Genomic DNA, 45,919 nt, shown 5'->3' on the forward strand with positions numbered 1-45,919 from the left:
TATATTGACGAACCGGTTAATTACTTGCCAAGCGGGAAGTGCTTTTATTTAAAAGCTAAGGGTGATTCGATGAAACCGACTATTCCAAGTGGATCAAAAGTTTTAATTCGTCAGCAGCCAACTGTTGAAGATGATGAAATAGCAGCTGTTTTGATGCTTGATACTAATGAAGCTACATTAAAAAGGATTAAGCATTCAGGAAAGACCATGTTCTTAATGCCTGACAATCCGGATTACACGCCAATTATTGTCGGCAAGGATAATCCAGTTAGGATTTTGGGGAAAGCTGTTAAATACACAGCGGAGTTATAAAAAATAAACTCTAGCTCGCAAGAGTGAAGGTAGCAAGCTAGAGTTTAGTAAGTATTCGAGTTAATTTTAACATAACTCGGATATTTTTTACATAATGTTATATAATCTTTTTAGATACACATATTCAGTAAACAACTATACTTATTCTTGGGGGCTTTTATATGAAAACAACTAAATTAGTTGTGGGGATTTTAATGATTGTTTTATCAGTTTACATAGTATTTCAATCTATGCTTGCTGGTTTTGGAGACGCACTAACAAACAGTGGCGGAACAAGTGAAGGATCAGGCTTAATATTTGCTATTCTCTTTTTAGCGTCAGGAATTGTTTACATAGTTAACAAATCCAAAACATCTCTTGGAAGCGATATAGCATGCATGGTAATGCTTTTGATCGCATGGTTAATTGGAATAACTATGTCAGGTATTTATGGTGATTTAATTGTTTGGAGTTGGCTTGCATTTATAATCGGAGTTGGTTTCTTTGTTTGGCATTTAATATCAAACAAAAAAAATCCAGTTTCAGATGAAAGCTCTACTTCTTACAAAGATAGCCAAAATCAAAAACTCAATAAACCATTTTATAAAAAATGGTGGGTATGGGTATTAGCAGTTGTTGTTATTATTTTTTTAATTGGTTCTTTTGGTAGTACTGGTAATTCTAAATCTAATAACAATACTAAGCAGAATAGTACAGAAAAGGTTTCTGGCCATTCAACTACAAATAAAGAAAAGGGAAATACCACTTCTCCTCAGAAAATAACTGTAAGTTATCAAAATTATTCAATTTCACATAGTAAAACATATCTAACTAACTACGAAAATACTATGTGGAATGCAGCAACAGTAAAAGTTGCAAAGATAGTTGTATATACGCTTAAGAATCCAACTAAATACAAATCAGCAAACGATGGTACTTTTCAGGCTACTGGCTTTGTGAGAATTTATTTTAATGTAAAAGCTAATAGAGATATTAGCATATATCCAACACAAGGCACTTATATTTTTAATAATACTGAACAACATGAAGCTGATGCCGGAGAAACATGGGACGGCGATATTAGCAACGGTGTAACCAAAAATGGAAGTGTCACTGTGCCTATTAAAGATGTTTCAAATTTAAAAACTGTAAGAATTAAATTTGATGGCAATTACAATACAAATGATTATGACGACAATAATTCAGATCACACATACGACTTTACTTTAAATCTGTAGATACAAAAAACACATCCCTCCCCGACCAAAGTTTGAGATGTGCCCTGTTAAAAAAATATTGAGGTGGACTGTGCGCAATATGCACACTCAACACCCTTTTTCTATTTTAAATTACGAAAGGAATGAATGCAACATGAACATGAAAGTTGCCTGTTATGTAAGAGTTTCAACCATTGATCAGGCCGAAGAAGGTTACTCAATTGGACAGCAAATTGACCGCCTGAAAAAATTCTGTGAAGCTAAAGATTACTCTATTTACAAAGTGTACAAGGATCCAGGCTTTTCTGGTTCTAATCTCGAAAGGCCGGCTATGCAGCAGTTGATTAATGACTGCCAAAATAATAAATTTGAAGCTGTTCTGGTGTATAAATTAGACCGGTTGAGCCGTTCCCAGAAAGACACCTTGCACTTAATAGAAGATGTGTTTAATGCTAATGAAATTGCTTTTGTAAGCTTAAATGAGAACTTCGATACGTCCACAGCGTTTGGGAAAGCGTCAATCGGAATTCTTTCGGTGTTTGCCCAGTTGGAGCGTGAACAGATAAAAGAACGCATGCAAATGGGGAAAATCGGACGTGCTAAAAATGGATTACCGATGTCGTGGCGCAATGCACCGTTTGGTTATCGTTATAAAAATCGTAAATTTGAAATTGATGAGTTTCAGGCAAACGTAGTTAAACGGATTTATAACGATTATTTAAGTGGAATATCCATTACAAAGCTACGGAACACACTGAACCAAGAAGGCCATTTAGGAAAGTCAGTCCCCTGGTCATATCGAACCGTCAGGCAAATTTTAGAACACCGAGTTTATACCGGTTTTAACGAATATAAAGGGAAAGTTTATCCAGGTATACATCAAGCAATTATTTCTAAAGATGTTTTTGAAAAAGTGCAAAAAGAATTAAAAGTCAGGCAAATTGAAGCTTATAAAAAGAACAATAATCCACGTCCTTTTCAGTCTAAATACATGTTATCGGGGCTACTAAAATGCGGATATTGCAGTGCCAACTTAGGTTTGCATATCTATGTACCACGCAAAGATGGATCACAATCAAAGTTTTATAAATGTCCAAGCTCTATTAAGAAAAAAACATTTACCAATCGCCAATATTCTTTTTGTAGTCAGCCATTTTTAAATAAAAAGGATTTAGAGGAACATGTTATCAGAGAAATCAGAAAGCTACAGTTAAATCCTCAAAGTATTGTCCATGAGCAAAATAACATTTCTGGTAATATCAAACTGTTAAAACAGCAATTAAAAAAGATTGATGTTAAATCCGAACGTCTGATGAATCTATACATTAATTCTGATTCGTTTGACTTAAAAATGCTTGATAAAAAGCGAAAACAGATTCAGCAAGAACGAGCTCAAATAAACGAGCAAATCAAAGACATTAAAAACAAAACTCCTGAGCTAAGTCCTGACGGAGCGACTGCAATTTTAAAGGAATGTGGAAACATTGAGAAGCTTTCTTATGAAAAACAAAAATTAGTTGTTAGAAAACTGATTAAAGAAATAATAGTAAAAGGTCATGATATTAGTGTTAGCTGGCGCTTTGAACTATAAAAACATTTAGTAACTGTTATTTCAATTAAAGTAAAACCTTGAAAACGTGCCTTATTCTTTTCCATAATTCAAACCTCCAATATTTTGATACATTGGCAATAAAATACTTAAATAAATAAAAACAATTGCCAGTCCAATTATGATAAACATTATCGGTTGAACAAGCTCGATCATCCGATTCAGTTCCAGCAGTAATCGTCGATAAGTTAAATCGGCATAATATAATAATTCGTGGCTTAAATCCTTAAGTGTGCTTCCTTTACTGAAAAATAAACGAAATTCTGGTGGAATATATTTCTTTTGCTCAGCCAAAAAACGTAATTCACTACCTGAAGCCGACAAAGTTTGTAAGTTCAAATTAAACTGATAAAGTAGTGATTTTTGATCAAATCGATCTAAAAGCTGACAAATACTTTTAAGATCCAGCCCACCATTTAGTAACAAGCCCAAATTAAAAGCTAAATAATAGTATGCATATGTCCGAAATAGTTTTCCTAAAATCGGTATTTCGCAGAACCAATCCCATCGCGAAATATAATGTCGCTTTTTAAAATTTTGTCTGATTTTACTTAAATAAATAAGTACGCTAAGAAATACTCCACCCAAAATAACTAATAACGTTAATTTTAACCAATAAAGTGTCATATTCGGAGCTGTCGAATCAGGTTGAATCAATTGCAATTCTGGTTTCAGCCAAAATGTTATGCTGAACAGTAAAAACAGCATCATTATGATTAAAATCAATGGATATAATAATACTGCCCGTAGATGCTGTAAATGTTGCTGCTTTTGTGTATAAAACTTTCCTAATTGTTGCAAACAAGGCAACAGCATTCCATGAGATTCAGCAATCCATAATTGATCAGCTACATCACGACTAATAAATGGTCGTAAACTGGCACTTAACGTTTGACCTTTATTCAACTCAGCAGCCAACTTGCTAAATCTTGCTTGGTCATGCGGATAAAGTAAGGGCAAATCAATTGCTATTTGCTTTAAAGAAAATCCTTCACGCAGCAAAGCATAATATGTCTGAAAGAACTCTGTTTGCTGCTGCAAAGTCCAACGCTTTTGTTTAGCCTGCTGTAAAAGCTTTCTTTGTCGATAAAGAGATCCAATTGTTTTGAAAACATTCATTAAGTTGTTGCCCCCATTCAGCTGAAATTGAACTACTACTTAAAGCAATTAAACTTGTTTGGTCAACTACCATTTGTTCACACAAAACTTTAAATGACTGGTTTATAGTTGGTAAAAGTCGCTGATAATTAACCACGCGAACAGCCGCTGCCACATCAGCTGCTGGAATCTGCCAATCCAATAGCCGTCGCAGAGCACTTGCGGCACAATCAGCATGAATTGTTGTAAAAACTAAATGACCGCTTAATGCTGCATCAAACACTGCTTGAGCTGTTGCCTGATCTCTGATTTCACCAATAATTAGAAGATCTGGATGATGCCTTAAAGCTGCTTTCAGTAAATTTAAATAAGTCATTCCTGCTTTTTCATTAACCTGCAATTGTAAAAAAGTTGGTTCATAAATTTCAACCGGATCTTCAATCGTCATCACTTGCTGTTGGCTGCATAAATTTGCCAACTGATACATAGTAGTTGTCTTACCGGAACTAACGGGACCGCAAAACAAAATTAAACCTTTGGACTGGAGCTGCTGTTTAAGAAATTGATATTGATTTTCAAAGAAAAAGCTGTCCTGCATCAGTGGCAACTGATAAATTAACCGAATAACCATTGATTCTTTTCCTTGAAAATCACCCACTGTTGAAATTCTGCCAAAAACTTTATGATTTGAAGCCTGTAGACCGTCAAACACCAAGGAACCGGTTTGTGGCCGGCGATGTTCACTCAACATTAATCCTGCTCTGAATTTTAAATAATTAATAATCTGCATGCCAAAATTTTGCGGAATACGCCGATAAATTTTTAAATTATTTTGTGCTAAAATTTTTATTTCAAAATCGCTACCCTGCGGCATAAAATAAACATCTGTCGCAGTTTGCGTTACAAAATCTTGCAACATTTCAGTTATTAATTTTTCGATCATCTTTTCACCCCCCTGTTGTAATTAAATACGCAGTAAAAAAAATTTTGACAAAAAAAAGCTTGAAAACGAAAATTTCGCTTTCAAGCTGTATTTTAATTATTTTTATATTAAATTAATCTTCTGGTAATTCGCCTGCATGATAAACTTCGGAGACGTCATCTTCATCTTCCAACCGGTCCAACATTCTTTCAAACTGTTCAACCTTGTCAGCCGGAACAGGTACATAGTTCTTAGGAATCATTGTCAACTCAGCATTCGCTAAATCGTACTTTTTCTCCAACGCATCTCGAACAGCGGTAAAATCTTTCGGATCTGTATAAATTTCGAAAACATCATCCGAAGTTTGAAGATCTTCAGCTCCAGCGTCGATAACATCTTCAAACATTTGATCTTCATCAACATCTAAGCCTTCACGAGCAATTGCAATATAGCCTCGTCGGTCAAACATAAAACTAACCGAACCAGTTTCACCTAAATTGCCGCCATTACGCGTAAAATCAGCTCGGACTGCGGATGCTGTCCGATTACGATTATCAGTTAATGCATGAACTAAGACTGCAACGCCTCCTGGGCCATAACCCTCGTAGGTGATTTCTTCATAGTTAGCACCATCTGCACCAGTTGATTTATCAATCGCACGTTTAACATTATCCTTCGGCATATTTGCAGCACGCGCTTTATCAAGCATTAAGCGCAATTGCGGATTACCATCCGGATCAGGACCGCCACTTCTAGCCGCCATATAAATTTCACGTGATAATTTTTGGAAAATTTTACCGCGTTTGGCATCCTGAGCATTTTTTCGGCCCTGGATGTTATTCCATTTAGAATGTCCTGACATTTCCAATACCTCTTTCCAAATTAATAGTCGCTAATCGACGTTACAGTCAAGTTAAATTCTAGCAAAATCTCCGACTGAAATCAAATTTGTTTTACAATCGCTTACTTACGCTTAAACCAAACTACCAGCAAAATCCCAGTTAATGCCCCAATGCCATCTAAAATAACGTCTTGAAACAACGGTGTTCGACCACCTGTTAGCAATTCATGAAATTCATCAAGCGCTGCATACCCCAACGACATCAAAGTACAGACGAAAATTGTCAATATTTTCCCATCTAAACGTTTCCGTAAAGCTAAGGCAAAGCAAGTTCCTAAACCTAAATAAATAAAATAGTGCGCTGCTTTTCGCATGAAAAATTCAATAAATTTAAAATAGCCGGCAACTTGCACGCTAACCACTTGTCCGCCATAAGTAAACGAAATATGCGACAATTGATTTTCAAATGGTTTAGCTGCCAAGTAGCGTTCCAGCAAAGGTACGGTTGTTTGCTGATGATAAGTCATCGAAGAACTAACAAACAGGATCGCCATAATCCCCAAAGCTAACAAAATATAAAATTTAGTTGTATTTTTCTTTAAAACCTTGATCACCGTTTTTCCTCGTTATTGCTTACTTAGTAGTTGAACGCTTAATAAAACCGTAAGGCAGTTCAACTGTTTTTTCAGTCATTTCTTCTTTATTCATCATTTTAGTTAAATAACGCATTGAAACTGCGCCAATATCGTAAAGTGGCTGAGTGATCGATGACATCTTTGGACGAACGATCTCAGTGATCTTTGAATTGTTGCTCGTAATCAATTCAAATTCTTCTGGGACCTTAACACCGGCATCTTGAGCACCATTCAAAACACCAGCTGCTAATTCATCATCACCGACAAAAGCTGCTGTTGCTCCAGCTGAAACAATTGCTGGCCACAAGATTTCCCCGGCCCGGTAGCTATAGTCTGTTTCAAAAACCAGCTCTGAATCAAAATCAATTCCATTTTTAGCCAAAACGTTTTTATAGCCCTTCAAACGATATTCACCGTTAATTGGTTCGCTCAACGGTCCAGAAATAAAGGCTACTCGCTGATTGCCATGGTTCAATAAATCAGCTACAGCTTCTTCAACGGCTGCTGCATAGTTAATATGCACGCTGCCCATTTCTTCTTTATCATCAATTGAACCAGCCAGTACAATTGGTGTTTTGCTGCGAGAAAATTGGGCACGCAATTCAGGGCTGATATTATTGCCCATATAAATAATTCCATCAACTTGCTTTGCCAGCAAAGTATTCAACACAAGTAACTCTTTTTGCGGATTGCCATCCGAGTTAGCCAGAATAATATTGTATTTATACATAGTAGCAACATCATCAATTCCTCGCGCTAAGGATGAAAAATAGATATTTGTTACATCTGGAATAATTACCCCAACCGTCGTTGTTTTTTTGCTGGCTAAGCCACGAGCAACAGCATTAGGCCGATAATCTAAACGATCAATAACTTCTAAAACCTTTTTTCGTGTAGCAGGTTTGACGTTCGGATTGCCATTAACAACCCGAGAAACTGTCGCCATTGAAACAGCTGCTTCACGAGCAACATCATAAATTGTAATTGTATGTTTTTCCATTAGTAAAGTTCTCGCTTTCATTTCATTTTCACTGTCACTATCTAATTTAGCAAAATATAGCACTAATTGCAAGCGGTTAATCATATGAAATCATCTATTTTCATATTATTTTCATTAATGAGCTCTTTCGTTACCTGCGATAAAAAAACTTTTTATGTTATAATCAGACTATCAATAACAAGGAAGCGATGAAATGTCACATCTTGAAAACTTACAAAATTGGTTAAGTACTAATGGCTACCAAATCGGCTATATTAGTGATTTCAAAAATATTCAGTACTATACCGGTTTTTCTAGTGATCCGGTAGAAAGAACTTTAGCACTTTTTGTTTTTGCCGACCAAGAACCATTCATCTTTGCACCAGCGCTTGAGGTTGAAGCTGTCAAAGAAGTTGGCTGGAAATACCCAGTTTATGGCTACTTAGACCACGAAGATCCATACGAAATTATTAAAGCTCAAGTTTTGCAACGCAATCAGCATCCCGTCAAATGGGCAATTGAAAAGGGTAATTTAAATGTCTCCCGTTTCGAACAACTGCAGCAAAAATTTCCACAAGCTAAATTTGAGGGCAATTTAACGCCCGTAATTGAACAGGAACGGTTGATTAAAACACCTGATGAAATTGAAAAACTGAAAATTGCTGGAAAATGGGCTGATTTTGCTTTTAAAGTCGGTTTTGATGCTTTGTCGACCAAACGAACCGAACAAGATGTTGTAGCTGAAATTGAGTATGCTTTAAAGAAAAAAGGAATCACACATACTAGTTTCGACACCATCGTCCAAGGCGGAACTAATGCAGCTGAACCACATGGTGCCCCTAAAACTGATTTGATCCAGCCAAACAAACTGGTATTATTTGACTTAGGCGTGATATATCAAGGCTATATTTCAGATGCCAGTCGGACGGTTGCTTTTGGTGAAATCGATCAAAAAACCAAAGATATTTATCAAGTTTGTTTGGAAGCTCAATTAACAGCCCAAGCAGCTGCCAAACCAGGAATGAAAGCTTCACAGCTTGATAAAATTGCGCGTGATATTATTGATAAAGCAGGCTTTGGTAAATACTTCATTCATCGTTTAGGCCATGGAATGGGACAAAGTGAGCATGAATTTCCTTCAATCATGGAAGGAAACGATATGGAACTGCAACCAGGAATGTGTTTTTCTATTGAACCAGGAATTTATATTCCAGGAGTTGCTGGGGTTCGGATCGAGGATTGTGTTCACGTTACAGCTGACGGAGTTGAACCTTTCACACACACTAACAAAGAGTTACAAGTTCTACCAGTTAAATAAAATCACCTCAATTAATTAATTTTTCAAATTCAAATATTTTATACCAGTTTCTGAAAACTTGAATTTCAGAAATTGGTATTTTTTATACTTAAATAATATTATTATCCAAACAAAAAAGAGCGGTTTCCCACTCCTGTTTACAAAAATCTAAATTTTGCCAAATCACTTTATGGCAGCTAGTGATTATAAAATTCCCTTTAAAAACTATTCTCCATGTGGAAAGAAAGTCTCTGTTGGATGATCTTCTTCAAAATCAGCAGCAGCTTTTGCCTGGCCAAAAGCAGACCGTCCGTCAATAATAATTTCATCTTCAGCTGTTTCTTCTTCATCTGCAGCGTTAGCAGCCTCTTTTTGCGCCGCAAGTTCTGAACGCAAATCAGCTGTAGCCGACTTCAATGACGAAAAAGCCTGATTTATTTTTTCATTATTTTTTAAATCACTTGCTGTTTCAACAACCTTATTCTTCAAGCCGTCAAAAGAAGGTTTCGCAGCTTCATCATTAAAAAAGTCACGGGCATAGTTATAATAGCGAACTCCTGTTTCCGCACTTTCCTCTTTGAATTCTTGTAACTTAGCTTTCACTTTACTCTGATCAGAACTTAAAACCTTTTTAGTAACTGCATACGCGGCAACTCCTGCCGTAATTGCAAAAAAAACCGAACTCTTTTTAACCATATAAATTCCTCCTGATTGAACGAAATCTATTTTTAAATATTCTTCTTTGAACTATGCTTTTTATAAAAATACTTAACAAGATTCCAAGCAATTGCTGTTTTACCAGCCTTCTTGGAAGATGAGGTCATCTTAGTTGCTAAGGAACGGCCAGCATCATTTAAATCGGAAACACTCTCACTTAAATCGGCAACTGTTTGGAAAAGCGGATCAATTGTTTTGGCCTTTCCATTCACATCATTTAACAAATCATTTGACTTAACCAGTAATGATTCTACCTCATGTGAAATTGAATCGACATCATTAGTTAACGATTTAATGCTTTGTTGTGTTTCTTTTATAATCTTTACTGTTTTAATCAAGACAGCACACAAAAAAATGACTAACAATAAAAATGCTAGTGCTGCGATCAAACCTGCTAGCTGTCCAAGCGTAAATGTCATGATATTTCCTCCCCATCTTTTCACTTGCTTTTAGAATAGCATTGCTGACTTAAAACTGCAATCAAAACAGCGGATACATATCCGGTGTAAAAATTCTGCACAGCTGAAATTTTTTTGTTATGATAGAAATCAAGACGTAAAGGAGCGGTAAAGATGCAGACTTTCTTTTTAACTAAACAAAATGATACGGTAACTTCAACTGTATCTAAACAAATGAACCGACAAACAAACGTTTTAACTCATTATTTTACCAATATCAATTGGGACGGCGTTATCGGAAAAATAATTAGTGTTGCTATTTCGATTATTTTACTATCGGTATTGTTTTTTTTCATCAACTGGCTTGGAAAAAAATTTATCAGCCATAGCTTTAAACATACTAAACGTGGCCAACATCTAACTTCCAATCGGATGAACACTATTTATACATTATCATTAAATATTTTCCATTATTGTGTTTTATTCTTTTATTTTTATGGTGTTCTATCAGCCCTAGGCATCCCTGTTGGAACTCTGATCGCCGGTGCTGGAATTTTGAGTGTTGCTCTTGGTTTAGGGGCACAAGGTTTCGTAACCGATGTGGTAACTGGCTTTTTCATTTTACTAGAACAGCAATTTGACGTCGGTGATGCCGTCAAAATCGGTACGATCAGCGGTACAATTCACGCTATTGGATTACGAACAACGCAAATTATTGACTATGATGGAACCCTTCATTTTATACCCAATCGAAACATTACCATCGTCAGCAATCTTTCGCGCAATGATATGCGCGCGTTAATTGATGTTTATTTTGAACCCAATGAAGATATTCCTAAGATGTCGAAGATAATTAAAGCTGTCAATCAACAATTAGCTCCCAAGTATCCTGAAATTACCCAAGGTCCAACTTTACTTGGAACTGTTGACAATGGTCATGGTCAATTAGCATTGCGAGTAGTTATTTATACTAAAAACGGTGCTCAAAATACAGTTCAGCGAGTTTTTTTAGCTGCTTATTTGGAAGAATTAACAAAAGCCGGCTGCAAGATTGCTAATTCTCCGTTGAACTTAACCGCTGCTAATTAAAAGGCTTGAATGCAATCAACAAAGATTGATATCTATTGCTGATGCATCCAAGTCTTTTTTTAATTAATTTCTGTTTGCCGCTGCAAAATAAAACCAATCATCGCAGAAACACCCTTTTGAATTGCTTGTTCATTAGGAGCTAAATGTTCTGAATGCAGTGAATACGGACTATCTACACCTAACCAAAACATTGTCCCGGGAATCTTTGCTAACAAATAACCAAAATCTTCACCAGTCATTGCCGGAGGAGTTGTTTGATAATCTACCTCAGGTGTATTCTTCATGTAGCTGATAAATGAAGCCGTTGTTTGAGGATTATTCTCAACTGGATAATAACCGCCTTGATGCAAATCTAATTCCAAGCGGCATTCAAACCCAGCAGCAATTGACTCCGCGATTTTACGAACTCGCTGTTGGATTTTTAAATTGTTTTTTTGTGTCAAAGCTCTGATTGTACCATCAATTTGGGCGCTACCGGCAATCACATTTCCAGTTGTACCAGCTGCAAAGTGTCCCAATGTTACAACTCCAGATTGAATCGGATCAACATTGCGGCTAACAATTGTTTGAATTTGCGTAACAAAAGCAGCACCAGCGACAACCATATCATTGGCTGCTTGCGGAAAAGCTGCATGGCCGCTTTTCCCAATAAAATGGGCATGAATCTCACAAGTGCCGGCAAATAAAGTCCCCTGCCGACAACCAATTGTCCCTGCTGGTAATTGCGGATTATCATGCAAGCCGTAAATTTCATTCGGTAGCCAATCACCTAGAACCCCAGCATCATACAACTGTTTGCCACCGCTGGCATTTTCTTCGGCTGGCTGAAAAATAAAGGTTAGATCGGTGGCTGGCTGATGTTCCGCAAAGTAACTCAAGATGCCAATTGCTACTGTCATATGAATATCATGGCCGCAAGCATGCATTTTGCCCGGATGCTTAGATGCATACGGCAAACCTGTTGCTTCAGTTACTGGCAAAGCATCAATATCAGTACGATAACCAATTGTATAGTCATGTTTTTGCCCACTAACATGCACCATAATTGCCGTTTTCCAAGTTTTGATTTCTAGCCATTTTTGTGGCATTGCTTGAATCACTTGCAGTAATAATGCCTGAGTTTCATGTTCTTCCATCCCAATTTCAGGAATTTGATGCAATTTACGCCGCAAGGAAATTAACTCGGTTTCGCTTAAACTCATATCATCATTTCCATTCTCTTCAAATTAAAATATTTTAAAGTTTGCGTAAATCATCAACTAACTCAGTTTTTCCAGCTGCAACATCGGCTGCATCTTTGATTTTACGGGCTGGAACTCCCGCAACAACCGTTCCAGGTGCAACATCTTTAACTACAACCGCGCCAGCAGCAACAACCGCTCCTTTACCAACATGGACTCCTTCCAAAACAACTGCATTAGCACCGATTAAAACGTTATCTTCAATTACTACCGGTTGTGCAGACGGTGGCTCAACAACACCAGCCAAAACTGTTCCGGCACCAATATGGCAATTTTTACCAACGATTGCTCGGCCACCTAAAACTGCTCCCATATCGATCATTGATCCATCACCAATTTCAGCACCAATATTAATAATTGCGCCCATCATAATAACAGCTTTATCACCGATCTCGACTTGATCTCGAATAATCGCTCCCGGTTCAATTCGCGCATTAAACTTTTTCTTATCCAGCAATGGAACACCAGTGTTACGTCCGTCATTTTCAAGATGATAAGCAGTAATTTTTGCTTGGTTGGCTTTCAAAAATGGTTCAACATCCTTCCAGTCACCAAACAAGACTCCTGCTTGATTGCCAAAATAAGCTTCAATGTCAGCTGGAACTTGTACTTGGTCTAGTTGACCCTTTAAATAAACCTTTACCGGGGTTTGTTTTTTTGCGGTTGCAATTGTTTTGATTATTTCATTTGCATCAAGTTTTACCATTATTTATCTTACTCCCTTAATTTATTTGTCAGTATTCAACGTTGGCTGTGTTTTCGGAGAAATAACATAATCTTTTTCAAGTTCATGTGCCAAGTAGTTAATCCCCTTCATAATTTCACGTCGCGTAACAATTCCTGTAAAAATATTATCTTGATTGACAACAACTAAAAAAGGTTGATCAACCAGCAAATGCAGTATTTCTTCTACATCATACGGCAATTGGATCGTTGGGATATCTGTTTGCATGACATCGGCAACCCGATGTCGTCCCAGTGTTGATGGATCAATTCCGTTTAATCCCAGCATCGTTTCAGTCAGCATTGCTAACGACAAAAGGCCTTTAAAATGCTGCTGATTATCCAAAACGGGAATTTTTGAATATTTAATCTTCGTCAAAACTAAAAAAGCATGATCAAGGTGATTCGTATCTTGAACATTAGCAACTAATTCAGCTGGGATCAAAAAATGATCTTGACGTTGATTCAACAAATGTTCGACTGATTTGGCAATCACTATCGTAAACCTCCTTGTACTGCTGTTCTTATTTTAGAGTATTTGCAGTATTAAACCAACTATTACAACAAAAATCAACTATCAGCATAAGTGCATTATAGTTGATTTTTATTAAAAATAAATTAATTTAACGGATCACCATACCAGCGCTGGTACAAAGAATCAATTACTTTAATTCCAGTTAAAGCCGATTCAGGTGAAACTACCGGACTAATAATCATTTTATGCTGCAGACAATCACTGACATGTTCAATAGCATAATACAAATTACCACGCTGATTTTCAATCACAAATCGTTGACTGCCACTAGCATTTTCTAAAATAGCTGTATCTGTTTGCTGATCAAATTCTGGTAAGCGAATAGTTCCCTTGGTACCATAAATTGTTAAATTAGTTTTAACCGGGAAGTTAGCCGTAATCATGACATTCGCCAAAACATCCCCTGCTGTCAAAGCTAAATTGCACTGTAAATCTGCTTGACCAATTTGATTAATTTCAAAACCATTCCAATTAGCAATTTTATTTCCAGTTAGTGATTGAATCATCCCTAGAATAACTGGACCACCGTTAAACAAAGCTCCTCCACCCGCCGAGAGATCACTAAAGTTAGCCGGGACATCAGTTAAATAACATTTGACATCAATAAATTTAATTTGACCAATTTGATCAGCAGCTAAGAGTTCTTTAACCTTGGCAATAATCGGTGAAAATAAGGGAGCCTGATTTTCAACCACCAATCGTTGTTGCTGCTTTGCCAACCGATATAATTCACTGGCTCCGACAAAATGTCGGGTCAACGGTTTTTTCAATAATAAGTGCTTGCCATTTAATAAAGCTTGTTTAGCAATTTCAAAACGTGGTTGCTGCACTTCTGCCAAATAAATTACATCAAGATCCGATTGCAGCAAAGCCTGTTCATTTGAATAAATTTTAATTTGCGGATCTTGAGCAACTAATGTAGCCGCTGTTGAACTATTACCGACAATTCCTGCCAATTTTCCCGTCTGACTTGCCGCCAATGCAGCTGCTAATTCAGCGACTTCAGCTTCTGATCCAATAACACCATATTTAATTTTAACTGCCATTTTTTCACCTCATCTGAAGTTAATTCAATCATCTGCTTCCTATTGCTATTGTAACAGACAATTCAGCAGTTTCGTATGCTAAAAGATCAAAAAACTGGTCATTTGCGATAGTTTAACATTAATTTTCGTAATTCAGCTCCTTCGGCAGCACCACTGATAGTTAACCGCAACCAATCTTGTTGCAAGCCCTTCCGCAGTTGAAAACCATGATGCAGCAAGTAGTCAGCTAAAGACAACGCTCCCGGATAATAAAAGAACATAAAGTTCGCTTGACTAGGGAAAAATTTAATCTGCTGTTCTTGGAAAAAGTTTGCCCAATTTTCCCGTTCTTTTGCTGTTTGACTGACTGAAGACGCTACAAAACTTTGATCAGCTAAAGCTGCCAATGCAGCAGTTTGCGTCAAAGAATTCAAATTATACGGTAAACGAACAGACTGCAAATAACTGACTATTTTCGGATCAGCATATGCGTAGCCAACACGATAGTTGGCAAGACCATAAGCTTTTGAAAAAGTCCGCAGCACAACCGCATTAGAAAATTGTTGAACCAACGGAATTGCACTGGGAGCCGAATTTTGAGTTACATAGTCAATATAAGCTTCGTCAATCACTACCAAAACTTCTGGTGGAACCTCAGCTAAGAATTTCGTTAAATCAGCAACCGAAGTATAAGCCCCAGTTGGGTTATTAGGATTGCAGACCCAGATCAAGCGTGTTTTATCAGTAATTTGTGCTAATAGTGCTGGTAAATCATGTTTACCAGTGGTTGGATCACAGGGCACATCAATAACTTGAGCTCCTTCAATCTGAGCATGTAGAGCATATTCTGAAAAAGTTGGACTAGTTTGAATTACTTGATCACCTGGCTGTAAAAAGATTCGTGAAATCATGGTAATAATTTCGTCCAATCCAACTCCAAAGACTAATTGTGCCTGCGAAACCTGTAATTTTTCTGCTACTGCGCGCCGTAAATCAGTCGCATCACCATCTGGATAACGATTACCCTCAGCAAAATTCCAGTTCTTAACGGCAGCTTCAACTTTGTCAGACGTACCAAAGGGATTCTCATTGGCTGACAGCCGAACCAATTTTTTTAACCCCAAACGTTGTTTAACGCTAGCTAACGGTTCTTCGGGAATATAATTAGCAAGTTTTTTAATCTGTTCTTTCATTAAATCACTCCTTGGCTTTATCGTAACTATAGTTTTTTAATTTCACGTCTTTCTTGGGTCTTACTCATCAACCCCTCTCGTTTTCCTAATTCTTCTTTGATTTGGTCAAAGGTAACTCCTTGTTCTACCAACAAAACCATTAAATGATACAAAAGATCAGCCGTTTCATAGACTATTTCACTTTTATCAGGATTTTTGGCGGCAACGATCACTTCGGTTGACTCTTCACCAACTTTTTTTAAAATCTTATCCAAGCCCTTATCAAATAAATAATCGGTATACGATCCCTTAACTGGATTTTTTTGACGTTCTAAAACTGCTTGATATAATTCATCAATTTCTTGTTTCATAATTAATTAACTCCCTTTGAAAATTTCTTGACTTGATTGAAAAAGCAACTGCGATGACCCGTATGGCAAGCCGGTCCTGCTGGAATCACTTTTACCAGCAAGGTATCTTGATCACAATCCAACACCATTTCCACGACTTGCTGCGTATTTCCACTAGTTGCGCCTTTGTGCCACAACTCTTGACGGGAACGCGACCAAAACCAAGTCTGACCGGTTGCCAATGTTTTTTGATAACTGGTCTGATTCATCCAAGCAACCATTAATACATCATTTGTTGCCTGATCAACCACTACTGTCGTTAATAATCCTTTTGAAAAATCCGGTTTAATCATCGTACATTCACCCCTGCTTGTCTAAGTGTCGACTTAACTTGAGCAATCGTTAACTCATGATAATGAAAGACAGAAGCTGCTAATGCTCCTGCAACATCAGCCGATTGAAAAACATCAACAAAATCTTGCAAGCTACCAGCTCCACCGGAAGCAATAATTGGCACATCTACGGCCGCACCCAATTGCCGATACAAATCAATTGCAAAACCAGCTTTGGTTCCATCTTGATCCATACTGGTAACTAACAATTCTCCCGCCCCTAAAGCAACCACCTGTTTTGCCCAGGCAACTGCTTCAAGAGAGGTTTTTTGCTGACCGCCATGAGTGTAGACCAACTGTTTGCCACTGCTGGGATCGGTTTTAACATCAATAGCAACTACAATGCATTGATTGCCGAACTTCTTTGCTCCGGCTGTAATCAAGCCTGGATCAGCAACCGCCGCCGAATTTAAAGAAACTTTATCAGCCCCCGCTTTAAGCAAGGCTTGGATCTCGGTAATTGAGGTAATTCCACCGCCAACAGTCAACGGCATAAAAACTTGACGGGAAACCTGTTCAACCACATCAACCATTGTTTTTCGCTGTTGATTAGTTGCAGTTATATCTAAGAAAACTAATTCATCCGCTCCTTGCCGCTGATACTCGGCAGCAATTTGGGCTGGATCACCAACATCGGTCAAATTAACAAAATTTATTCCTTTTTTGACTCGTCCCTGATCAACATCCAGGCACGGAATGATTCGTTTAGCCAACATCAGCATTCACCTCGGCGATCTCTTTTAATGTAATGCTACCAGTAAATAAAGCTTTCCCGACAATCGCATTTTGAATTTGGTGCTGCCGCAATTGTCTAATATCAGCTAAATCCCGAATACCACCAGAGGCAACAATCGTACAATCTTTGAATTGCTGCTGCAGCTCAGTTAGTAACTTAAGATTTGGCCCCTGCAATGTACCATCACGACTAACATCGGTTACGACAAAAATTTTTGCTCCAGCGGCTGCCACCTGACCGATTAATGCTGCCATTTTAGTTTGTGTTTGTTCCAGCCAGCCATTGACTGCAACCTGTCCATTCTGTCCATCGATCCCTATTACGATTTTAGCCGCACCATATTTTTTCAAAGCGGCTTTGACAAACTCAGGATCACTGAGGACTGCCGAACCAATAATGACGCGATCAATTCCCAAATTTAAATAATAGGCGACCGTTGTTAAATCTCGAATACCACCACCAAGTTCCAGTAGTCCACTGAAAGCTTGCCGAATACTAGTAATTACTGCCGCATTTTGTGGTTTGCCAGTCTTAGCTCCATCCAAATCAACTAAATGCAAACAACCAACTCGCGCTGCTTCAAAACGGCGTGCTTGGGTTGCCGGGCTTTGATCAATCAACGTCCGCTGATTAAAATCACCTTGAAATAAACGAACACTTTGCCCATTTTGCAAATCTATTGCTGGAAAAATCATTTACCCACCACCTTTTGTGCGAAAGTTTGCAATACCTGCAAACCAACTGCACCACTTTTTTCGGGATGAAATTGTGTGCCATAAATTTGCTGCCGTTGAACCAGAGCTGGGACTTGAACCATATAATCAACAGCTGTTACGACGTACTCAGCTTCACACTTGGCATAGTACGAATGAACAAAATAAGTATATTCATTTGCTAGAAAAGCAAAATCAGAATTTTTTTGCCGCAATTGATTTTGATTCCAACCCATTTGGGGAATTTTATAGCCGGGTTTCTCAGGAAAAGCTACCACTTGACCGGGAATCAGTCCTAATCCGGCATGCTTACCATATTCGGTTGAACTATCAAATAATAATTGCATCCCCAAACAAATTCCCAATAATGGCTTACCAGCCAGGGCTTCTTGTTTGACTAGATCTGCTAAACCGCGCTGCTGCAGCGTAGCCATTGCTGGTGCAAAAGCTCCGACACCCGGTAAAATCAAACCATCGCTGGTTTTTATTTGCTGAGGATCAGCAGTCAAAACAGTCGGAATTTTCAGATAATCAAACGCTTTTTTTAAGTTATAAGTATTACCTGCATCATAGTCAATAATTGCCAGCATTTAAATCACGCCCTTTGTCGAATTAACTCCTTTGATTTCTGGATTAATTGTTACCGCTGTCCGCATTGCACGCCCCAGTGCTTTAAATAAGCTTTCAATTTTATGATGTGTATTGCGCCCATAAAGAATCGTAGCGTGTAAGTTCATCTGATTGCTGAAAGCAAAAGCCTGAAAGAAATCCTCCGTGGTTTCTGTTTCAAAACTGCCAAGGCGCGGATTAGTCAATTCAGCTTGAAATACCAAGTAAGCTCGTCCGCTTAAATCAACACAGACCCGCCCCAAAGTTTCATCCATGGGAACAAAAGCTGTTCCATAACGCTCAATTTGTTTTTTATCACCCAATGCCTGCTTAAAGCATTCACCTAAAACAATTCCAGTATCTTCGACCGTATGATGCGGATCAACTTCCAGATCACCATGTGCTTTAACCGTCAGACCAAACCGCCCATGTTTGGCAAATAAGTTTAGCATATGATCAAAAAAGCCGATTCCGGTATTGATGTCAATTTTGTTTTGCTGATCCAGATCCAGCTTAACGGTAATCTGTGTTTCAGCCGTTTTTCGCGTAATTGTTGCACTTCGCATTATTTTCCCTTCCTTTCAGCTGCAAACCGCTGTTCCACTGCACGAGCGTGAGCTTCCAAACCTTCTGTTCGTGCTAATTCTGTAATATCGCTCAAATCAGCCTGCAAGGCTGTCTTAGAGAATTGAATAAATGAAGTCTTCTTAACAAAATCGTATACTCCTAGTGGGGAAGAAAACTTAGCTGTCCCGCCAGTAGGTAAAACGTGATTTGGTCCAGCCAAATAATCGCCTAATGGTTCTGAAGCATAGCGGCCAAGAAATACTGAACCGGCATTACGGATATAACTTAAATATTGGCTTGGATCAGCCAGTTGAATTTCCAAATGTTCCGGTGCAACTTCATTCATCAAAGTAAACATTTCTGGAACTGATTCCATGACAGCAATAAAGCCGCGATCTTCGACAGCCGCTTGGGCAATTGCTCGTCGCGGCAAGTTAACCAGCTGTTGATCAACTTGTTGACTAACTTTTTGAGCTAAAGTCAAACTATCAGTAATCAGCATTGGTCGTGCACGCCGGTCATGTTCTGCTTGCGATAACAAATCAGCTGCCAATTCAGCTGCATCAGCAGTATCGTCTGCTAAAATGCCAATTTCCGATGGCCCGGCAACCATATCGATCGCAACTTGACCAAAGACTTGCTTTTTGGCAGTTGCTACATAAATATTTCCCGGTCCAACAATCTTATTAACCGCTGGAATTGATTCAGTTCCATAAGCCAAAGCGGCAATCGCTTGCGCTCCACCAACTTGATAAACTGCATCAACACCGGCAATCGCTGCCGCTGCTAAAACAGCTGGCGCAATTCCTTTTTTTTGTGGTGGTGTAACCATAATTACTTGGTCAACTCCGGCAATCTTGGCAGGCAATGCGCTCATTAAAATTGTAGATGGATAGGCTGCTGTGCCGCCCGGAACATAAATTCCAACTCGTTGCAATGGTGTTACTTTTTGACCACGGATAATTCCGGGAACAGCCGTGTCAATAAAACCGGAAGTCAATTCTTTTTCATGAAAACTAACAATATTTTTTTTCGCATGCTCAAGCGCCTGACGTAATTCAGGAGAAATTTTCTGTAAAGCTTGTTGTATTTCAGTTGCTGGAACGGCAAAATTTTCAATCGCCGTCTGATCAAATTTCAATTCATACTCTTTTAATGCCTGATCTTGTCTTTTTCGTACATTTTCAATGATTTCTCTAACTTGCTGTTCAATTGTAAAATCCGATGTTTGCTGAGTATAATTTTTGACAACTTGTTTCATTTTTGTTAGTGATTCTTGGTAAATTTTCATTTAACTCCGCTCCCTTGATTTTGACGCTGATCAGTTGTTAGTTGCACAACTTCAGCTAATTGATCAACTAAAGTAAAAATTTCCGCAGCATGTTGTTTTAAAGACATCCGATTAGCTACCAGCCTAGTTGATACTAAGTCTAAATAATCATAAACATATAAATTATTCTCCCGCAGCGTGCTGCCTGTCTCAGTAATATCAACAATCGCATCTGCTAAGCCGATTAGAGGAGCTAATTCAACTGATCCCTCAATTTTGATAATTTCAACATCGCGACCCAAAGTTTCAAAATAACGCTGCGTAATCAACGGGTATTTAGTCCCGATTACCTTTCGACCAGGTTGATTAAGGTTAAAATTATTCGTTGAAGCTAAAACAAATTGACAACACCCTACTTGCAGATCCAATAGTTCAGCTTGCTGGTTACGCTGTTCTGTCAAAATATCACTGCCAACAATTCCAACATCGACCGCCCCCGCATTCAAATAAGTTGTTACATCAGGTCCCTTGGCCAAAATAAACTGAAAATTGCCATCGCTCGTATTTATAATTAATTTGCGATTTTTCTGTTTTAATAATGAGCAATCAATTCCCGCAGCTTCCAGCAACGGTAAAACCTGACGTTCAACTCTTCCTTTAGTTAAAGCAATTTTAAGTGGCATCTTCTAATTCTCCTTTAGCGGTCAAACGGTAAAGTTTAACCTGTGAATTTCTCGCATTTCGTTGCGCATGACGTAAATCATCAGCCAAACTCAATTCTAATTCTGGGTATGTTTGACAAATCTTAGCCACTTGGGCTAGTTGTTCCGGTTCAAAAAACAGCAGATCATGTTTTTCATCAGTAGTAATCAAGGTTTTTTGATCAACTAACAAATCAATATCAATTCCCATACCCACAGCCGGTTCCAATTGTGCTTGAAAGTTTTTCAGCAATTTATCATATCGACCGCCACTGAATAAATAATCAGGTATGTCCTGCATAAACACCTTAAAAGTCAGTCCTGTATAATATGCTTGCGGCGGTGCTGTACTTAGATCCAACATTATTTGCTGGTCTGGCAGTTTTTGCGCCCAAACAGCAAACTGAGTAATTTCGCGAAAAATCTCATTAGCTGCATCAGGTAATTCAACTGCTGTCAATTGTTGATAAACCTGTTCAAAACTGCCAAACAATCGCGGCCAGATTTTTAAAAACGGAGCTACCGCTTGCGAAGCAAATGGCGCAATCAATTGCTGATAATGAGGCAGATTTTTTTGGTAAAGTGCCTCTTTAATTTGCGTTTTCAATTTTTCATTGGAAGTAATTGCTGCTAAAACACTATCAGCAAATCGCGCATCACCAAGTTCCAACTGGATCTTATTCAAACGTAAGCAGTGACTCAAACGATTGATCAGCAGCAAGCACTCACATTCAGCTTTATTAGAAGCGTAACCGACCATTTCAACTCCCGCTTGCGTGAGTTGATTGTATCTGCCTGAAAGGGGTGGTGCAATCTTAAAATGATCTCCAACGTAATAAAATTTCTGCGGTAATTTCAAATTATTAGCCGATAAAAATCGCGCAATTGGCAAAGTCAGATCCGGTCGTAACACAACTGTTTCATTATTGTGATCTAATAACTGATAGGTTCGCAATTGTTTCAAATCAAAATCGGCAAAAACTTCTTGGTATTCCAACAAAGGTGTAGCAACTTTCATATAGTGTCGTGCTTGTAATTCTTCTTCGATCAAATTGATCAATTTAGTTTTGCGCCGGGCACGGATGCCAAATTCATCTCTGGTTCCCAGCGGTAAGTTAACCTTATGCACTGATTTTTCCCTCCTAACAAAAAAGTCCCCTTGGCATTTTGCCAAGAGGACGTTCAAACGTGGTTCCACCTCAATTTACTTATTTTTTTCAAAATAAGCCTCATTGCTATTTTAATCAGCTAGGATAACGGTCCCGACCGGAACCAGCTTACTGTCTTTCAGCTGGTCAATTCCCAGATGTGTTTCGCTGTCAGACTTGATTTCCTTTTTCAGTTTCGGAAACTCTCTGTGCAAGCTATTGCCAGCTACTCTTCTGTTCATCATTATTAGACAATAATTAGAAATCAACTAATTTGTAATTAGCATACACTTTGGTTTTTTGCTTGTCAACCTAAAACTATTAATTAATTTCTAATTATTGAAGCTGCTCCATAAATGCCAACCGCGACCCACTTCATTGATAGCATGAGCATCAGATCCGAAAACCAACGGGATTTCCAACTTTTTTGCTAAACCAGTAATCTGTTTTCCAGGATAAAATTCGTTACAATAAGGTTTATATAGACCAGCAGTATTAAAATCCAATTCTCGTTGCTGCTGTTTAATTATTACGAGAATTTTTTTCAATAATTCTAAATTGGTTTGATCAAATTCTGCTGGCAACTGAAAATAATCTTGATATTTTTGAATTAAATTAAAATGTCCCAACCGCTGTGGACGGAATTTTCCTAAATCAGCTGTCACTTCTTGCAAAACCAGTTGAAAATATTGCCGATAGAGTTCCTGTGGATGCGCGAGCCATTGTGAAAAGCCAGCCGCAAAATCCTCCGTTGTATAATCAACACACCACAGGCCATGATCTTTCCCAGGCATAAAATGGATCGAAAGAATATTTTGTTCTGTTTTCGAACCAACTTGATCAAGAAAATCGCGAATCTCTGACTCATAACCTGGTAGGTAATCCACTTCAAAACCAACTGAAATTTCTATTTGTGACCCATACTGCTGCTTTAATTTATCAGTTAAACGGAAATAGTCATCCAACTGATTCCAAGTTAATGAAGCAGTTGTCAAGCCCGCCGGATCACCACGGTAATCTTTCACAAAACGTCGTGGCAAAGGAGCATGTTCGGTTATGCAATACTTATCAAATCCTAATTTAATTGCTCGTTCAATCATGGCTGCTGTTTTCTCACCACTACCATGGGGACACAGTTCTGTATGAGTATGACCATCAATTATTTTCATTAAGGAAATCCCTCCTCACTTTGCTTTGTGATAAAAATACTTATTCAAAAACGCTGTAACTCGTTGTTGGTAAGTTTTAGGATCGATCCAATAGCTTTCAGCATGCGTAGCATTTTTGACGATCCAAAGTTCCTTTGGTGCAGTTGTAGCTTGAAAATTTTTCAAAGCCATTTCACTTGGAACATAACTATCTTTTTCTCCATGAATAAAAAAGATCGGTAATTTATTTTTTTGTAACTGTTCAGTTGCTGACACATCCCCTAAATAGTATCCTAAGCGATGATGGTTGATCGTACTAACTAACGGGTAAAATGGATATTTGGGCAGATGGTATTGATGCTTTAATAGGTATGTCATTTCTTGGTTAATACTTGAATAACCACAATCAGCGATCAGACATTTAACTTGCGGAGGTAATTTTTCACCACTGAGCATCTCAACTGTTGAAGCTCCCATGCTGACTCCGAACAATACGATCTGAGCTTCTTCACCAACTCGCTGGATAATCTTAGTTAACCAGTGTAAATAATCCAACCGATCCAGCCAGCCAAAACTAATATATTTACCAGCACTTTCACCGTGAGCTCGATCGTCAGGCAATAAAATATTGAAACCAAGGTCATAAAACATCTTGGCAAAGTTTGCCATTGTTTCACCATTACCCTTATATCCATGTGAAATAACCACTACTTTTTTTGTTTGCGGATCGGCAGCTGGGATAAAATACGCTGACATCTGTTCTGATTCACCAGTTAAAGTAAACGTCCAGTGCTCTTTATTGATTTTTTTAAACCAATCAACAAAATCCCAATAGCTGTCAGCATACTTTTGCTTTTCTTTAGATGTTTCCGGAACTTCATTCACACGGCCAAATGCCATCTTAAATAAATATTCACTAAAAACAAAAGAGCCGATCGCAGCCCCCGCAAATATTTTCAAAAATAACCGATCTTTGTGTGACAATTTTCTACCCCTTCCAATCAGTAATTTAATTAATAACAATCTTAACACTAAAATCATTTCAAACAAGATTGCAAAATAAAAAAGACACCTCACAGTGCCTTCTCTATACTAAATTCAAATCTAATTATTTGTTTAAGCGACCATTAAGCTGCTTGCTGAGTTCTTCAAAACCAGGACGGTTCAGCAAAGCAAACATGTTGTGTTTATAAGCTTCAACACCTGGCTGATTAAATGGATTAATACCATTTAAGTAACCTGAAACTGCAACAGCTGCTTCGAAGAAATAAATTGTGTATCCCAATGTATAAGCTGTTCGATCAGGAATATTAACGATCATATTCGGCACATTGCCATCCGTATGCGCTAATACAACACCTTGGAATGCTTTAGTATTGACAAAATCCATTGATTTGCCTTCAAGGTAAGCTAAACCATCTAAGTTTTCTTTTTCTTTAGGAATTTCAACATCATGTTTTGGCTGACCAACTTTGATAACTGTTTCCATCAAATTGCGGCGGCCTTCTTGAATATACTGACCTAATGAATGCAAATCAGTTGAAAAGTTAGCTGAAGAAGGATAAATTCCCTTTTGATCCTTACCTTCAGATTCACCCATCAATTGTTTCCACCATTCACCAAAATACTGGAGTGATGGTTCATAATTTTCCAAAATTTCAGTGGTATAGCCCTTGCGGTACAAAATATTACGCAAAGCTGCATACTGATAAGCTTCATTTTTGTTCAAATCAGCATCACTATATGCATCACGTGCATCTGCTGCCCCTTGCATCAATTTATCAATATCTGCACCAGAAGCTGCGATCGGCAATAAACCTACTGGAGATAATACTGAGAAACGACCACCGACATCATCAGGAATGACGAATGCTTCATATCCTTCGGCATCTGCTTCAGATTTAAGGGCACCACGCGCCTTATCAGTTGTTGCATAAATTCTTTCTTTTGCACCAGCTGTGCCATATTTTTTAAGCAATTTTTCTTTGAAAATTCTAAACGCAATTGATGGTTCAGTCGTTGTTCCTGATTTAGAAATAACATTAACAGAAAAATCTTTGTCACCAATCAAATCTAATAAATCATAAACATAAGATGAGCTGATTGAATTGCCAGCAAAGAAAATCTGAGGTGCATTGCGTTTTTCAGCTGGTAATAAATTAAAGAAATTATGATGCAAAAATTCAATTGCAGCACGGGCACCTAAATAAGAACCTCCAATACCGATTACAACTAAGACATCAGAATCAGCTTGAATTTTTTTAGCAGCTTTTTTGATGCGATCAAATTCAGTTTTATCATAATCTACTGGTAAATTTAAAAAACCACGAAAATCTTTACCGGCACCAGTACCTTCCCGCAATTCTGTATCAGCGGCGGTTACCATTGCCTGCATTTCACTAAGTTCGTTATCATGAACAAATTTTTCGAGGTTAGAGCTATCAAAAGAAATATGTGCCATTGGAATCTCTCCTTTATAATTTGTAACTGCATTCATTATACAATGCTTTTCATCATTTTGTAAGCCCTTTTCACCGATAAATTATGATTTTCCCTTAAAAACACTTAAAAACACTTTAACAGACTTTAGCCTGCTCCAATAATCCAAACCAATTTTTGAATAATTGTTGAGTTTGCGGCAGCCACGCTGAATTAATAATTGCCGTATTATCGTTTATGAAATAATTTTCTGGTGGAGCAATTATTTGCTGTCGCTGTTGATCCCGCTGATATTCTTCTAATAAAGTTGTCAACTGATATTCAGGATGACCAGTAACAAAGTAGTTATGATCATCTGTGGTTGCACAAATCGCTGGTCCCGCCTCAGCTGAATCAGCTAACACTTTGAGCGGAGATGCTGCTACTTCTGCGATATAATTTGTTGTATAGCGCGAAAATGGTAAAATAATTTGCTGACTAAAGCCATTAAGCAGCGGATGGACTGTTCGTGTAACCGCTGGGTAAATTCCAAAAACTTTTTTATTCAACAAATGTTTTTCTACCCCACCAAAATAATACATTCCTGCTTGTGCAGCCCAGCAGATTGTCAAAACTTTTCGGCAATGAGTTTGCGCCCAATTAAAAATCTCACATAGTTCCTGCCAATAATCAATCGCTTCAAACGGCAACTGCTCAATCGCTGCTCCGGTTACAATCAAGCCATCAAAATCAGCCGCTTTTACTTCTGGAAAACTAACATATTCCTTAATATCAATTAATGATTTCTTAGTTCGAAACCGATGAGTTGCCGGATAACAAAAAGTTGCTTTAATCGTTAAACCGCTTTTTGTAAAAAGACTTGTTAAATGTTGCTGTGTTTTAGCTTTATCTGGCATTAAATTAAGCACCAGAATTGAAATTACTGAATTTTTGTTCAATATTATTCACTCCTTACAAAAAAATCCCCCCATGTTAAAAAACATGGAGGGACGTAAAATACGCGGTACCACCCGAATTTGTATTATTTTCGCAAATAATACCTCTTAAGTACAGCCAAAAAGGATATACTCGCACACTATAACGGGTGTTCCCGGTAGTCAAGCTTGCACCTGACTACAGCTTCGAGCTCATCTTCAGTTCCTTTTGAAAGCCGCCCTTTCACTATCAGCGGTCGCTACCTCTCTCGCCAAAAACTTACTCTTCTCATCAACGCCTAATGTTATGGGTTAATAGTAAGTTAAGCCATAGTGAATGTCAAGATTATTTGCTTGGTTTTCAGTTGAACTTACTTATAATTACTTATTCTGAATATTTTTCATTTATCGCAAAACCGTGAAATCAATTTGATAAATCAAAAAAACTTAAGCGGCATCTTGATAAAACAAATTTTGTTTCCTTACTATTTCATTTAAAAATTATTGACGTCTAAAACTGTGTAGCTGCGTTTATCATAACGATTACGACTAGTTGAATATTCAATATTTTCACCGTTGTTCAACCAAACAATCTCTTCAAATTCTAAGATAGGATCTATTTTTTGGGCATTTAAATATTTAATGTCGAGTTCATCTGGTAAACTTGCACGAATTTTTCGGTAAGCCCCACCAAACTTCAAATGTAGCTTATGGTGCAAATAGTCATAAATTGATTGATGCATGATATCTTCATTAAGACCCGGCACTAACTTAACCGGCATAAAAGTATGTTCCAAAATTAACGGATCTCCATTTAATATCCGTAATCGCTCAATTTCATAAACCGGTTCATCTTTTGCAATATCAAGTTTAGCCTGTAGATCTTTATCAGGAAAATGGACTTCAAATGAAATAATTTTGCTTTCGATTTTTTCGCCAACATGTTGTTTGCTCATCCCGTCAAAGGCATTTGCTGGTGAATCATTTGCCGCTTTGATGGGGATCATCCCCAAAACAATTGTTCCCAAACCTGATTGTTTATAGATCAAACCTTCACGAGCCAATGTATCGAGCGCCTTCTTTATTGTTAAGCGACTAACATCAAATTCTTTAGCCAGTGCATTTTGATCAGGCATAAATTGTTTTGCTTGATAAGTTCCCTTGATGATCCGTTGTCGAATTTCTTCAGCAACTAATTGATACTTAGTTTTTTTCATTATTTCATCCAACCTTAACAATTAATTTTTCATATAATTGCTATTTTAATCTTTTTCCTTGCTAAATTGTACTTTATTAATAAAAAAGCTAGAATTTTTCTCAAAAAGAAACAGTTTTTAAAAAACAAGCTGAAATCAAAAATGATTCCAGCTTGCTCAGCAGCGAGAGCTATGTTCATGGCTAAATTCACAACCCTTAAAAACAATTACAGTTGTTCACCATTTGAAGCAATTACTTTTTGATACCAGTAAAAAGAATCTTTGGGGATTCTTTTTAAAGTTCCCTTTCCTTGATCATCTTTGTCAACATAGATAAAACCATAACGTTTCTCCATCTGACCCGTACCAGCCGAAACAATATCAATTGCTGACCAAGGAGTGTAACCTAACACGTCAATTCCATCTTCAACAACTGCCTTCTTCAGTTGTAGCAGATGCTCTCGCAAATAATTAATCCGATAATCATCATGGACTTTACCATCTGAACTTATCTCATCACGAGCTCCCAATCCATTTTCAACTACAAACAGCGGTAAATGATAACGATCATTAAACCAATTAGCTCCATAACGCAACCCCTCAGGATCAACTGTCCAACCCCATTCTGACGCTGGTAAGAACGGATTCTGAACATCACTGCTGTAATCATCATAGTCATAAGCTGGGTTATTTTCATCATATTTAACTGTTTTTGACATATAATAACTAAAACCAATATAATCAACCGTTCCGTGTTTTAAATTATATCGATCTGCAGCCGTAATGTCCGTTCGATAGTGATGCTGCTGTAAAAATGCTTCCATGAAAGTTGGATAATAACCATTAACATGCACGTCGGTAAACCAGTAACGTTTTTGCATTGCTTTTTCCGCCAGCATAATATTATGCGGTTGAGAATTAAGCGGATATAACGGCACCATTGCCAACATACAGCCAATTTTAAATGCAGGATTAATTTGATGCCCGTGATTCACAGCGATCGCACTCGCAACTAATTCATAGTGAGCTGCTTGGTACATTAGTTTTTCGGCATTTTCATTTGATTTAACTTTAATGCCAGAATTTGTAAACAAACAAAACTCATCATGAAAACCTGTCTGATTATTAATTTCATTAAATGTCATCCAATACTTAACCTGCTTGCGATAACGTTTAAAGCAGACATCAGCAAATCTGACAAAAAACTCAATCATTTTTCGGTTACGCCAACCGCCATATTTAGTTACTAAATGATACGGGATCTCAAAATGAGACAAAGTTACAATCGGTTCAATTTGATATTTCAAACACTCCGCAAATAGCCGATCATAAAATTCCAGTCCCGCTTCATTTGGAACCGGCTCATCCCCTTGCGGAAAAATTCGGCTCCAAGCGATCGAGGTGCGGAAACATTTAAACCCCATTTCTGCTAATAATTTAATATCCGTTTGATAATGATGATAAAAATCAATTGCTTGATGATTAGGATAATTTTTCCCCGCTTGAATTCCAGTAGTAATTTCACGAGGACGAGAAGCTGAACCCACTGTCATCACATCAGCGACGGAAGGCCCTTTTCCGGCTTCATTCCAGGCACCTTCAAACTGATGAGCTGCTACTGCTCCTCCCCACAAAAAATCAGAACGAAAACTTTGCATTAATCTTCTCCTTCTTATGCTTTAATATAAGCAAAAAACTTTAGTGATTCAAAAATATCTTATTTGGTTATTTAACTGCCATTCTCTGGTAAACTTCAACAAATTCTTGGGCTAAGTCTTTAAAGGCAATGGCTGTCATCAAATGATCTTGAGCATGTACTAAATAAAGATCAACGGGTGTTTTTTCTCCTTGAGCTTCTTTGGTCAACATTTCCGTTTGCACATTATGAGCTTGAGTCAATGCCTGATCAGCAGCCGTTAATTGCTTTTCAGCAGCTGCAAAATCACCCTGTTTAGCTGCTTGAATCGCAGCAACGCTACTTCCTTTAGCATTTCCACCCGCCATGATCAAGCCCATAATAACTTGCATGCGTTTATCTTCATCCATAATTATTTCCCTTCAAGCAGTTTCTCGGCTGCCGTCAATACTTTGGCACCGTTCATCATGCCATAATCAGTCATATTAATTACATCCATTGGTATTCCCGCTTTATCGGTCTTCTTTTTGACAGTATCTTTCATATATGCTACTTGCGGCCCCAATAATAAAATATCTGGTTTGGTACTTTCTAATTGCTGATCAATATCGGCGGTTGAAGTAGCAAAAATTTGATAATCTTTGCCAGCTTGCTTAGCTGCAGCCTGCATTTTAGAAACTAACAATGAAGTTGACATCCCTGCAGAGCAGGCTAACATAATCGTTTTTTCACTCATTTAAAAACAACTCACTTTCTATAATTATTTGGTTTCTTCCGTCGCTTTTGCTTGCTCTTGTGCTAATAAATAATTATCATATTTCTTAGCAAACGGAAAATACATTGCTGTTGACATTACTAAAACAATTGCTTGCCAAATTGCCATCTTCCAACCTCCTATCAAGAATCCTGAAATAACCGGCGGAGTTGTCCATGGTGCCGCTACCCCATTTAACGGTGGCACAATTCCAAAATAAATTACCAAATACGTTGTCAATGCAACGATTACTGGCGTTAAGAAAAATGGAATTGCTAAAAACGGATTCATTACCAGTGGCAGTCCAAACAGAAACGGTTCATTAATATTGAATAAAGCCGGTACCAGCTCAATTTTACCTAACGATTTCATTTGAGCCGATCGAGCAGCATATAAAGTGAAAATTACTAAACCGATTGTAATTCCAGATCCAGTTAAATTAATGAAGTTATTATAAAATTCATTAGTAACAATGTGGGCACCATTTGCCAGACTTAACTTTCCTGCATGATACAAATTAGCATTATCAAATGTATTAGGAATCAGTAGTCCACTGGTAATTGCTCCCATAATTAGTCCACCATGAACGCCGAAGAACCAGAAGAATGGTACTAAGAAAGCAATAATCAATGCTCCACCCAGCGAGTCGGATAATCCCTGCAGCGGTGTCTGCAATAATTTGTAAATCAATTGCAATAAATCGGTGCTCATTATCATTTTGAAAAAGGCGTACAACAACATTGCCGCTGTCAAAATCACTCCGGCCGGAATCATTGCAGTAAATTGATTGGCCACATTAGCTGGAACTTGTTCCGGCAACGTAATCTTCCAACCGGCTCTTAACATTTTGGTATATGACCAGCCAACTAAAATACCAATAATAATTGCTGCGATCATTCCTTGACCACCCAGCCAGGTAATGTTAATGGCATTGGTTACTGGTGATGACAGAAATGTTTGCAAAGCATGTGGCAGCTTATCAATATGTTGTGCGACCTGACTGCCCGACATAATTACATTACCTGCAGCGTTAGTAATTCCTGAACCGGATTTTCCCATTGAAGCAACTAACGGATTATCAACTTGTAAAAATTGCAGAATTAAAAAGGCTGATAAAGAAGTCAATCCAGCCGGTAAGGGTTCATATCCCTCATTACGAACATAAACGTAAGCGATTCCAATTGAAGCCCAAACTGAAATCAAACCGAATGATGCAGTATAAGCCTGGCTAAAAACTGCCGACCAACCAGAAGCTTTTAAGGCATTTGCTACTGCTGGTATTGGAATATTCGACAAAATTAAAAATATAGATCCAATAATGATAAACGGCAAAGCATAAACCATACCATCTTTTAGAGCAGTAATCGGTTTTGTATTAACAAATTTCATAATCGGCGGTAAAACTTTTTTATTGATAAACTCCCCAAAGCTATTTTTTGCCATTATAATTCATCTCCATTTTTTTCGAGTAATGACTTAAACCAATAAAACGACTTTTTAGGAACCCGCTGCAATGTGCGTAATTCGTGATTACCGCGATCAACATACACTGCACCATAACGTTTTTCCATATCTCCTTGTGAACTGGGAATATCAATTAATCCCCATCCTAAATAACCAAGAACCTTTGCGCCATCGATAAATATGGCATCTTTCAACGCTTTAATATGTTCTCGATGATAAGCAATTCGTTGCTCATCAGCAATCATATCTTCACCATTCCAGCTTTCACGCAAGCCGATGCCATTTTCAACAGGAAAAACTGGAAGTTGATAGCGATTATAAAGCATTGTTAGTATATTACGAAACCCCAGTGGATCGATCGTCCATCCCCAATCATTGGCTTGCAAGAATTGATTGTCGACCGTCGCTGTTTCAGCATATAAGTTAGGCGGCGTTTCAGCTGAAAGTTTGCTAGCGGCCAAAACTTCACTACGATAATAGCTGAATGCTAAAAAATCGACTTTAGTTGCTGCAATCAGTGCTAAATCTGCTGCTTTTAAATCACAATCCAGTTGCTTTTCATGAATAAATTGCAAAATTTCAGGAGAATAATGTCCATTAGCAAAAATCTCATTTAAATTATCATATTGAAATTCCTGCAACTTTCTGACCGCCATGATATCATGTGGGTTACAGCTTGCTGGATAAACCCCGGTATAAGCAGTCATTCCTCCGATTTTTAAAGCCGGATACTTTTGATGCAGATAATCGGTTATCATGGCGTGTGCTAAAATCGTATGATGAAAAATAGTATACATCTCAGTTAATGTCCGTTTTCCCTTTAAATAACCAGAAATTCGAAATGCAGTACTGGTAAAATACAGATTTTGTTCATTAAAAGTTAGCCAGTATTTAACCCTTTCGGCAAAATGATCAATTATCTTCTTAGCAAAACGAACAAAAGCAACAACTGTCTTTCTTGAAATGAATCCGTTTTCTTTTTTAGCTAACGCTAATGGCATATCAAAATGATACAAACAAATCATCGGCGTAATTCCTCTTTGCAGCATTGCATCTACTAAACGATCATAATACGCTATTCCAGCTGCATTAAAATCACCATCCCCGGTTGGATTCACCCGCGACCAAGAAATCTGAATTCGATACATATTCATATTCATTGCTTTTAATAAATCAAGGTCTTCTTCATAACGATGATATTCATCAATAGCTGTTGTCCAATCACTTGTATTGGCAGTTGCCAGACGAACATCATAAACTGATGGTCCCTTTCCGTCTATATTCCACGCACCTTCTGTTTGCATACTGGACACAGAATTTCCCCAAAAGAATCCTTGCGGCATTTTTCGTTTGATTTTTAATCCCTCGCTCTCTTTTGCTAGCGTTTTCATTCTCGAGAACACCTAAAGTATAATTTAGTATTTAGAAAATGTCAATATCTTTGTAATAAAAGTATATACTTTTGTAAAAAGCAGGATTTTAGCAATAAATAATTAATAAGTTGATGCGATAGGATACCAAGCTTAGTATTAATAGCTGCGGAAATTGCAAGCTCTATCAACGGAAAAGAATTTCAAACCAAGTTGACCGTTAAAATTATGTATGCGCTCTTAAATTAGTGTAGAATAACTATGTAAATTAATTTTTTATCTTAAGCTGGATAATTTTTCAAACAAATATTTAATGACATCTAGGCCAAAACAAGTATATTAATATAATTATGTACGCCATTACTACAACACTAAACGAACGAAGGGGTACAACATGACAGATTATCAAGCATTTGCAACACAGACTTTAACCAAAATAACGACCAAGATGGCATCAGTAATTAAACGTAATCCAAATATTATCCCATATACTACTGATGCCAATCAGCAATTTATTAATATCTACAAAAATAACCCGTTTTGGTGGACCAACGGATTTTGGGGCGGCATCATGTGGGAACTCTATCACTTAACCGGTGCAGCTATTTATCGTGAACAAGCGCTAAGTGTTGAAACTAAGTTGGATGCTAACCTGATGTCTGCTGACCACTTAGATCACGATAATGGTTTTAAATGGTCACTGACAGCGGTCGCTCACTATCAAGATAATCAGAGTGAACAAGCTAGAAATCGTGCCTTGCTAGCAGCCAACAATCTAGCTGGTCGCTTTAATTTGGCTGGTCGGTACTTTCGTGCATGGAATGACGAAGATGGTCGTAATCGAGCAAACTTAGCTATCATTGACTGTCTGATGAATCTGCCACTGTTATATTGGGCAAGTGAAACTGAACATGATCCTCGATTCGCTGAATTGGCATCTGCACATGCTAAAACCGTCCAAACTAAGATGATTCGTCCAGACGGTTCCGTTAAACATATTGCCGTTTTTGATCCTCGATCAGGTGAGTATCTGCACTCCCAAAGCGGACAAGGCTACGAGCATGGGTCTTCTTGGACTCGTGGTCAAGCTTGGGGAATTTATGGCTTCATTTTGAGTTACGAACACACTCGGAATGCCAGTTTTCTGGCTACAGCTCAGAGGATTGCTAACTATTTTATTACAAATATTCCGACTAACGGTCATATTCCGATTGATTTTCGTCAACCTACTCATCCTCAGCTGGAAGATGCTTCCGCGGCTGCAATTGCAGCTAGTGGTTTAATTGAACTTTCTAATTGTGTTCAAAAAACTGACCGTAATATTTACTTAAATGCAGCAATTCGTCTGTTAACTACGCTTAGCAATGATGCTGATTGGGATAACGATCATGATGCCTTAATTACCCGCTGCTCAGCTGAATACCACGAGGATCACCATGAGTACCCTATTATCTATGCTGATTATTTTTTTATTGAAGCATTCATGAAGCTAGCTGGAAAGAGTTTCAAGCCATGGTAATTATTTGTTCAAGGTAAAACTGAGATGTATTGTTCAAAAGTATGCAAATAGATATAAACAATTACTGAATATCGGCTTGTTTAAAAAATTACTGACTAATAACTCAGTAATAACCTGCATACTTGATAAAAATTGTTAGAGTGATTATTGACGAATGGTTTGAATAACATTTTTAATATTTTTATTCAGTAAACAGAGCAATAATGCTATCCTAAGCAGATATTTTAGTTTAAACTATAGCTGGAAAGAAAAAACACAGTTCGGTTGGTAGTCCGAACATAGTTATTTAGCTATCAGTAACCTGCCTCCTTGGTTGTCCATCTTTCTTAATTGATTTTAAGGAGGATGTTTAATGTCTATTGTCAAAAGTTCGTTAGTAATTGTCTTCGATTCACCATTTTATAAAGCTATTTTTGAAAGATGTTCTGACTCGATTTATGAAGTTAGTCAGTTGAATTTAGGGACTTCAGAACCTAAAATAACTTTAATTTATGCTCTAGTTACCCAGCATTGGTCACAAATTAACTTTTTTCAACAAAAAATTTCTAACTCAGCACTTTCCGAAAAGAAAGTTAACCCTAAGCGGCTACAACGCTTAGCTCGAAAAAGCGTTATCCCCAGTGTCAGCACTAAAGCACAAAGAACACTTCAAAAACAGCTTGAGAACCGCAAAGCAACGCGAAAGCAGGAAAAAAGTATGACGAAAATTTCTAATCAGGAAAAAATATTCAAATTACGTCAGGCTAAAAAAATTCAAAAACATAAAGGCCATTGATTTCTGCTTCTTCAAAACGTTTTAGAACCTATTATTTTAATAATACTGCAAAAAAATTTTCAAAATAGTCTTCGATATCTATAATCTGAATATAAAGTGACCCCCAGAAGTTAGATCAAAAATCTAACTTTTGGAGGTCACTGTTTGGATAACCATTAATTGTTTCAATATCTTGATAACTTTACTGACAAATTTTTCTTTTAAAGCTAATATGAAATAATTTCAAACACGCTTCTTCTCTTATAAAAATATCATGTCAATAAATTTATGCTAATTCTATAATTAGCAGCTATCCTATTAAAATGATTTGACAATTTGCATAATACCAAAAACCAAAAGGTAAAATGCTAATAATGACAAAACAAATGTGATTGCTAAGGTTGGGCTAAACAACATAATAACTGCCAAAACAACTCCTAAAACAGCTGTAATGACAGTAAACCAATAATAACCCTTTCCAGCTAGCCTTATAAATTTTGCTGCCCATAATTCAAAAAGGGAATCTACAAGCAATCCAATTGCAACAACTATCCAAACATAGGCCATGCCAAAAGTCCTTGGCATAGCAATCATTAAAACGCCTACCACAATATCCAAAATAGCAGCAAACGTAATAAAACCAGTACTTCTCATACCAAAATCCCGCAATTTATTTCTACCAAAGAAGTGCAAAACACCATCTGCAAGCATAAATATGCCAATTGTAAAGATAACTGCTACTAATGAAAACCCAGGGTGCTTTAGTACAAAAAAAGCAAGGATAACTGATAAGATACCTAATACAAGGCTAAACGGATCAAAATTTCTGCTATTTTCCATAATATCCTCCAAACTATTGTTGTAATTTATATTTCACTTTCAGTTTACAACGACAAAAATCACTGTCAAATACTTGAACATATTATTATATCCAACAACTTATTAAAATTAATTTATCTTTCTGATTAAAAAGCAATTCTAGGGTATCAACTTGCGCTGAATTCGATTAAAATCCTTTTCATTGGGGAAATGTTCCTTGGAAAATTCCCCTGTTCTGGTTTGATGATTTAATCATGTGCAGAAGAAATTTCTTTTTTCAATCAAACTTTTATTCATTTACACAAATTGTTTTATACCCTCTTATTGCTTAATATATGTTTTAATAATGGTAAAGGAGGTTTTTTAAATGCATATTAAATTACACCGTTCTCGTGACAACAAAGTAATTGCCGGCGTCTTAGGTGGTATTGCCCAAGAATATGATTGGAATGCTAATGTTTTACGAGTTATTTGGGTGCTATTAACTTTATCCCCATTTCCAGGTCTAATTGTCTATTTAATCTTGTGGTTATTAATGGCCGAAGATTAAATTTACAAAGAATTTTTTCCAGTGAGATGTTTATTAAACATGGAGTCTGCTGTGATCTATGAAGCTTACACCAAAATTTTACAACTCGTTCTAAAATTTATAGTAAAAAAATCCTCCAATGTAATAATTACGTTACATTGAGGGATTTTTTTTGTTTTGAGAAAAACTGCTAATTTGGAATTTTCCTGCATATCACAAAATAAAGAAATCTGCAGAATTAGCTGCCCACTCATATATTAAATTACATAGAGTAACCTTCTTATTAACAATGCTTATGTATTAAAAACATGCCAATTAGTCCTTCAACAAAAATATCTACCTTCACCGACTATAATAACAGCTTGAATATTTTTCCATTTATCGTGAATTCCCTATCCAAAATAAAGATGGATATTTTTTTACTCTTTTTATTACACAAAACAAATTATGTTTCTTCATTAATCGTTAATAATTTTAAAAAATTACAACTTATGTTATTATCACCTGTGGGATCATTTTATGACCGGATATTATACATAAAGTCAGTAAAATAGTGATTAGTATCCTAGGTCATAGTCAATAGTTATTCGTAGTTTTTGTTGTAAGCCGCAGATTATGCGTCATCAATTTTGGTAATAAGTTAAATTCAATTTTTCTATTATTTTATTCGAAATAACACAGGGGGATTATCATGAAGAGAAAATTAAGTTCATATTTTGCTTCGCTGGTGTTGCTACTAAGTTTATTTGCCAGCCCAGTTTCTGCCTTGGCTAGTGTAAATACCGAAAGTTCACAGGCCACTAGCACTACAGCAGTTAACATGTCTTCAGCGTCTTCAGCTAAAAGCTCTGAACATACTGAACAACCAAAACAGACAACCAGTACCTCTCAGTCGACTCAAAGTTCCTCAAAAGTCAATAGTCAAAGCTCATCAGAATATAAAAATAGCCAAGCATCAAATACAATAGTGCAAAAACAAGCCCCAAGTAAAGTTACAACTTCTAATAAAAATTGGGAAAACCAATTCATTACGAATAACGAGCTGCGAGATGCTAACGGGAAAAAGCAGGATCATTTTGGTTACTATGACGACATGCAGGCATATTGGCATTTTAATATTCCTGAAGGAACGAAAATTACAGCCGGTGATACTATGGAAGTCAGTATTCCTGATGTCTTTAACTTGAATACAAAGCTAAGTTTTGACATCAAAGATGCTGGTGGAAATATTATCGGTAAAGCCACTGCTGATCCAAACACGCGAAAAGTTATTATTACATTTACGGATTATGCCGCTCAAGAATCGGTTAACGGAATCGATGGTGAATTTAATTTATGGGTAAGCTGGAATAAAACAAAAATAGATTTCGATAAAGATATTCCCATTAATTGGGGAACCTCCAGTTCTACTGTCCATATTGACCCAGGTAATAATCAACCTGACCCAACCGAAAAGCTGGTTAAGTGGGGATGGTATGATGCAACAGATCCCACAATCATTCATTGGCAAACTCGAATAAATTACGCTCAAAAAGATATTAATAATGCAGTCTATACAGATTTTGTGGGAGAAAACCAAAAATTAATCCCTAGCACCATCTCAGCAGAGCAAGTTAAATATCATACCGACTCTGATGGGTACGATGTAATATCCAAGGTTGATAATTCCAAAATATTTCAAGACTCAGACACCAAATTCCATATTAATCTTGGTGATATAAATCAAACCTATGTCGTTGATTATGAAACTAAAGCCACTGATAATGGCGCATCATTTCATTATGAAAATTCTGCTCAATTAACTGGAGATAACATTGAAAAGGAAGAACAAACTGTATATTCGCCGGAAAATGGCGGTGGCGGCGATGGTTCAACCACTGTAAATATTGCTGGACAAAAGATCTGGGTTGATGACAACAACGCCGACGGTCTTCGCCCCGCTTTCGTTACATTTGACCTGTATCGCAATGGAGTTAAAATTAATTCTCAAAAATCAACAGCTCAAGATAATTGGATGTACTCATTCAAAAAGTTACCAAAATATGATAGTGAAGGTGGAGCTTATACTTACACTGTAAAAGAAGAAAGAGTAGCTAACTATGATTCACAGCAAAATGGAAATAACTTTACTAATACTTTAAATGGAACCACCAGTGTTAATGGAACCAAGACCTGGAAGGACAACAATAACCAAGATGGTAAACGGCCTGATTCCATTAAGATAAACTTACTCGCTAATGGCAAGGTCATTCAAACCAAGACGGTTACTGCTACTGACGGCTGGAAGTATTCATTCACTGGACTACCAAAATACAAAGACGGAAAGGAAATCGTTTATACAGTTACCGAAAATCAAGTTAAAAATTATACTACAGCCATAACTGGAAATAATTTAGTTAATAGTTATACGCCTAAACAAACAAGTGTCACAGTTACCAAAGCTTGGAATGATGGCAATAATCAAGATGGTCTGCGTCCCAACAGTGTAAAGGTTCAACTTTATGCCAATGGGGAAAAGCAAGGTAATATCGTCACTCTGACTAAAGCTGCTAACTGGACACATACATGGACGGGATTAGCAGCTAAACAAAATGGCAAGACTATTGCTTACACCGTTAAAGAAGTCGGCACAGTAGCTGGTTATACTAGTACAATTAATAACCAAAACCAAGGAAACATAATCCTTACTAATACTTATACTCCTAAAGTAACCAGCGTTAGTGGAGCTAAAACTTGGAAGGATAACAATAACCAAGACGGAAAACGTCCTAATTTCATTAAGGTAAACTTACTCGCTAATGGCAAAGTCATTCAAACTAAGACTGTTACTGCTACTAACGGTTGGAAGTATTCATTTACTGGTTTACCGAAATACAAAGACGGAAAGAAAATCGTCTATACAGTTACCGAAAATCAAGTTAAGGACTATACCACAACCATAGCCGGAAATAATCTAGTTAATAGTTACACGCCTAAACAAACAGGTGTCACAGTTACCAAAGCTTGGAATGATGGCAATGATCAAGACGGCTTGCGTCCTGACAGTGTAAAGGTCCAACTTTATGCCAATGGGGAAAAACAAGGTAATATCGTCACTCTGACTAAAGCTGCTAACTGGACGCATACATGGACGGGATTAGCAGTTAAACAAAACGGTAAAGCTATTGCTTACACCGTTAAGGAAGTTGGTACAGTAACTGGTTATACTAATACAGTTGATGATCAAAACCAAGGAAATATTATCATTACTAACAGCCATACACCAACAAAGCCAGCAGCGCCAGCTAAACCTACAACGCCAACTAAACCTACAACGCCGGCTGCTAATTCAGCGCCAGCGACTAACACGGCTGTACATCAAAACAAAGTTGTTAAGTGGTTAGTCAAGAATCATTTATTGCCACAAACAGGTGAAAAACCAACAACCGGTTTAGTTCTGTTAGGAGTGGTTTTATTGCTGATTGCAGGTGGTATTATCATTTTTAAACATCGGCATATAAGTTAAATAAATGTGTCCAAGTTAAAAAGACAATCTTTATAGCTCTATAAATTTGGTACTGATAGAAATAATTTCTGTCTAGTACCAATTTTTTTAACAGCTGTTAAGGAAGAAATCACTAAATGAACTCTAAATAATTTAAGTGAGTTTGCAAAGCAACGTCAAAAAGCCACCTATTTTAATTATAAATAGGTAGCTTAATCAAGTTACATCAATTACTAATTTATTTTATTTCTTTACGTCTAAATCCAAACAATGATCCAATACTTCCTAATGCAATTAGGATAATTCCTAAAATACTTATACTGTCACTTCGTTCTTCACCTGTTTGTGGCAAACTTTCTTTTACTGAAACCTTTGAATTGGATACGGCACCTTTTCTAATAACCGCATTAGTTACTGTTTTAGGATTTGAATTATCACCTTCACTATTTCCGTAAATAATTGACTGATTATTAGAATCTACTGAACTACTCGAAGTTGCTGATGTTATCGCTCCCTCATTTTTAACATATATAACTGTTTTGACAATATTAGGTGTATTTTCGTTAACATCATTAATTTTTGTGATTGTTGTTTGATTTGGTGTATATCCCTTGATTATCGGAGATGCAACTGCCGCAAAATCTGTTTCCTTAACCGCGGTCCAAGCTCCGTAAGTCTTATCACCTGTTACTGCATCTGTTGATACTGTTCTTGTAAATTTAATCGGAATAGCAACATAATCATTTGCCGCTTTTTCCCCATTTTTATAAACATAATGGACTATTTCATTGATCGTTTTAGACTCAGTGGTTACCACAGGACTATTCTTCGTATAAACTACTGTAGAACTTAAATCTTTAGAATTACCATTTACTATTTGTTTGTCGATTTGTAACTTATCAGCTGTATACCCCTTGAGTATTGGAGATACAACTGCTGCAAAACTTGTTCCTTTAACTGGTGTCCAAGCTCCATATGTCTTATCACCTGTTACTGCATCTATTGATACTGTTCTTGTAAATTTAATTGGAGTAGCAGCATAGTCGTCTACCGCTTTTTTCCCATTTTTATAAATATAATGGACTATTTCATTGACTGTTTTAAATTCAGTGGACTTTTCTGTATTATGAATAAAATGTACTTTATACATTTTAATCACATTACTTTGATTATACACTGTACCCATTTTAGGATAGTTATCACTCACCAATGCATATCCTTCAGCTTCATATTTTTTAATAGTATCAGCTGTTCGATACGAATCTGTTGTCCCACTTTGACCATATAAGTCTTGAACACTTAATACATCGCCTGTAGTATCATCAACATACAAGACTTCTGCTGAATTTTCTTTCCAAATACTAGAAATTGGATTAACCGTAAGATTAGTAACTGCAGTCTTTCCATCTTGTGAATATAAATAAATATCACCAGTATCTTGATTGCCGATATATTCTGGGCGCATAAAGAAGTTTTGTGTAATTGACTTTTCCCCATCATTTGCAAATACTTCCACACTTGTTTCATCCACATAAACAGTTATGGTAATTGTTCCATCTTCAGTATCAACATAAGCATTCATATGATCTCGTGGATTTCCCATATTTGGTTCGCCACTGTTCAGTCGTTGAACAAATAAAAGTTTTGTTGTTAAATCATACCCTACAAACATATCATACTTACCATCATCTGATGTTCTAAGTTTAAAACCTACAGATTTAGGCTCATTGTTTTTATTCCAAGAAAAAGTTGCACTTATTTTATACTGATGACCAGAATAATTTACTTTTTTAAGTTCATTAGCAGACAAATTAACATTCGCACTTTGTACGGGAATTACATTGTTTTGTTCGTTATGACTGATTTCTGGAACAACCTGATTTTCCAACAAATATCCATCTGTTGAATTTGTATTTTTAACTAAAGTTAATTCTCTTGGTAAAGTCATATTCCCATACCATGGGTCAGTATTAGAATCTCCTGTGTAACTCCAATTTGACTCCCATGCAATCATAACAGTTCTACCATCTTTTAAATTAGCAAACGGAATTCCAGCATAGAAATCCTCACCATAATCCATTGTCATCGGATTTATCATTGTTTGATCACTTTCTGGAGACCACTTACCATTTGCATCCATTGTACCTACATAATATTGCATACCTGATCCTGTTGCATGTGTCCCCTGTTGAACACTAACACAAAACACCCATTTTTGATCATTAGTGCCAGCAACTGTCATTGGTATCAATGATGGGCATTCCCAAACGCCATCTCCAACATCATTTTGCCTTACAATATTTGAAGAATATGTCCAATGCAGTAAATCTTTTGATTTATAAATTAGTGCTTGTTGGTCAGAAACCACTGTCATGTAAAAATCCTTATTTTTTTCATCGTACACAACATTAGGATCTCTAAAATTAGCGGCATCTCCACCCCGCGATGCAGTAACTGGGATAATTGGCAAAGGATCACTTGAATTTCCATCTGAAGAATATTGAATAAATGTCTTGCCACCATCTAAACTATAAGCTAACTGTTGTTCCTGTATTCCTGTATAACCAAGCCATGTCCCTAAACCATTATCTTTACCATCATTAATTCTAGTACCAATGGAATAATTAGCAGTATAAAAAGCTAAAATTGCATTTTTACCTAATCCGCTTACATTATTTTTATCAACATAGATAGATCCACTAAAAATCATTTTCTTTCCATCAGGGGCCCCATTTCCCCCATTTGTTGTTGGTACTCCGACATACCTAACTTGACCATAGCTTGATAGACTACCAGTTGTGTTTGTATACGTAAAATCTTCTTTTCCTTGATTCTCAAGCATTGGGATTGCAATCCCAACTTCTTTCCAGTTGATCATATCTGTACTTACTGCATGTCCCCAAGACATATTTCCCCACTGATTCCCATCTGGATTATATTGATAATAAAGGTTGTATAAACCTGTAGTATCATCATAAAAAACTCCATTTGGATCATTCATCCAATTTTTAGAAGGAGAATAGTGAAACTGATTTCGATACTCTTCGTTATATTGTTCAGAAGTTGACACGTCACTACTTGTAGTTTCTACCGTGTTTGTCACACTACTTACTTTAGTTGAATTCTCACCAGTTGAATAGATCTTAGCAGGAGCAACCGAACTCTTATTCGTTGAATCCGCATTTGCTGCCGAAGTTGAACTCTCACTTGTTGAATCTACATTTGTCGTTGATGTCGAACTCTCACTTGTTGAATCTGTATTCGTTGCTGATGTCGAACTCTTACTCGTTGAATCTGCATTTGTTGTCGAAGTTGAACTCTCACTTGTTGAATCTGTATTCGTTGCTGATGTCGAACTCTTACTTGTTGAATCCACATTTGTTGTCGAAGTTGAACTCTCACTTGTTGAATCTGCATTTGTTGCTGATGTTGAACTCTTACTTGTTGAATCCGCATTTGCTGCCGAAGTTGAACTCTTACTCGTTGAATCCGCATTTGTTATTGATGTCGAACTCTTGCTCGTTGAATCCGCATTTGTTATTGATGTCGAACTCTTGCTCGTTGAATCTGCATTTGTTGTTGACGTTGATCTAACATTCTCTGTATTTACATTACCTACATTGCTCGCTTCAACATTTGGTAATAAATTAATAGTTTCCAATCCAAAAGTAACAACAACTATATTTGCAAAAATCCATTTTTTACCACTTTTATACATTTTATAATGTTCTTTAGTTGATGCGAATTTCAAAATATATTCCTCCTTCGCCTAATAAAATAAGCTGTATTATTTAAATAAAAATATGCAAATTAATAAACTAGCTAGACCACGACTAACCAATAGCAAATATTTAATCCAAATCTCACCTCACTAAAAAACACAAAATACATTTTTAACTACAATGATCCTTAAACTATGTGGAGCTATATCCCCAAATCATTGTGTTAATTTTTCCCCCTCCTGTTTATTTAATTCTGCAAAAACATTTTCTAGTTACTTGCCTACTTTAAATAAGAAAATGCTTACAACGATTATATTAAGTATATTTCATTAAAAAGTCACTGAAATGTTGTGCTTAATTATCAGCAAGAGTGATTAAGAAGAAATTAAATTTAAAACTATAGGAAAAGTAATCTACTTTTTTAAGCTAAACAAACAAACTATTTGAGAATAATGGAAGTGTCAAAATACAAGTAAATCCAGATATCACTCGATACAATATAGATTGGGATTGCAGTAAAAATTATGTAAATAATAATACCCTCATCGTATACATCCCTAAGTCCCCGCAAAAATTGAAAATGATTCAAATAACAAAAATGATCGTGGCCGAAGCGTTAACCTATGCTGTATCCGGTTGTGTCGTCGGTTGTATCTTTGGTCTACTAATTAGTAAATTTTTATATGATCACCTTATTACCGCTCATTTTAGCTATGCCACTTGGACTATCCCTGTCGTTCCTATTATGATGATTTTTCTATTTGTTGTTATCGTTACTACCACTGCAGCTTATCCTCCGGCAAAACAGATTCGGAATATGGCAATTACCGAGACAATCAACAAATTGTAAAAGTACCATTTATGAGAATGTTGAAAAGCTCAAGCCTATTAAATATCTGACAGAAAAAAACATTATCATGTCCAAATACGGTGGTCTTGATTTCTCAAGGTCGCTGTATTTTAAGTTCGTTATTCTTATTACCTAGGCAACTGATAAATTATTGAATAAGTGATTTGACAGTGAATTAAGACAATCAATTGCCGTTAAATGATTATGAAATTAAGCATAATATTTGATAAAGTACCGACACTTCTGGTACATTAAACTTATAAAAAAGAAGGGAGGTCTAATATGTCTCAAGAAGAAAAGTTTGAGAACAAAAAAGAGCAGCTGTCTGGCAAAGCAAAAGAGATCGGCGGAAAAGTCACTGGAGACAAGGAACTAGAATCTGAAGGAAAATCTCAAAACGTACTCGGTAAAGCCAAGGAAAAATTAAACGACACAAAAGATAGCGTAAAAGGTGCAGCTAAAAATTTAAAAAATAAATTATCTGATAAGTAAAATCATTTAATTGTTAATAACAATTGGTATAGTTTGTAGTAACTTAGGCTATCTGTTTTCAAGACAGATAGTTTTTTGTTGTTCTTAAATCTGCAATCTCAAAAAGCCGCTCATTCTATACAAGAACAACCGGCTTAATTAATTCAATTCATTTTTTTCAAATTTTACCTAACCAGATAACCACCATCAACTGCTAAAATGTGACCGCTGACATAGTCGGAAGCTTTGCTGGCCAAGAAAACAGCTACTCCCATTAATTCATGTGGTTCTGCCCAATGACCTGCTGGAATCCGATCCAATATTTCTTGGTTACGAGCCTTGTCTGCGCGAATCGGAGCCGTATTGGCTGTTTTGATGTATCCCGGTGCGATCGCATTTACTTGGATATTATAAGCTCCCAGCTCACTGGCAAATGATTTGGTTAACCCGGCTACTCCATGCTTGGAAGCAGTATACGATGGGATAAATTTTCCACCTTGAAATGACAGCATCGATCCGATATTAATAATCTTACCGGATTTTTGTTTAGCCATCGCCCGAGCAGCCGCAATTGA

45 protein-coding genes and 1 other annotated feature (1 of these 46 running past the window's edge) are annotated in these 45,919 nt (G+C 36.9%); of the genes, 11 read left to right on the top strand and 34 right to left on the bottom strand.

Annotated elements, in window-relative coordinates; all coding sequences use genetic code 11:
* From FC89_RS03190 to FC89_RS03200, 3 genes are all read left to right on the top strand, one after another.
* On the top strand, positions 1-312 hold the end of the coding sequence (locus FC89_RS03190) for a LexA family protein (RefSeq protein ID WP_057871108.1). The gene continues 318 nt to the left of window position 1, outside the view; the window shows 312 of its 630 coding nt (coding positions 319-630); its start codon lies beyond the left edge, outside the window; its stop codon occupies positions 310-312.
* A gap of 161 nt (positions 313-473) precedes the next feature.
* Positions 474-1,529, top strand: coding sequence for an MFS transporter (locus tag FC89_RS12940; RefSeq protein WP_338040044.1), 1,056 nt, complete (start codon positions 474-476; stop codon positions 1,527-1,529).
* Between the two features lie 133 nt (positions 1,530-1,662).
* Entirely contained in the window at positions 1,663-3,099 is a 1,437-nt protein-coding gene (locus FC89_RS03200; RefSeq protein ID WP_338040045.1) for a recombinase family protein, read from the top strand.
* A 51-nt stretch (positions 3,100-3,150) separates the two neighbouring features.
* On the opposite strand, the gene FC89_RS03205 is transcribed toward FC89_RS03200, so the two are convergent.
* From FC89_RS03205 to ccpA, 5 genes are all read right to left on the bottom strand, one after another.
* Positions 3,151-4,236 carry a type II secretion system F family protein gene (locus tag FC89_RS03205; protein ID WP_057871109.1) on the bottom strand — a complete coding sequence of 362 codons (1,086 nt, stop codon included), beginning with the start codon at positions 4,234-4,236 and terminating at the stop codon, positions 3,151-3,153.
* Positions 4,175-5,158 carry a competence type IV pilus ATPase ComGA gene (gene comGA, locus FC89_RS03210; protein ID WP_057871110.1) on the bottom strand — a complete coding sequence of 328 codons (984 nt, stop codon included), beginning with the start codon at positions 5,156-5,158 and terminating at the stop codon, positions 4,175-4,177. The genes FC89_RS03205 and comGA overlap by 62 nt, the downstream gene beginning before the upstream one ends.
* Positions 5,159-5,270: 112 nt before the next feature.
* A complete protein-coding gene (locus FC89_RS03215; RefSeq protein ID WP_057871111.1) occupies positions 5,271-5,999 on the bottom strand; it encodes a YebC/PmpR family DNA-binding transcriptional regulator in 729 nt (242 codons plus the stop codon).
* A 101-nt stretch (positions 6,000-6,100) separates the two neighbouring features.
* Positions 6,101-6,532, bottom strand: coding sequence for a VanZ family protein (locus FC89_RS03220; RefSeq protein WP_057871261.1), 432 nt, complete (start codon positions 6,530-6,532; stop codon positions 6,101-6,103).
* Positions 6,533-6,611: 79 nt separating this feature from the next.
* Positions 6,612-7,613 carry a catabolite control protein A gene (gene ccpA / locus FC89_RS03225; RefSeq protein WP_057871262.1) on the bottom strand — a complete coding sequence of 334 codons (1,002 nt, stop codon included), beginning with the start codon at positions 7,611-7,613 and terminating at the stop codon, positions 6,612-6,614.
* Between the two features lie 193 nt (positions 7,614-7,806).
* On the opposite strand from ccpA, the gene FC89_RS03230 reads away from it, so the two are divergent.
* On the top strand, positions 7,807-8,910 hold the full coding sequence (locus FC89_RS03230; RefSeq protein ID WP_057871112.1) for a M24 family metallopeptidase: 1,104 nt from the start codon (positions 7,807-7,809) through the stop codon (positions 8,908-8,910).
* Between the two features lie 204 nt (positions 8,911-9,114).
* Here FC89_RS03230 and FC89_RS03235 read toward each other — a convergent pair whose 3' ends face one another.
* Together FC89_RS03235 and FC89_RS03240 are read right to left on the bottom strand one after the other, a co-directional pair.
* The gene (locus tag FC89_RS03235) at positions 9,115-9,585 is read right to left on the bottom strand and encodes a hypothetical protein (RefSeq protein WP_057871113.1); all 471 of its coding nucleotides are present in this window, start codon (positions 9,583-9,585) and stop codon (positions 9,115-9,117) included.
* A gap of 32 nt (positions 9,586-9,617) precedes the next feature.
* Positions 9,618-10,025, bottom strand: a complete 408-nt coding sequence (locus FC89_RS03240; protein ID WP_057871114.1) for a DUF948 domain-containing protein — start codon at positions 10,023-10,025, stop codon at positions 9,618-9,620.
* A gap of 153 nt (positions 10,026-10,178) precedes the next feature.
* On the opposite strand from FC89_RS03240, the gene FC89_RS03245 reads away from it, so the two are divergent.
* Positions 10,179-11,093 carry a mechanosensitive ion channel family protein gene (locus FC89_RS03245; RefSeq protein WP_057871115.1) on the top strand — a complete coding sequence of 305 codons (915 nt, stop codon included), beginning with the start codon at positions 10,179-10,181 and terminating at the stop codon, positions 11,091-11,093.
* Between the two features lie 59 nt (positions 11,094-11,152).
* Here FC89_RS03245 and FC89_RS03250 read toward each other — a convergent pair whose 3' ends face one another.
* From FC89_RS03250 to FC89_RS03365, 24 genes are all read right to left on the bottom strand, one after another.
* Complete coding sequence (locus tag FC89_RS03250) at positions 11,153-12,295, bottom strand: N-acetyldiaminopimelate deacetylase (protein WP_057871116.1); 1,143 nt, start codon at positions 12,293-12,295, stop codon at positions 11,153-11,155.
* 34 nt (positions 12,296-12,329) lie between these two features.
* The gene (dapD, locus tag FC89_RS03255; protein WP_057871117.1) at positions 12,330-13,040 is read right to left on the bottom strand and encodes a 2,3,4,5-tetrahydropyridine-2,6-dicarboxylate N-acetyltransferase; all 711 of its coding nucleotides are present in this window, start codon (positions 13,038-13,040) and stop codon (positions 12,330-12,332) included.
* Between the two features lie 21 nt (positions 13,041-13,061).
* Positions 13,062-13,553: a cyclic-di-AMP-binding protein CbpB gene (cbpB, locus tag FC89_RS03260; protein ID WP_057871118.1), complete on the bottom strand. Its 492-nt coding sequence runs from the start codon at positions 13,551-13,553 to the stop codon at positions 13,062-13,064.
* Positions 13,554-13,675: 122 nt separating this feature from the next.
* Positions 13,676-14,638: a Gfo/Idh/MocA family protein gene (locus FC89_RS03265; protein ID WP_057871119.1), complete on the bottom strand. Its 963-nt coding sequence runs from the start codon at positions 14,636-14,638 to the stop codon at positions 13,676-13,678.
* 98 nt (positions 14,639-14,736) lie between these two features.
* A complete protein-coding gene (gene hisC / locus FC89_RS03270; RefSeq protein WP_057871120.1) occupies positions 14,737-15,810 on the bottom strand; it encodes a histidinol-phosphate transaminase in 1,074 nt (357 codons plus the stop codon).
* A 26-nt stretch (positions 15,811-15,836) separates the two neighbouring features.
* Positions 15,837-16,160: a phosphoribosyl-ATP diphosphatase gene (gene hisE / locus FC89_RS03275; RefSeq protein ID WP_057871121.1), complete on the bottom strand. Its 324-nt coding sequence runs from the start codon at positions 16,158-16,160 to the stop codon at positions 15,837-15,839.
* Positions 16,161-16,162: 2 nt separating this feature from the next.
* Entirely contained in the window at positions 16,163-16,489 is a 327-nt protein-coding gene (gene hisI / locus FC89_RS03280) for a phosphoribosyl-AMP cyclohydrolase (RefSeq protein WP_083485399.1), read from the bottom strand.
* A complete protein-coding gene (gene hisF / locus FC89_RS03285; protein WP_057871123.1) occupies positions 16,489-17,247 on the bottom strand; it encodes an imidazole glycerol phosphate synthase subunit HisF in 759 nt (252 codons plus the stop codon). Before hisF ends, hisI begins: the two co-directional genes overlap by 1 nt.
* Positions 17,237-17,962 (bottom strand): 1-(5-phosphoribosyl)-5-[(5-phosphoribosylamino)methylideneamino]imidazole-4-carboxamide isomerase, encoded by a 726-nt coding sequence (gene hisA, locus FC89_RS03290; protein WP_057871124.1) that lies wholly within the window; start codon positions 17,960-17,962, stop codon positions 17,237-17,239. Before hisA ends, hisF begins: the two co-directional genes overlap by 11 nt.
* The gene (gene hisH / locus FC89_RS03295; protein ID WP_057871125.1) at positions 17,959-18,570 is read right to left on the bottom strand and encodes an imidazole glycerol phosphate synthase subunit HisH; all 612 of its coding nucleotides are present in this window, start codon (positions 18,568-18,570) and stop codon (positions 17,959-17,961) included. Before hisH ends, hisA begins: the two co-directional genes overlap by 4 nt.
* The gene (gene hisB, locus FC89_RS03300) at positions 18,571-19,155 is read right to left on the bottom strand and encodes an imidazoleglycerol-phosphate dehydratase HisB (protein WP_057871126.1); all 585 of its coding nucleotides are present in this window, start codon (positions 19,153-19,155) and stop codon (positions 18,571-18,573) included.
* Positions 19,155-20,447: a histidinol dehydrogenase gene (gene hisD / locus FC89_RS03305; RefSeq protein WP_057871127.1), complete on the bottom strand. Its 1,293-nt coding sequence runs from the start codon at positions 20,445-20,447 to the stop codon at positions 19,155-19,157. Before hisD ends, hisB begins: the two co-directional genes overlap by 1 nt.
* Positions 20,444-21,109, bottom strand: coding sequence for an ATP phosphoribosyltransferase (gene hisG / locus FC89_RS03310; RefSeq protein ID WP_057871128.1), 666 nt, complete (start codon positions 21,107-21,109; stop codon positions 20,444-20,446). Before hisG ends, hisD begins: the two co-directional genes overlap by 4 nt.
* Positions 21,099-22,256, bottom strand: a complete 1,158-nt coding sequence (locus FC89_RS03315) for an ATP phosphoribosyltransferase regulatory subunit (protein WP_057871129.1) — start codon at positions 22,254-22,256, stop codon at positions 21,099-21,101. The genes hisG and FC89_RS03315 overlap by 11 nt, the downstream gene beginning before the upstream one ends.
* A gap of 42 nt (positions 22,257-22,298) precedes the next feature.
* Positions 22,299-22,526, bottom strand: a binding site (T-box leader).
* An 81-nt stretch (positions 22,527-22,607) separates the two neighbouring features.
* Positions 22,608-23,444: a histidinol-phosphatase HisJ gene (hisJ, locus tag FC89_RS03320; RefSeq protein WP_057871130.1), complete on the bottom strand. Its 837-nt coding sequence runs from the start codon at positions 23,442-23,444 to the stop codon at positions 22,608-22,610.
* 15 nt (positions 23,445-23,459) lie between these two features.
* A complete protein-coding gene (locus tag FC89_RS03325) occupies positions 23,460-24,407 on the bottom strand; it encodes an alpha/beta hydrolase (RefSeq protein WP_057871131.1) in 948 nt (315 codons plus the stop codon).
* A 124-nt stretch (positions 24,408-24,531) separates the two neighbouring features.
* Positions 24,532-25,884 (bottom strand): glucose-6-phosphate isomerase, encoded by a 1,353-nt coding sequence (locus FC89_RS03330; protein WP_057871132.1) that lies wholly within the window; start codon positions 25,882-25,884, stop codon positions 24,532-24,534.
* Positions 25,885-25,999: 115 nt separating this feature from the next.
* On the bottom strand, positions 26,000-26,800 hold the full coding sequence (locus FC89_RS03335; protein ID WP_057871133.1) for a homoserine O-acetyltransferase/O-succinyltransferase family protein: 801 nt from the start codon (positions 26,798-26,800) through the stop codon (positions 26,000-26,002).
* A gap of 470 nt (positions 26,801-27,270) precedes the next feature.
* Complete coding sequence (locus tag FC89_RS03340; protein WP_057871134.1) at positions 27,271-27,993, bottom strand: GntR family transcriptional regulator; 723 nt, start codon at positions 27,991-27,993, stop codon at positions 27,271-27,273.
* 206 nt (positions 27,994-28,199) lie between these two features.
* Positions 28,200-29,630: a 6-phospho-beta-glucosidase gene (locus tag FC89_RS03345; RefSeq protein WP_057871135.1), complete on the bottom strand. Its 1,431-nt coding sequence runs from the start codon at positions 29,628-29,630 to the stop codon at positions 28,200-28,202.
* Between the two features lie 67 nt (positions 29,631-29,697).
* Positions 29,698-30,018, bottom strand: a complete 321-nt coding sequence (locus FC89_RS03350; RefSeq protein WP_057871136.1) for a PTS lactose/cellobiose transporter subunit IIA — start codon at positions 30,016-30,018, stop codon at positions 29,698-29,700.
* Between the two features lie 2 nt (positions 30,019-30,020).
* Positions 30,021-30,344, bottom strand: a complete 324-nt coding sequence (locus FC89_RS03355) for a PTS sugar transporter subunit IIB (RefSeq protein ID WP_057871137.1) — start codon at positions 30,342-30,344, stop codon at positions 30,021-30,023.
* Between the two features lie 24 nt (positions 30,345-30,368).
* Positions 30,369-31,805: a PTS sugar transporter subunit IIC gene (locus tag FC89_RS03360; RefSeq protein WP_057871138.1), complete on the bottom strand. Its 1,437-nt coding sequence runs from the start codon at positions 31,803-31,805 to the stop codon at positions 30,369-30,371.
* Positions 31,805-33,217 (bottom strand): glycoside hydrolase family 1 protein, encoded by a 1,413-nt coding sequence (locus tag FC89_RS03365; protein ID WP_057871139.1) that lies wholly within the window; start codon positions 33,215-33,217, stop codon positions 31,805-31,807. Before FC89_RS03365 ends, FC89_RS03360 begins: the two co-directional genes overlap by 1 nt.
* 373 nt (positions 33,218-33,590) lie before the next feature.
* On the opposite strand from FC89_RS03365, the gene FC89_RS03370 reads away from it, so the two are divergent.
* Both FC89_RS03370 and FC89_RS03375 read left to right on the top strand, forming a co-directional pair.
* Positions 33,591-34,715 carry a glycoside hydrolase family 88 protein gene (locus tag FC89_RS03370; protein ID WP_057871140.1) on the top strand — a complete coding sequence of 375 codons (1,125 nt, stop codon included), beginning with the start codon at positions 33,591-33,593 and terminating at the stop codon, positions 34,713-34,715.
* Positions 34,716-35,067: 352 nt separating this feature from the next.
* Positions 35,068-35,490, top strand: coding sequence for a YjdF family protein (locus tag FC89_RS03375; protein WP_057871141.1), 423 nt, complete (start codon positions 35,068-35,070; stop codon positions 35,488-35,490).
* A gap of 297 nt (positions 35,491-35,787) precedes the next feature.
* Here FC89_RS03375 and FC89_RS03380 read toward each other — a convergent pair whose 3' ends face one another.
* Positions 35,788-36,309, bottom strand: coding sequence for an HdeD family acid-resistance protein (locus FC89_RS03380; RefSeq protein ID WP_057871142.1), 522 nt, complete (start codon positions 36,307-36,309; stop codon positions 35,788-35,790).
* A gap of 346 nt (positions 36,310-36,655) precedes the next feature.
* Between FC89_RS03380 and FC89_RS03385 the strand changes: the two genes are divergently transcribed.
* Together FC89_RS03385 and FC89_RS03390 are read left to right on the top strand one after the other, a co-directional pair.
* The gene (locus FC89_RS03385) at positions 36,656-36,838 is read left to right on the top strand and encodes a PspC domain-containing protein (RefSeq protein WP_057871143.1); all 183 of its coding nucleotides are present in this window, start codon (positions 36,656-36,658) and stop codon (positions 36,836-36,838) included.
* A 670-nt stretch (positions 36,839-37,508) separates the two neighbouring features.
* Positions 37,509-40,322, top strand: a complete 2,814-nt coding sequence (locus FC89_RS03390) for a Cna B-type domain-containing protein (RefSeq protein WP_057871144.1) — start codon at positions 37,509-37,511, stop codon at positions 40,320-40,322.
* 217 nt (positions 40,323-40,539) lie between these two features.
* Here FC89_RS03390 and FC89_RS03395 read toward each other — a convergent pair whose 3' ends face one another.
* Positions 40,540-44,052, bottom strand: coding sequence for a mucin-binding protein (locus FC89_RS03395; protein WP_057871145.1), 3,513 nt, complete (start codon positions 44,050-44,052; stop codon positions 40,540-40,542).
* A gap of 551 nt (positions 44,053-44,603) precedes the next feature.
* Between FC89_RS03395 and FC89_RS12985 the strand changes: the two genes are divergently transcribed.
* Both FC89_RS12985 and FC89_RS03405 read left to right on the top strand, forming a co-directional pair.
* Positions 44,604-44,873 (top strand): FtsX-like permease family protein, encoded by a 270-nt coding sequence (locus FC89_RS12985; RefSeq protein WP_057871146.1) that lies wholly within the window; start codon positions 44,604-44,606, stop codon positions 44,871-44,873.
* A gap of 282 nt (positions 44,874-45,155) precedes the next feature.
* Complete coding sequence (locus FC89_RS03405) at positions 45,156-45,365, top strand: CsbD family protein (RefSeq protein ID WP_057871147.1); 210 nt, start codon at positions 45,156-45,158, stop codon at positions 45,363-45,365.
* A gap of 164 nt (positions 45,366-45,529) precedes the next feature.
* Here FC89_RS03405 and FC89_RS03410 read toward each other — a convergent pair.
* On the bottom strand, positions 45,530-45,919 hold a 390-nt coding region (locus FC89_RS03410; protein WP_157060650.1), incomplete at its 5' end, for an SDR family oxidoreductase.

The organism is Liquorilactobacillus ghanensis DSM 18630, from assembly GCF_001435235.1.
In the GTDB taxonomy this organism is placed as follows: Bacteria; Bacillota; Bacilli; order Lactobacillales; family Lactobacillaceae; genus Liquorilactobacillus; species Liquorilactobacillus ghanensis.

Coding starts and splice junctions, on each gene's coding strand:
- FC89_RS12940 (WP_338040044.1), top strand. CDS start 474: ATGAAAACAACTAAATTAGTTGTGGGGATTTTAATGATTGTTTTATCA.
- FC89_RS03200 (WP_338040045.1), top strand. CDS start 1,663: ATGAACATGAAAGTTGCCTGTTATGTAAGAGTTTCAACCATTGATCAG.
- FC89_RS03205 (WP_057871109.1), bottom strand. CDS start 4,236: ATGAATGTTTTCAAAACAATTGGATCTCTTTATCGACAAAGAAAGCTT.
- comGA (WP_057871110.1), bottom strand. CDS start 5,158: ATGATCGAAAAATTAATAACTGAAATGTTGCAAGATTTTGTAACGCAA.
- FC89_RS03215 (WP_057871111.1), bottom strand. CDS start 5,999: ATGTCAGGACATTCTAAATGGAATAACATCCAGGGCCGAAAAAATGCT.
- FC89_RS03220 (WP_057871261.1), bottom strand. CDS start 6,532: ATGGCGATCCTGTTTGTTAGTTCTTCGATGACTTATCATCAGCAAACA.
- ccpA (WP_057871262.1), bottom strand. CDS start 7,613: ATGGAAAAACATACAATTACAATTTATGATGTTGCTCGTGAAGCAGCT.
- FC89_RS03230 (WP_057871112.1), top strand. CDS start 7,807: ATGTCACATCTTGAAAACTTACAAAATTGGTTAAGTACTAATGGCTAC.
- FC89_RS03235 (WP_057871113.1), bottom strand. CDS start 9,585: ATGGTTAAAAAGAGTTCGGTTTTTTTTGCAATTACGGCAGGAGTTGCC.
- FC89_RS03240 (WP_057871114.1), bottom strand. CDS start 10,025: ATGACATTTACGCTTGGACAGCTAGCAGGTTTGATCGCAGCACTAGCA.
- FC89_RS03245 (WP_057871115.1), top strand. CDS start 10,179: ATGCAGACTTTCTTTTTAACTAAACAAAATGATACGGTAACTTCAACT.
- FC89_RS03250 (WP_057871116.1), bottom strand. CDS start 12,295: ATGAGTTTAAGCGAAACCGAGTTAATTTCCTTGCGGCGTAAATTGCAT.
- dapD (WP_057871117.1), bottom strand. CDS start 13,040: ATGGTAAAACTTGATGCAAATGAAATAATCAAAACAATTGCAACCGCA.
- FC89_RS03265 (WP_057871119.1), bottom strand. CDS start 14,638: ATGGCAGTTAAAATTAAATATGGTGTTATTGGATCAGAAGCTGAAGTC.
- hisC (WP_057871120.1), bottom strand. CDS start 15,810: ATGAAAGAACAGATTAAAAAACTTGCTAATTATATTCCCGAAGAACCG.
- hisE (WP_057871121.1), bottom strand. CDS start 16,160: ATGAAACAAGAAATTGATGAATTATATCAAGCAGTTTTAGAACGTCAA.
- hisF (WP_057871123.1), bottom strand. CDS start 17,247: ATGTTGGCTAAACGAATCATTCCGTGCCTGGATGTTGATCAGGGACGA.
- hisA (WP_057871124.1), bottom strand. CDS start 17,962: ATGATTTTTCCAGCAATAGATTTGCAAAATGGGCAAAGTGTTCGTTTA.
- hisH (WP_057871125.1), bottom strand. CDS start 18,570: ATGCTGGCAATTATTGACTATGATGCAGGTAATACTTATAACTTAAAA.
- hisB (WP_057871126.1), bottom strand. CDS start 19,155: ATGCGAAGTGCAACAATTACGCGAAAAACGGCTGAAACACAGATTACC.
- hisD (WP_057871127.1), bottom strand. CDS start 20,447: ATGAAAATTTACCAAGAATCACTAACAAAAATGAAACAAGTTGTCAAA.
- hisG (WP_057871128.1), bottom strand. CDS start 21,109: ATGCCACTTAAAATTGCTTTAACTAAAGGAAGAGTTGAACGTCAGGTT.
- hisJ (WP_057871130.1), bottom strand. CDS start 23,444: ATGAAAATAATTGATGGTCATACTCATACAGAACTGTGTCCCCATGGT.
- FC89_RS03330 (WP_057871132.1), bottom strand. CDS start 25,884: ATGGCACATATTTCTTTTGATAGCTCTAACCTCGAAAAATTTGTTCAT.
- FC89_RS03340 (WP_057871134.1), bottom strand. CDS start 27,993: ATGAAAAAAACTAAGTATCAATTAGTTGCTGAAGAAATTCGACAACGG.
- FC89_RS03345 (WP_057871135.1), bottom strand. CDS start 29,630: ATGCAAAGTTTTCGTTCTGATTTTTTGTGGGGAGGAGCAGTAGCAGCT.
- FC89_RS03350 (WP_057871136.1), bottom strand. CDS start 30,018: ATGGATGAAGATAAACGCATGCAAGTTATTATGGGCTTGATCATGGCG.
- FC89_RS03355 (WP_057871137.1), bottom strand. CDS start 30,344: ATGAGTGAAAAAACGATTATGTTAGCCTGCTCTGCAGGGATGTCAACT.
- FC89_RS03360 (WP_057871138.1), bottom strand. CDS start 31,805: ATGGCAAAAAATAGCTTTGGGGAGTTTATCAATAAAAAAGTTTTACCG.
- FC89_RS03365 (WP_057871139.1), bottom strand. CDS start 33,217: ATGAAAACGCTAGCAAAAGAGAGCGAGGGATTAAAAATCAAACGAAAA.
- FC89_RS03370 (WP_057871140.1), top strand. CDS start 33,591: ATGACAGATTATCAAGCATTTGCAACACAGACTTTAACCAAAATAACG.
- FC89_RS03375 (WP_057871141.1), top strand. CDS start 35,068: ATGTCTATTGTCAAAAGTTCGTTAGTAATTGTCTTCGATTCACCATTT.
- FC89_RS03380 (WP_057871142.1), bottom strand. CDS start 36,309: ATGGAAAATAGCAGAAATTTTGATCCGTTTAGCCTTGTATTAGGTATC.
- FC89_RS03385 (WP_057871143.1), top strand. CDS start 36,656: ATGCATATTAAATTACACCGTTCTCGTGACAACAAAGTAATTGCCGGC.
- FC89_RS03390 (WP_057871144.1), top strand. CDS start 37,509: ATGAAGAGAAAATTAAGTTCATATTTTGCTTCGCTGGTGTTGCTACTA.
- FC89_RS12985 (WP_057871146.1), top strand. CDS start 44,604: ATGATTCAAATAACAAAAATGATCGTGGCCGAAGCGTTAACCTATGCT.
- FC89_RS03405 (WP_057871147.1), top strand. CDS start 45,156: ATGTCTCAAGAAGAAAAGTTTGAGAACAAAAAAGAGCAGCTGTCTGGC.